Source organism: Patescibacteria group bacterium (assembly GCA_018900835.1).
Classification (GTDB): Bacteria; Patescibacteriota; Minisyncoccia; order Minisyncoccales; family PEYH01; genus PEYH01.
The window spans coordinates 1-49,208 of sequence record JAHIFQ010000005.1 but is presented as its reverse complement, the minus strand read 5'-3'; the positions used below and the strand labels follow the sequence as shown (position 1 = coordinate 49,208).

41 protein-coding genes, 3 tRNA genes, 1 other RNA gene and 1 pseudogene are annotated in these 49,208 nt (G+C 37.6%); 43 read left to right on the top strand and 3 right to left on the bottom strand.

The annotated features are described in order from the left end of the window. The 10 genes from KJ562_01025 to KJ562_00980 all read left to right on the top strand — a co-directional run. A partial coding sequence (locus tag KJ562_01025) for a peptidoglycan-binding protein (GenBank protein MBU3964303.1) occupies positions 1 to 412 on the top strand: 412 nt, incomplete at its 5' end. A gap of 602 nt (positions 413 to 1,014) precedes the next feature. Beyond that, a complete protein-coding gene (locus tag KJ562_01020; protein MBU3964302.1) occupies positions 1,015 to 2,787 on the top strand; it encodes a hypothetical protein in 1,773 nt (590 codons plus the stop codon). A 14-nt stretch (positions 2,788 to 2,801) separates the two neighbouring features. Beyond that, positions 2,802 to 4,280 (top strand): flippase, encoded by a 1,479-nt coding sequence (locus tag KJ562_01015; protein MBU3964301.1) that lies wholly within the window; start codon positions 2,802 to 2,804, stop codon positions 4,278 to 4,280. Then, positions 4,276 to 5,229, top strand: coding sequence for an SDR family oxidoreductase (locus tag KJ562_01010; protein ID MBU3964300.1), 954 nt, complete (start codon positions 4,276 to 4,278; stop codon positions 5,227 to 5,229). Before KJ562_01015 ends, KJ562_01010 begins: the two co-directional genes overlap by 5 nt. Then, complete coding sequence (locus KJ562_01005) at positions 5,213 to 5,659, top strand: dTDP-4-dehydrorhamnose 3,5-epimerase family protein (protein ID MBU3964299.1); 447 nt, start codon at positions 5,213 to 5,215, stop codon at positions 5,657 to 5,659. The genes KJ562_01010 and KJ562_01005 overlap by 17 nt, the downstream gene beginning before the upstream one ends. Continuing rightward, positions 5,656 to 6,537: a sugar nucleotide-binding protein gene (locus tag KJ562_01000; protein MBU3964298.1), complete on the top strand. Its 882-nt coding sequence runs from the start codon at positions 5,656 to 5,658 to the stop codon at positions 6,535 to 6,537. Before KJ562_01005 ends, KJ562_01000 begins: the two co-directional genes overlap by 4 nt. A gap of 12 nt (positions 6,538 to 6,549) precedes the next feature. Continuing rightward, positions 6,550 to 7,752, top strand: a complete 1,203-nt coding sequence (gene wecB / locus KJ562_00995; protein MBU3964297.1) for a UDP-N-acetylglucosamine 2-epimerase (non-hydrolyzing) — start codon at positions 6,550 to 6,552, stop codon at positions 7,750 to 7,752. Beyond that, entirely contained in the window at positions 7,752 to 9,293 is a 1,542-nt protein-coding gene (locus tag KJ562_00990; protein ID MBU3964296.1) for a glycosyltransferase, read from the top strand. The genes wecB and KJ562_00990 overlap by 1 nt, the downstream gene beginning before the upstream one ends. Before the next feature lie 15 nt (positions 9,294 to 9,308). After that, positions 9,309 to 10,472: a methyltransferase domain-containing protein gene (locus KJ562_00985; GenBank protein ID MBU3964295.1), complete on the top strand. Its 1,164-nt coding sequence runs from the start codon at positions 9,309 to 9,311 to the stop codon at positions 10,470 to 10,472. Continuing rightward, positions 10,469 to 11,380 (top strand): glycosyltransferase family 4 protein, encoded by a 912-nt coding sequence (locus tag KJ562_00980; protein ID MBU3964294.1) that lies wholly within the window; start codon positions 10,469 to 10,471, stop codon positions 11,378 to 11,380. The genes KJ562_00985 and KJ562_00980 overlap by 4 nt, the downstream gene beginning before the upstream one ends. 3 nt (positions 11,381 to 11,383) lie before the next feature. Here KJ562_00980 and KJ562_00975 read toward each other — a convergent pair whose 3' ends face one another. Beyond that, entirely contained in the window at positions 11,384 to 12,661 is a 1,278-nt protein-coding gene (locus tag KJ562_00975; protein ID MBU3964293.1) for a glycosyltransferase, read from the bottom strand. On the opposite strand from KJ562_00975, the gene KJ562_00970 reads away from it, so the two are divergent. Next, entirely contained in the window at positions 12,660 to 13,760 is a 1,101-nt protein-coding gene (locus KJ562_00970; protein ID MBU3964292.1) for a glycosyltransferase family 4 protein, read from the top strand. The genes KJ562_00975 and KJ562_00970 overlap by 2 nt on opposite strands. Here the strand turns inward: KJ562_00970 and KJ562_00965 are convergent, their stop codons facing one another. Beyond that, complete coding sequence (locus tag KJ562_00965; GenBank protein MBU3964291.1) at positions 13,761 to 15,155, bottom strand: exopolysaccharide biosynthesis polyprenyl glycosylphosphotransferase; 1,395 nt, start codon at positions 15,153 to 15,155, stop codon at positions 13,761 to 13,763. Between the two features lie 24 nt (positions 15,156 to 15,179). Here KJ562_00965 and KJ562_00960 point away from each other — a divergent pair, with 24 nt between their 5' ends. From KJ562_00960 to rnpB, 18 genes are all read left to right on the top strand, one after another. Beyond that, on the top strand, positions 15,180 to 17,255 hold the full coding sequence (locus tag KJ562_00960; GenBank protein MBU3964290.1) for an O-antigen ligase family protein: 2,076 nt from the start codon (positions 15,180 to 15,182) through the stop codon (positions 17,253 to 17,255). 31 nt (positions 17,256 to 17,286) lie between these two features. Continuing rightward, on the top strand, positions 17,287 to 17,925 hold the full coding sequence (locus tag KJ562_00955; GenBank protein ID MBU3964289.1) for an NYN domain-containing protein: 639 nt from the start codon (positions 17,287 to 17,289) through the stop codon (positions 17,923 to 17,925). Positions 17,926 to 18,466: 541 nt separating this feature from the next. After that, complete coding sequence (gene murB, locus KJ562_00950; protein ID MBU3964288.1) at positions 18,467 to 19,462, top strand: UDP-N-acetylmuramate dehydrogenase; 996 nt, start codon at positions 18,467 to 18,469, stop codon at positions 19,460 to 19,462. A gap of 235 nt (positions 19,463 to 19,697) precedes the next feature. Beyond that, entirely contained in the window at positions 19,698 to 20,120 is a 423-nt protein-coding gene (gene raiA / locus KJ562_00945; protein ID MBU3964287.1) for a ribosome-associated translation inhibitor RaiA, read from the top strand. A gap of 123 nt (positions 20,121 to 20,243) precedes the next feature. Then, a complete protein-coding gene (locus KJ562_00940; protein ID MBU3964286.1) occupies positions 20,244 to 20,669 on the top strand; it encodes a hypothetical protein in 426 nt (141 codons plus the stop codon). 57 nt (positions 20,670 to 20,726) lie between these two features. Beyond that, positions 20,727 to 21,518 carry a PKD domain-containing protein gene (locus KJ562_00935; protein MBU3964285.1) on the top strand — a complete coding sequence of 264 codons (792 nt, stop codon included), beginning with the start codon at positions 20,727 to 20,729 and terminating at the stop codon, positions 21,516 to 21,518. An 88-nt stretch (positions 21,519 to 21,606) separates the two neighbouring features. Then, complete coding sequence (secA, locus tag KJ562_00930) at positions 21,607 to 24,102, top strand: preprotein translocase subunit SecA (protein MBU3964284.1); 2,496 nt, start codon at positions 21,607 to 21,609, stop codon at positions 24,100 to 24,102. A gap of 109 nt (positions 24,103 to 24,211) precedes the next feature. Further along, positions 24,212 to 25,267, top strand: coding sequence for a Fic family protein (locus KJ562_00925; GenBank protein MBU3964283.1), 1,056 nt, complete (start codon positions 24,212 to 24,214; stop codon positions 25,265 to 25,267). Between the two features lie 7 nt (positions 25,268 to 25,274). After that, positions 25,275 to 25,430 (top strand): hypothetical protein, encoded by a 156-nt coding sequence (locus KJ562_00920; protein MBU3964282.1) that lies wholly within the window; start codon positions 25,275 to 25,277, stop codon positions 25,428 to 25,430. Continuing rightward, positions 25,424 to 26,782 (top strand): protein translocase subunit SecD, encoded by a 1,359-nt coding sequence (gene secD / locus KJ562_00915; protein MBU3964281.1) that lies wholly within the window; start codon positions 25,424 to 25,426, stop codon positions 26,780 to 26,782. Before KJ562_00920 ends, secD begins: the two co-directional genes overlap by 7 nt. 2 nt (positions 26,783 to 26,784) lie before the next feature. Next, positions 26,785 to 27,690, top strand: coding sequence for a protein translocase subunit SecF (gene secF, locus KJ562_00910; GenBank protein MBU3964280.1), 906 nt, complete (start codon positions 26,785 to 26,787; stop codon positions 27,688 to 27,690). Between the two features lie 145 nt (positions 27,691 to 27,835). Continuing rightward, entirely contained in the window at positions 27,836 to 28,837 is a 1,002-nt protein-coding gene (locus KJ562_00905; GenBank protein ID MBU3964279.1) for a hypothetical protein, read from the top strand. 13 nt (positions 28,838 to 28,850) lie between these two features. Then, positions 28,851 to 30,161, top strand: a complete 1,311-nt coding sequence (locus KJ562_00900; GenBank protein ID MBU3964278.1) for a hypothetical protein — start codon at positions 28,851 to 28,853, stop codon at positions 30,159 to 30,161. A 3-nt stretch (positions 30,162 to 30,164) separates the two neighbouring features. Beyond that, on the top strand, positions 30,165 to 31,880 hold the full coding sequence (locus KJ562_00895) for a type IV secretion system DNA-binding domain-containing protein (protein MBU3964277.1): 1,716 nt from the start codon (positions 30,165 to 30,167) through the stop codon (positions 31,878 to 31,880). 52 nt (positions 31,881 to 31,932) lie between these two features. After that, the gene (locus tag KJ562_00890) at positions 31,933 to 33,111 is read left to right on the top strand and encodes a phosphoglycerate kinase (protein ID MBU3964276.1); all 1,179 of its coding nucleotides are present in this window, start codon (positions 31,933 to 31,935) and stop codon (positions 33,109 to 33,111) included. A 4-nt stretch (positions 33,112 to 33,115) separates the two neighbouring features. Further along, the gene (locus tag KJ562_00885; GenBank protein MBU3964275.1) at positions 33,116 to 34,318 is read left to right on the top strand and encodes a DHH family phosphoesterase; all 1,203 of its coding nucleotides are present in this window, start codon (positions 33,116 to 33,118) and stop codon (positions 34,316 to 34,318) included. Next, complete coding sequence (locus KJ562_00880; protein ID MBU3964274.1) at positions 34,311 to 34,745, top strand: ribonuclease HI family protein; 435 nt, start codon at positions 34,311 to 34,313, stop codon at positions 34,743 to 34,745. The genes KJ562_00885 and KJ562_00880 overlap by 8 nt, the downstream gene beginning before the upstream one ends. Before the next feature lie 371 nt (positions 34,746 to 35,116). Continuing rightward, an RNA gene (rnpB, locus tag KJ562_00875) (RNase P RNA component class A) lies at positions 35,117 to 35,443 on the top strand. A gap of 130 nt (positions 35,444 to 35,573) precedes the next feature. On the opposite strand, the gene KJ562_00870 is transcribed toward rnpB, so the two are convergent. Then, positions 35,574 to 36,302, bottom strand: coding sequence for a deoxynucleoside kinase (locus KJ562_00870; GenBank protein ID MBU3964273.1), 729 nt, complete (start codon positions 36,300 to 36,302; stop codon positions 35,574 to 35,576). A gap of 349 nt (positions 36,303 to 36,651) precedes the next feature. On the opposite strand from KJ562_00870, the gene KJ562_00865 reads away from it, so the two are divergent. From KJ562_00865 to radC, 14 genes and pseudogenes are all read left to right on the top strand, one after another. Next, positions 36,652 to 37,374, top strand: coding sequence for a F420-0--gamma-glutamyl ligase (locus tag KJ562_00865; protein MBU3964272.1), 723 nt, complete (start codon positions 36,652 to 36,654; stop codon positions 37,372 to 37,374). Positions 37,375 to 37,389: 15 nt separating this feature from the next. Further along, positions 37,390 to 39,057, top strand: coding sequence for a murein biosynthesis integral membrane protein MurJ (gene murJ / locus KJ562_00860; protein ID MBU3964271.1), 1,668 nt, complete (start codon positions 37,390 to 37,392; stop codon positions 39,055 to 39,057). Positions 39,058 to 39,138: 81 nt separating this feature from the next. Beyond that, entirely contained in the window at positions 39,139 to 40,920 is a 1,782-nt protein-coding gene (gene lepA / locus KJ562_00855) for a translation elongation factor 4 (GenBank protein ID MBU3964270.1), read from the top strand. Between the two features lie 150 nt (positions 40,921 to 41,070). Beyond that, entirely contained in the window at positions 41,071 to 41,493 is a 423-nt protein-coding gene (locus KJ562_00850; GenBank protein MBU3964269.1) for a hypothetical protein, read from the top strand. 14 nt (positions 41,494 to 41,507) lie between these two features. After that, positions 41,508 to 41,578, top strand: a tRNA-Gly gene (locus KJ562_00845). Between the two features lie 81 nt (positions 41,579 to 41,659). After that, positions 41,660 to 41,731 (top strand) — tRNA-Thr (locus KJ562_00840). 82 nt (positions 41,732 to 41,813) lie between these two features. Then, positions 41,814 to 42,857, top strand: a pseudogene (gene prfB / locus KJ562_00835) (peptide chain release factor 2). Between the two features lie 6 nt (positions 42,858 to 42,863). Then, the gene (locus tag KJ562_00830) at positions 42,864 to 43,550 is read left to right on the top strand and encodes an ATP-binding cassette domain-containing protein (protein ID MBU3964268.1); all 687 of its coding nucleotides are present in this window, start codon (positions 42,864 to 42,866) and stop codon (positions 43,548 to 43,550) included. A gap of 4 nt (positions 43,551 to 43,554) precedes the next feature. After that, on the top strand, positions 43,555 to 44,463 hold the full coding sequence (locus tag KJ562_00825) for a permease-like cell division protein FtsX (GenBank protein MBU3964267.1): 909 nt from the start codon (positions 43,555 to 43,557) through the stop codon (positions 44,461 to 44,463). A gap of 85 nt (positions 44,464 to 44,548) precedes the next feature. After that, positions 44,549 to 44,619 (top strand) — tRNA-Gln (locus tag KJ562_00820). A gap of 92 nt (positions 44,620 to 44,711) precedes the next feature. Beyond that, positions 44,712 to 45,815: a hypothetical protein gene (locus KJ562_00815; protein ID MBU3964266.1), complete on the top strand. Its 1,104-nt coding sequence runs from the start codon at positions 44,712 to 44,714 to the stop codon at positions 45,813 to 45,815. A 167-nt stretch (positions 45,816 to 45,982) separates the two neighbouring features. Further along, positions 45,983 to 46,333 carry a nucleotide pyrophosphohydrolase gene (locus KJ562_00810; GenBank protein ID MBU3964265.1) on the top strand — a complete coding sequence of 117 codons (351 nt, stop codon included), beginning with the start codon at positions 45,983 to 45,985 and terminating at the stop codon, positions 46,331 to 46,333. A gap of 2 nt (positions 46,334 to 46,335) precedes the next feature. Beyond that, the gene (locus tag KJ562_00805) at positions 46,336 to 48,246 is read left to right on the top strand and encodes a DUF2075 domain-containing protein (protein ID MBU3964264.1); all 1,911 of its coding nucleotides are present in this window, start codon (positions 46,336 to 46,338) and stop codon (positions 48,244 to 48,246) included. A gap of 8 nt (positions 48,247 to 48,254) precedes the next feature. After that, complete coding sequence (radC, locus tag KJ562_00800; protein MBU3964263.1) at positions 48,255 to 48,944, top strand: DNA repair protein RadC; 690 nt, start codon at positions 48,255 to 48,257, stop codon at positions 48,942 to 48,944. Positions 48,945 to 49,208 lie beyond the last annotated feature (264 nt).

Here is a 49,208-nt window from a genome sequence, read left to right as displayed (position 1 = left end):
TCCCCTCTCCCAAATGACAGCAACCCAACTTAGAGCCAAGATTGCAGAGTTATTACAATCAATCTTGCAACTTCAAGTTGCTTTGCTGGAATTGAAAGGGGAGACAGGAGTTATCACAGGCATTCCTTCCACATTCAGCTTTACAAACAATCTGAAGCAGGGAATGTCATCTATAGATGTTAAGTATCTCCAGACAATCCTCAATTCTTCTACAGACACCAAGATAGCTGTATCAGGCGTTGGCTCTCCGGGAAAAGAAACCAACTACTTTGGTTCTCTAACCAAAGCAGCAGTAATCAATTTCCAGAACAAATATGCTTCAGGGATTCTCACACCTGTGGGACTTTCTCAAGGCACTGGATATGTTGGCTCTTCCACCCGAGCTAAGCTAAACACCCTGTTAGGTAAGTAATCCACTGCTTTGTTAGGTGAATGTTTAGAATGTTTAGGAATGTTTAGAGGTTCAACCTCTAAACACTGCTTTGTTAGGTGAATGTTTGGAATGTTTAGGAATGTTTAGAGGTTGAACCTCTAAACATAGATTAATCCAATCTAAATTGATAATGCTTTCCTTAATCTTTTAAATATATGGTGGGCGTTATTGAGGATTCCAAAGGAGGATACTCCTTTGGTTATCGGGCAGCTAAATAGAATTTTGCCCGATGATACCTTATTTGTTTTCCTTGTGAATCCAAAAGCCCCCTTTGATAAACTCAGGGGGCTTTTGTTTTGTCTTTACCTGTCTTTATCTTATTTTGTTTTTACCTGTCTTTATCTTATTTTGTCTTTACCTGTCTTTATCTTATTTTGTTTTTATTATTTTTTATCAAATTTCATCCACTTATGAAATTACGAGGCCGGGCCTCGTAATTTTCGTAAAATGGCGGAAGCCATATCAGTATTGAGGATTCTCACAACCCGCCCGGGGCGGGTAATTTTTGGAGGAAAGTTTTCCACAGGGCGCAGAAGAAAACAGAAAAATAGCGCTATTTTCTTTTTTTGTTTTTTTATAGTATGATGAAAGAATTAAAGATGATAAAAAAAGGCAATAAAAAATTAATTGTTGCTATTTTTGGGGTACTGTTTTTTGCCCTGCCTTTTTTTGTTTTTGCTTATTCTTCTGGAGCGCAGAATAAATTTTATTTAGAACAGGACTTTGACAAAAACGACCGCGAGACCATTTACGCTACTATTCGTTATGTCTCAACCAATGCTTATTTCTATATAGAAAACCAGTGGTGGGAGGGCTTGCCCACAGAGAGCAGAGATTCTTTGAACGCAAAGTTGGCTGATTTGGCAAAACATTTTGATTTAGAAATTTATCCAAAAATGACAGATGCTTTTGGTAGCGAATGGAAGCCCGGGATTGATGGTGATTACAAAATAACAATTCTTTTTCATCAAATGAAAAATGAAGCAGCTGGTTATTTCCGAACCATTGATGAATATCCAACTATTCAAGCGCCGGGGTCAAACGAGAGAGAAATGATTTATCTCAACACAGAAGTTTTTAATCACTCGTACCCGGAAAGCTATATTGCCCATGAGTTTATGCATTTGATAACTTTTAACCAAAAGAACAGGCAAACAGGGAAAGATGAGGATATTTGGTTGAACGAGCTAAGGGCTGAATATGTTTCGACACTTTTGGGCTATGACGCAGAATACACTGCTACTAATTTACAGAATCGGGTGCGCAATTTTATTGATTATCCGAATGATCCTTTGGCAGAATGGAAGGGAAGCGTGACTGATTATGGCGTAATCAGCATGTTCGGTCAGTATCTGGTTGAGCATTACGGGATAAATATATTAAGAGATTCTTTAAGTTCACAAAGCGTTGGACTGGTTTCTTTGGATTATGCTTTGGCTAAGAACAATATTAAAAAGAATATTGCCGAGGTCTTTACTGATTGGCTGATAGCGATATCAACGAATGATTGCGCTTTGGGCAAGGAATATTGTTATGATAATGACTTCTTAAATGCGATTAAAGTTGCTCCCTCATTGATTTATTTGCCATCAACCCAAGAAAGTCATTTATCGTTAATTTACACCATAAAGGAATGGTCAGGAAACTGGTACAAGATTGTGGGTGGAGACAAGGGATTAAAAGTTGAGTTCAGGGGCCTTACCAGCAAGTCATTTATTGTCCCTTATTTAATAGAACGGGCGAATAAAATTCAGTCAGTCAATTTTTTAACTCTTGATAAAGACAATAAGGGGACTATAGAGTTGCCGTATTTCGGTGAGAATAATCAATCATTGATTTTGCTTCCTGTTATTGAAAAAAAGGTCTCTGATTTTTCTGACAATGAACCGTTATGGAGATTTTCATTATCAGTCTCCACTTTTGAAAATGGAAATAGCGGGAATAACGAAGAGCCAGAGCCGGAACCAGAACCCAAGCCAATCAGCCAGATGACTATTGCGGAATTAAGAGCCAAGATTTTGGAGATTCAAAAGATGTTGGTTGTGCTCTTGGCAGAACTTCAGAAGATTAAGGGAGAAACCGCGGACTGCAGTAGGATTGACAATAATCTTTATTTTGGCATAGCCAATAATATTGAAGTAAAATGTCTGCAGGAATTTTTGAAAAATCAGGGGACTAATATTTATCCAGAAGGCCTGATAACCGGAAATTTTTATTCTGCAACCAAGCAGGCAGTGATTCGTTTTCAGGAAAAATATGTAAGCGAGATTTTGCTGCCATTTGGACTTCAAAATGGAACCGGATATGTTGGAATAAGCACACGAAATAAGATTAATCAACTATTAGGCAACTAATTTGAAAAGCAAAAATGTTTTTGCCAGTTAAAAAATTTCTTTTTGAAAATACCGGAATAAAACAGACAATCATTAAAAACACTTTCTGGCTAACGATAGCAGAAACAATCAGCCGATTTTTACGGCTGTTTTTGATTATTTACGCAGCGCGCATTTTAGGAGTGATTGAATACGGAAAATTTACATTTGCGCTTGCTTTTATTTCATTTTTTATCATTTTTTCAGACCTTGGCATATCACCGCTTGTTACCAGAGAAATATCGCAGAACAAGGAGAATGGAAAAGAATTTTCAGCAATAGTTTCCTTAAAGGTAGCCCTAGGGATGATAGCTTTTGTGCTGGCAATAGTCGCTTCATTTTTTATAACCCAGGACTTGGCAATCCGCAGTATTATTTGGATATTGGCTTTCTTTATGATTTTTGATAGCTTTGCTGAGCTTTTCTACGGATTTTTAAGGGCGCGTCAAAAAATGGAATATGAGGCCATTGTAAAAATAGCGTACGCGATAGTTTTCGCAGCTATCGGGTTCTTTGTTATTTTTAAATTTCCTTCTGCGCAAAATTTGGGTCTTGGTTATTCTCTTGCCAGCTTTTTGGCCTTGGCTGGATTATTGGTGTCTTTTCACTTAATAATCGCGAGGATAAAATTTGTTTTTGATAAAAATGTCTGGAAAAAGTTTTTAATTCTTTCTTGGCCATTGGCCTTAGCCGGGATTTTCAGCACTATTTATAGCCAGATTGATTCTGTGATGATGGGTTATTGGGGATATATAGCCCAGACCGGATGGTATAATGCTGCTTATCGGATTGTTGGAGCAGCATTAATACCTGGCGCAATGGTGGCAATGAGCTTTGTTCCAGTTCTTAATGTTGCCTATAAAGAGTCAAAAGAAAGGTTATCAAAAATATATAAAGGGTTTATAGAGGCGATGTTCTTTTTGTCTGTTCCGATTTTGATTGGTGGGATTGTTTTAGCTCCTAAGATTATAAATTGGCTTTACGGCGAAAGTTATTTGCCTGCAAGTTTTGCTTTGCAAATTTTGATGGCAATAGTGGCCGCCACTTTTTTAATTTATCCACTCGGAGCAATATTGCTGGTTTTTAATTTTCAGAAAAATGCTTTTTGGATTACGGTTGCCGGTGGAATAGTGAATATTTTTCTCAACCTGATTCTCATTCCCAAATTTGATTTATACGGTGCTGCTCTGGCAACTCTTATAACCTATATTATGTTGCTGGCCCTCATGTTTATTTTCGTTGACAGATGTATCCATATTCGCTGGCTTGATTTTAATGGACTAATAAATCTTTTAGGAATGGTTTTGGCAGGCATTATTATGTATTTTGTTTTGAAATTATCGGTTATTAATAATCTGCATGTGGTTTTTGCGATTTTAGTCGGCGCAGGGGTTTACTTATCCGCCTTTCTCATATATAAAGGACTATCAGACAGAATACTCTTAAAATCGCCAAAATATGGAAAACAAAATTAAAAAAGTGTTAGTGGTGGGCGGAGCCGGTTATGTGGGCGGGGGAGTCACTAATGCCCTGTCCAGAAAAGAAATTCCTTTTGTTGTTTACGATAATCTTTTATACGAACATCAATATCTCAAGCCAGTTGATTTTATTTATGGCGATGTCCGGGACACGGAAAAACTCAAAAAATTATTGCCTGAGTTCAGCCATGTAATATGGCTGGCAGCGATTGTTGGCGATGCTGCTTGTCAAGTCAAGCCAGAGCTTACGGTTTCAGTGAATCAGGAAGCAACTCGTTGGCTTGCTGATAATTATGATGGCAGGATTATTTTTCTTTCAACTTGCTCAGTTTACGGCCAGCATGATGGAATCGCTGATGAAAACTCTTTGGTAAATCCTCTCTCGCTCTATGCTCAAACCAAATTGGCTACAGAGAAATTTTTACAGAATAAAAACTCTTTGATATTCCGGTTGGGCACGGTGTTCGGTGTTTCTGATACTCATTCCCGCTTAAGGATGGATTTGGTCGTGAATTATATGACTGGAACCGCATTAACAGAAGGCAAGCTTACGGTTTTTGGAGGCGAACAATGGAGGCCATTGATACATGTCAAAGATATTGCCCAGATTGTTGTTGATAATTTAGATAAAGATATAAATGGAATATACAATGTAGCGACAACCAACATCCAGATTAAAGACTTGGCAAAGATTATAAGCGGACTCACTAGTTGCGAGATTGAATGGACAGGCAAACAATTTGAGGATATGAGAAATTATCGGGCGAGTACTGAAAAAGCAGAGAAAGCAGGAATTATGAATTTGGTTTCTGTTCACGATATTGAAATCGGCGCAAAAGAAATTGCCTCATTGATAAAATCAGGCAGAATGAAATTCGGACAGAGCGATATCTACTCCAACGAACGACACATTACTAATCTTTTTAAAAATGGAGAATTTAAGTAAACCGCAAATAATAAAAGGGAATATTGCGAAAGATGAAAGAGGAAGCGTTTCTTTTGCAAATGATTTTGATTTTAAAGGAGTCAAGCGATTTTATATTGTTGAAAATAGTTCAAGAGACATTATCAGGGGATTCCATGGCCACTTAAATGAAGAAAAATATGTGCTCGTAACATTTGGCAAGGCATTGGTTTGCGTTGTGGAGATGGATGATACTCAAAGCCCGAGTAAAGACAAAGAAGTTTTTCGTTTTGTTTTGTCTGCTGAAGAACCAATGGTTTTACATATACCCGGAGGATATGCCAATGGAGTCAGGGTAATTGAAGAAAATACGAAAGTGATATTTTTTTCCACTATTAGCATAGAAGAAGCAAAAAAAGACGACTATCGTTTCCCTTATGATTATTGGGGAAAAGAGGTCTGGGAAATATGAAAAAAGTTTTATTATTAGGAGCAAGTGGAATGTTGGGGAGTGCGGTTTATGATGTTTTGAAAGAAAAATATAATTTAGTTTTAACATTTAGGGATTTAAGGGAAAAAGAGCTTTTGGAAGCGAAATACGGGGGCACAGAAAATCATCAAGCAGAAGCGTTTGATTTAAAATTTGTTTATCAGGATTATTTGGAGAAAAAAGGGGACCCGGGAGAATACTTCAACTCGTTTTTGGAAAAAATCGGAGATGTTGATTTTGTTATCAATGCAATTGGAATCACTATTCCTTTTTCTCTCAAAGACCCGGCTTTAACTTTTTTTATTAACTCCGCCTTTCCGTTTATCCTGTCTAATCTATTTGGTAGTCGGTTGATTCATATCACAACTGATTGTGCTTATAACGGCCAAGAAGGCGCTCCTTACGATGAGAGCTCTCCTAAAACCCCTTATGATATTTATGGGTTTTCAAAAGCACTTGGCGAGCCGACTAATTGTCTCACATTAAGAACATCTATTATTGGCAGGGAACTACATGGGTTTACTGGGCTTTTGGAATGGTTTTTACAGCAAAAAACACAGAAATTGAAGGGCTTTACTAATCATTTTTGGAACGGCATCACTACAAGAGAATTCGGGAAGGTTTGCGATAAGATTATGCAAAACAGGGAGCGATATCCTGTTTCTGGGATTTTTCATATTTTCTCAAACACTGTTTCCAAATATGATATGCTTGTAAAATTTGAAGAAAAATACAATTTGGGCTGTGATATTGAAGCAGATGACGGACCCAAATTAGATAGAACATTAAGCACTATTCATCCTGTTTGTTCGCAATTAGAAATTCCGTGCTTTGATGAGATGCTAAAAGAATTAAATTGAAGGAAAATATAAATGAAGAAATTTAAACTCATCACCCTACTTGGCATTCGTCCTGATTATATCAGGATGTTTAAGGTAATTGACTTACTAGACAAATCAGATGTGGACCATATTTTGGTCCATTCTGGCCAGCATTATGATCCAGAACTTTTTGGAAATTTTTTGAAAGAGCTTGAGATTCGGAAGCCAGATATTGATTTTGGTATTGGTTTGACTCTTAAGGAAAAAGGGATTTCTAATCACGCTTATCAGGTTTCACTTTTGAACGAAAAGGTATTTGATTTGATAGAAAAAGAAAAACCAGACGCAATTATGTATTTAGGCGATACCAATACAGTTCTATCTTCTATCACAGTGGCTCGGTGTGGAGTTCCTATTATTCATTTGGAAGCAGGTGGCAGGAGTTTTGACTGGCGGATGCCAGAAGAAAAAAATAGGATAGTGATAGATGGCTTGGCTGATGCGATGTATTCATATTTGGAAAGGTATAAAGAATTATTACTAACAAGAGGTATTGAGAGCTTCAGAGTCAAAGTCATTGGTAATATTATTGTGGATGCGATAGAAGGATTTGCTTCAAAAATTGACAAAAGCAAGATATTAGAGGAACTCAAAATAGAGGAGAGGGAGTTTATTGTCGTAACCCTTCACAGGGAAGAAAATATTGCTGATAAAAATATTTTGGAGAATAAAATATCAGATATTATAAAATTAGGAGAAGAAAAAAAGTTGCCTGTAGTTTTCCCGATAATGCCGAGAACAGAGATGGCCTTGAGAAATTTTGGGTTGGAAAATGTTTTAAACAGCGATTATTTGATAAAAACAAAGCCCTTAGGGTTTTTTGATTTTTCAAAATTAGAAAGAACCGCTCGTTTGATTGTGACAGACAGCGGAACAGTGCAAGAAGATGGTTTAATTTTTGGAACGCCTTGTGTTGTTGCTCGGCGCGCAACTGAAAGGCCGGAAACAATTTGGGCCGGGGCTACTATTTTGGAAGGAATAGAGGGCAAAGACAAGCTTTATAATAAAATAAAAGAGGGATTTGAATTAAAAATTGATTGGGACAGGACTATTTTAAACCCAGAAGGAGGCAGTCCGAGCCAAAGGGTTTTTGATGATTTGGTGGAAAAGATAGAAAACAATTATTTTAAAAAATCCAGAAATCTTGAGATGATAAGAGATGATTGGCGCGTCAAACAGGCATACAATCTATAATGATAAAATTTTTTAAAATCATTCTCAAAAAATTAGTTTATAAATTACCAGATAAATTTCAAAAAAACATTCTTTTGGCTTGGTTTAATTTTAAAAAAATACCGAGTATTTTTGAGCGCTCAATAAGAACAAAAGAATTATATTCTTCAGTTGAGTCAAAAAAGATTCGGTTAATTGGTTTTCTAAAAATTTATAATGAAGCGAACAACGGAAATCTGGAAAGAGTCTTAAAGCATATGCAGAAATTTTGCGATGACATTGTAGTTTGTGATTGCGAATCAACAGATGGCAGTGCTGATATCGCCAGAAGATTTACTAAACATGTCTTGAGGGAGCCGAATGATTTTAAAAACGAGCTTTTCATAAAACAAAAAATGCTTGTTTATGCACTGAAATTTAATCCTGATTGGATTGTTTGGCTTGACGCTGATGAGGTTTTTGACAGAAAGGGGGAACTGTTCGGGATAAGAAATCTTTGTTTAGAAGGAGAAAAAAGGAACATAGATGGATTTTCTTTTAAAGAATGTAATTTATGGAGAAGCGTAGAGCAGTATAGGGTTGATGAATTTTGGAATAAAGGTTGGTTCGTGCGGTTATGGAGAAATAACGGTTCATTAGAATTTGAAAATAAAACCGGATTGCATAATATACAAAATCCAAATGGTCTTAGAAAAATAAAGAAAACAGATATTAAAGTTATTCATTATGGCTTTTCAAGCACTGAATTGATTGAGAAAAAATATCAATTATACAAAGAAAGCGGACAGACGGGATTCAATTTGGAAAGATTGAAAGATGGAGATAATGTCGAATTAAATAAAATAAATTCTGATATTTTCCCCTTTTCTACACTTAAAATTTCAATAGTTTGTTTGGTTTATAAATCAATCAGCTATATTGATTTTGTTTGGAAATCTTTTCAAAAATATACAAAAGACGCGGAGTTTCTTTTTATTGCGAATGATGCGACAGAAAAAGTAAAAAATTATTTACGGGAAAATAATTTACCTCATTTGATTTTTGAGAATGAGGACAAAAATGAGTATTATTTAAAGCGCGTTTATCGGGCTTGGAATTTCGGAGGATTTAACGCACCCGGAGATATTATTGTTTTCATAAACTCTGATATGGCTTTTTCAGAAAATTGGCTTGAAAATTTATTAAAGAATTTAAAAAGAGATAGAATAGTTTGTTCTCGTCTAGTAGAGTCGGGCAAGATGCCGAGCGGGAAACATGGCATTTCTAAAAATTTTGGACAAACCCATAAAGAATACCAAGACAACGAATTCCAAAAATACGCTAAAGAAATTAGTAAGCCAGAGCTTCGTAAGTGTGGATTATTTATGCCTTGCGCTATTTATAAGGATTCATTTATAAAAAGCGGGGGATATCCGATTGGTAATCGCAAAGAATCGAATGGCAGAGAAACCTCTGGTGACCATATTTTATTTTACGAAAAATTAAAGCCAATGGGCATAGAACACTATACCGCCTTTGACAGCATTGTTTATCATGTTCAAGAAGGCGAAATGGACGATTAATAAAATCTTAATAAAATGCCAAGCAGTTCGCCCGCGAGCAAATCTACAATCTTGGATTGGTTTAAAAAAAATCATTCTGAAATTCAATCTATAATGGACATTGGGCCCGGCATGGGCACATATTTTGATTTATTAAATTCTTCTGCTAAAAGAAAAATAGATTGGTCATGTGTTGAAATTTGGGAGCCATATATTTATCGTTTCAAGCTTTATCGTAAATATAGGATGATTTATAAGGAGAATATCAGGAATTTTATACCATGCCAAGTTTATGATGTTGTTATCCTCGGAGATGTTTTGGAACATATGTCAAAAAAAGATGCTGTCGCAACAATAGAAGGAGTTAGAAAATATACTAAATTTTATATTATTTCTTTGCCCCTTGATGCCGAAACTAATGCCCCAGCTGGGACAGGGGATAAAGATTGGGACAATCCTTACGAGATACATCGAGCCCAGTGGTCTGATAAAGAATTTTTATCTTTGTCGTTTACAGATGAATTTTTGATAAAGCATAAAGAAGAAGGATTGGGTGTATATATCGGCAGAAGTAGAGCTTTTAATACCAATTATTCCAGTGAAACTCCAACCAAAATTTACAAACCGCAAGTAAAATTTTTTAGGAGTTTATGGTATGGTAGAAAAGAAATCTTTTCTTTTTTCAAAAAATTTATTCCTAATAGAATCAAAAAAGTAATTAAAAAGATTATATTTTTAATCTATAATCCAATTATTATGAAAAATCAGGAGCAAATAAAACTTAATATAGGGGCAGGCGGGGAGCAATTATTGGGTTTTAAAACCATTGATATTGACCCAAGCACGAAGCCCGATATTGTCTGCGACATTGAAAAAGGGCTTCCTTTTGAAGACAACAGCGTTGACGAAATCAGGTGTTCGCATACTTTGGAGCATGTTAGCAACATACTTTTTGTTTTGCGGGAGTTTTATCGTGTTTGTAAAAATGGCGCCAAAATAACAATTGCTGTACCTTTGATGGATGCCTCGGATATGACCCATGTCAGATTTTTTAATGAGCATACTTTTAGAACTTTGATTGAGCCGATTTATTGGAATAAGCCATATTATTTTGTAGGCAAATATAAGGAAATTTCTCGCTCGTTTCGAGAGCTAAGCACCTGCAGAGAAATGACATTAGTTTTAGAGGTTATAAAATGAAAATTTTGATTTTAAATGAAAATATTTATGGAACTGTAAGTGGGGAAGAAACGCTTTGGTCTGTTTTGGCGAAAAATTTATTGAATTGTAAGGCAATTGCATTGAAGGATTTTAGAGATGGAGATATAGAGAATTATATCAAACAATATTCGCCCGATATCTTGATATTTAATTCTATATTTGGGGACATAAGAATTCCTGAAAATATTAAAAAAATTGTCATTTTACAAGACAATTTTTTAGCTATGAAAAAGGTCTTGCCCGGAAAACTTCGCAGGATTGCTTCAAAAGTAATAAAATTGGGGAATGATTTTTATTCCCAGAATATCATAAAACAAGAGTCAGCATTATCAGACGCTGATTTAATAGTCGCGGTTTCTCAAAATATCGCTGATTGGTATGGCGTTAAAGCAGATATCATTCCAATAGGTGTTGATTCAAATCTTTTTAAGCCAATGGAGAAAATGTTTTTGAGAAAAAAATATGGAATTCCTCTGAATGGTCTTGTAAAAATATATGTTGGCAGTGCTCATTCTGTAAAAGGATGGGATATTCTTAAAAAGGAAATTAAAAGCGATAAAGATGATTTTTATATTTTAGTTTTCAAGGACGAGAAAGTCCGAGAGATGCCATTTAAAAACATAAAAGTATTTAATAGAGTTTCTCAACAATCTTTGTCAGAACTTTATAACTGCGCTGATGTTTATATTGGCAGAAGTAGGGTAGAGAGCTTGTGGCTAACGCCGATTGAGGCGATGTTTTGCAATGTGCCGATAGATGTAAGTAATGTAGGCATTTTTGCAGATTGGCATCCAGAAAATAAAAATCCTCGCAAAGAGGCATTTAAGAGGGGATTGTCTCGAGAAGAAATGATAATAAAATGGGAAAAAGTAATTAGTGATTTGTAAGAATTAATCTTTTACAAATAGGGCGCGGAATAATTCCGCGTTTTTGTTTGCGTCGTGGTTGGCAAAAAATATTTTTCTAGCATTTTGGATTAACTGGCTTGCCAAGTCAGGGTTTTTAATCAATGCCCTAATTCCCTTTTTCAGTTCTTCAATTTCGTTTTTATCAACCACCATAGCGCAATTATTTTCTTTGGCATATTTTACAAGATAAGCACTGGCAGGAGCATGGATTAACATTGGTTTCCCAGCCACCAAATAATCCGTAAACTTACCGGGTGTAGCAGTATTTATGATATCATTGCTTTTTGTTCCCCACGAAAGCGGGAGAAATAATATGTCTGCCTGGCTCTGGATTCTTGGCATATCTTGGGGAGGCGCCACAGAGATTTTTATTTTCTCGCTTTCTTTAATTCCGATTCCGTCCAAATATTCTCTGGGATTAGGGCAGTAAATATCTAATTTTAAATCTAAATCATTAATTTCTTCTACTGCTTGGGCAAGGTTTTTAATGGCATTTATTTGTGGCCAGTAAATTCGTCCAGTAAAAAGAATTGAAAACGGTGGAGTGGGTTGATATTTTTGTTGCGAAGCAATATATGGCTCTGGAAAAGCTGAATTATGTATTATTTTTATCTTTTCCCTGATATTCTCGCCATAGCGTTTAATGTAAAAGTCCTTAGTGCCTTGGTTGGTGACAATAATTTGCTCTGATTGCTTGAATAATTTTGGCTCAAATATTTTTGATAAAATACCGCCGGGAAAAGGATAAAAATTTCCTTTGTATAAATCAAAAAGGAATAATTTAAAAGGTATTTTGCTGATTTTATGCAAAAGATAAGTTCCTATCATTGCTGGCCCATAGTCGGAGAAGCCCAGCAAAACATCTGGTTTTTTTTCTTCAATAGATTTTTTGCCTTGCCTTACTATCCAGAAGATTTGAGTGATGATTATTGGCACACCTATTAGATTTCTCACAAGCCAATTCCTTCTGGCTAAATGCTTTAACTTATTCAATAAAGAACTTTTTTTAGTAATTGTTTTTTCTTCTTGAGCACTTATTCTGTCTTCTTTGTTGGCGCTTGGTTTATCATAAAAAATATACTCACCATTAAGCCAAGTGCCTTTTTGAGCAGAGAGATTGTCAATATTATAGAAGCTTGTTAGGATAAAATAACAATCCTTCGGAAAATCCCGAAGAAGATTATAAAGATTTTGAGGTCCGCCGATGGCTGGAGGGGCGTAGGACGAGACAACAAGAATTTTTTTAAAATTTTTATCCATGGAAAAAATAGTATTTATAATGAATAATTTTTTAATCGGAGGAACAGAGAAGTTCCTTTATGGCCTTATTAAAAACCTTGATAAAGATAAGTTTGAGATTTCCATAGTAAGCACTTGGGGGAGCGGTGTTTTAGAAAAAGATTTTCAGACATTGGGATTGCCTATTTATTTTGCTGGGTCGAGGGGATGTCTTTCCAATATTTTTGCAAAAATATTTTCCGTATTTGGCACTGCTTTCAGATTAGTTGTTTTTTTGAAGAAAAACAAGCCAGACATAGTGGTTACATCCCTTTATCAATCAGATATCTTGGGTATTTTCAGCTCTTGGCTGGTTGGCGTAAAAAAACGAATCATTATCCAGCACGATGTTAAGCGATTAAATTTTTTTGTAAGAATTATAAAAAAGATTTTTGCAATTAATTTAGCAACCAAAATAATTGCTAATTCAAATACTACTAAGGACTTCTTGATTTCTTTTTTTGGCGTTCCTGAAAAAAAGATTTCAGTGATTCATAATGGCGTTAATATGTCTGATATAAGCAGGGGAGTCAAAGAATTAGGGCAGGACAATATAGTTTTTGGGATTATTGGCAGATTAGAGCCAGTCAAAGGACACATTTATTTTTTAGAAGCAATGAAGACATTAAACAGAGAGGCGATTAGGCCGAAAGCATTAGTTGTTGGGGACGGAGAGCTTAGAGAAAAATTACAGAAATTTGTGGAAGAGAACAATCTTGAGAACATTCAATTCACGGGGATGACAGAAGATGTGTCTGCGAAGCTGAAATTAATTGATGTCTTGGTAGTGCCGTCTCTTAGCGAGGGTTTTGGATTAGTGGCGCTTGAGGGACTGTTTGCCGAAAAAATAGTGGTTGCTTCCGACCTTCCCGCTATTCGGGAATTTATTGAGCATAATAATAATGGATTTTTATTTGAGCCAAGCAACAGCGGAAAGTTGGCAGTAATATTAAAGCAATTAGTCACAGATTTTGATTTTTGTCAGAACGCGCGAACAAGGACAAAAAAATGGCTTGAAACCATGGGAAGAAAATTTGATATTACTAATGTAGCCATTCGTTACGAAGAAATCCTCGGCTGATTATTGCCCTTGCTTAAAAAATAACCCCAAGCTTTTAAAAAAGATATTCAGGTCAAGAACAAAAGACCTGTTTTTTATGTAATAAAAATCGTATTCTACTTTTTCAAAATCATAACGGATTTTTTCACTCAAACTTCCTATTTCGCCCGATGTATTAAGATGTCCGGAATTCATTTGAGCCCAGCCCGTAATTCCTGGCTTTACCAAGTGTCTCAAATGATAATAAGGAATTTCTTTTTCCAGAAAAGCAATGTTTTTCAAGCTTTCCGGTCTTGGCCCGACAAAAGACATCTTTCCGGAAAGAATATTGAAAATCTGAGGAATCTCATCAATGTGGAAATATCTTAATATTCTTCCTGCCTTTGTTATCCTTGAATCTTCTTTGCCCTGGCTCCAATCATCGCCAAATTGGTCGGCGTTCTTTTCCATTGTTCTGAACTTAATAACCCGTATTTTATTTAAATTTTTCCCCAATCGTTTTTGAAAATAAAGAACAGGTCCTTTGCTGGTTATCTTTATAATAATAGGAGCAATAAGCCAAAAAGGAATTGATAATATCAAGAAAAATAAGGCCATTAAAACATCAAGCATTCTTTTAATCTTGTCATAAAATCGTTTTTGGCCTTCTTGAAGATTTTCTAAAAACCAGGACTGATTTATGAATCCGATAGGAATTTTTTTGAGGATAATTTCATACGCCTGCGCTAAATCAAGGAGGTTGACCTTCAAAGATAGATATTGATAGAGAATCCTTTCAAGCATTTGGTTTCCCGATATGTCTTCGGCAAGGATAATAGTATTTATTCTGGATTCTTTTATTTTTTGAGGCAATTCAATTATGTCGCCAGTCGGGATTAATTCCATCATTTTGTATCCGAGTTGTGGATTTCTCATTAATATTTGGGCAAGTTTTTCTGATTCATTGGTGATGCCGATTATTGCAATGCGATTTTGAAAATACGAAGAGTAAAGATAAAGCGCTAATTTTCGCCATAGGATTATAAAGACCCAAAGTATTACTGTTAGTATTAGAAGATTGGTTTTCGGTGTGAGCCCGAATATAGGGAACAAGTAAAAGAATATTACGCCTGCCATCAGGCACACTATAAGACCGAAACTTAGTCGGGCAATAAAAGAAGTATTAAGATTCGCAATATTAAGTTCGTAGAGCTCGAAAAAAAGGAAAACACATATCCAGACGAGAAACAATGGAGAAAATGCGACCAAGTGCGTAGAGAATGTTTTGGGCGTAAGGTTTTGACCAAAGCGGATAAAAAGAGTTATAATCAACGAAACATAAAATAGAGAGAGGTCTCCCAAAAAGAGCAAAATTTTTCTGAAAATCGTAAGATTGAGCATTTGATTCATCCTAAACCAAACTCTCTTTGATTTCAATGCTTTTCGCTCAAAATTTATATTATGGGTAAAAAATCAAGAGAAAAAAAAGAAAGAAGGTCTGAACAGACCGAGGAGTTTATTAAAAAGCAGCCCAAAGGCGCTGTAGGGGGTTTAGAGAAAATATGTCTTTTTATTCTTTATTCCTCTGCCTATTTAATGCTTCTAATACCCCTTATAGTAAGCGGGGATTTTCTTTTTCCTTTTGTCGGGCCTAAAGGACTGTATCTAATGGCATTGATAGAAATATTTTTTGCCACTGGAATTTTTCTTATAATTTACTCTCCAAAATACCGCGCAAAGCACAATGCCCTTTCTTTTGCAATTGGTTTTTTTGTGTTGGTTATGATATTATCCACTATTTTCGGGGCTGACCCTTTACGCAGTTTCTGGTCTAAGTTTGAGCGGATGTCAGGTCTTTTAATGTGGCTTCATCTTTTTGGTTTTTTTATTGTTTCCAGAATAATATTTAAAAAAGATGATTGGTTGCGGATTTTTAGTTTTTCAATATTAGTTTCAATGTTCGTTTGTCTCTTGTTTTGGCTGAATAAGGCGGGAATGCAAGGCCTATCAGTCGCCTATAACGGGTCTACTGTTGGCAACAGTTCTTTTTTAGCAACTTATCTTCTTTTTAATCTTTTCTTTGCCATCTATTTATTTTTTGAATTAAAGAAAAGAAAGATATTCCAATTTTTCTTTATCAAAGAATCAAGAAAGATTTGTTTAACAATAGCAACAACAGGATTTGTTTTTATGCTTATTACATTGTTGTTTAGCACTGGCAGGGCAGCTATATTGGCTTTTTTCGGAGGAGCAGGATTGTTGTTATTATTGTATTTGGCCTTGGAGCACAAGAAAAATAATATTCGCTTAATCGCAAAAATATGTTTGATTCTGGGGTTGGTAATTTATTTGTCTGGGCTCACTATGCTTCTGTGGAGCAACAGCCCAGTCCAGCAATGGCTTTCCGAGAGAGCCAACAAGTCGCGTCAGGTTATCTGGTCAAATGCTTGGCAAGGATTTTCTGAAAGACCTATTTTGGGTTGGGGCTCTGGAAATTTTTCCTTTGTTTTCCATAAACATTTTGACCCTGGATTCTATATCCCGGAAATTTATGGGGCAGATACTCGTTTTGACAGAGCTCACAATATTATTTTTGATAATTTAGTGGATGGAGGCGCTTTGGGGTTATTCGGATATTTGTCTATGTTTGGAACAAGTTTTTGGATTTTGCGGAGGGGCTATAAAAGGAAGAAGCTAGATTTCATCACTGCTGCTGTACCGTCTGTTATCTTGGTAGCCCATTTTACGCAAAACCTCACTGTTTTTGATATGCCTGCCAGCTTTTTAATGTTATTCATATCGTTTAGTTTTATAAGCGTTGTTTCCTGCGATGAGCCAGCGCAGGAAGTGATTTTAGCAGGACGCAAGAAAGGCAGAATAATATTTTTGCCCTTGATTGCGCTTTTATTCTTTTTTTCCTTATCATCATTTGTGATAAAGCCAGCGATAGCTGGCACAGCAACAATCAGAGTGATGAAGAGTTCTATTTTTGAAGCAAGAGAACCGCTTTACGAGAAGGCGCTACATTCTTCACCAATGGGCCAGTATCAAATAAGAGAACATTTGGGACTTCATATTTTCAATTTAATAGAGGCAAGATTGGTGGAAACAAGGGATTTTGAAATTGTTACCGAAGCGCTAGAAGAATCTGTCCAGAATTCCCCTTTTGATTATTATGAACGGATAACTCTTGCCAGAACATATAACGCATATTCAGAACTTCAGAAGGAAAAAGATGAAATTGTTTTGAAGCGGACAGAAGAAGTTTTAGAAGATGCGCTCCGGCTCTCGCCAACCAAGCAGGAAGGATATTGGGAAATGGCAACAACAAAGTCAATGCTTAATAAAAATGATGAAGCATCTGAATTGCTCGAAAAAGCTATTTCTCTGGACCCGAGAGTTCTCCGCTCTTATCAGATGGCAATAGTTTTTTACAAGAAAATTGGGGACATTGAGAAAGCGCGCCAAAAAGGAGACGAACTTTTAAAATATTACCCTGAATTAGAGTCATCTGTGAGGCAGGCTTTGGATAATTAACACAAGACGGTATTCATAGCTGATACATAATATGAATTTAGAGGAATTGAAACTGCACAAAATAGGAATCAACGAGGAAAAATTTGGTAAGATTTTTGCATTTGTTGATTTCGGCAATGCAAACTATTGGTATGAAAAAGATAGAAGGGATTGGAATGATAAGGCGTTGGCGGGAAATCAGAAATTGATAATAGATATAATAAAGTTAGCTGATTTTTTGAGTTCTTTTTCAGAACAAAAACGCTTTTATTATGGTTGGCACAGAAGACTAAAAAGTTCTTGGCACATTGTCATCAAGGCAGAGAAGAACGGATTCGTAAAAATAACGAAACCTATTCAGTTTATAAGGCATTATTTAAACGACGAAGAATTGTCAAATATTAAGACGCGATTAATCCGAGAGGATATTCATGGAAAATTTATAGAGATTCCTAAGAGCAATTTTGATGTGGAAATCAGTGTTGATTCAATTCGCCTTTTAGGAAAATACGATACTTTTTGTTTGCTTTCAGGCGATAGTGATTTCGCCCACTTGGTTAAATATCTGAAGAAGTGTGGCAAGAAAATTATTATTATCGCACCAGGGAAATTATTTCATACCCTAAAGGAAAATGCAGATTTGCTCATAAATTCTCAGCAAATCAAATCATTTATTGCTTCTATAAAATAAACCTCGCCCCAAAAGGGGCGAGGTTTGGATATCGGATCCGTCTCCGACGGACAAGGTAGCTTTCGCTACAATTTAAATATATCACGAGAGCGCAAATTAGGCAATAGTTTATCCACAGCCAAATTCCCCGCTCATCGCTAGCCACATAGCTACATTTTCCTCTTTCCCCCAAAAAATTCATGACACCTTTAATCCCTTTTGATACAATGCTAAAAACTCTTGACAAAATTGGGTCTGTTTGCTAATATGACCCCAGTGAGTGTTCCAAAGCAATTTGGGACTCCAAATAAATCGGCGGAAGGCCCCTTGGAAACTAGGGGTCTTTTGCTTTTTTTGGCCTTCTTTGTTATACTAAATTTGGGTCTCCGTGCTGCACTCACCAAAAGATTTTTTGGAGTTAACCGGCGGAGACCCATAAGGGTCTTTTTGAACGGCAACACTCTTTAAAAGATTTTTTGGAGTTAACCGGCGGAGACCCATAAGGGTCTTGCAATTTTCAATTCCCAATTTTCGAAAAAGCCAAAATTAAAAATTTAAGTTGATGGAGATTAAAGAATTATTGCCAGAAGTGCAAGAAAATATTTCTTTGGCGCAACATACTACTTTCAAAATAGGTGGAAACGCGAAATATTTTTTTGTAGCTCAAACCAAGGATAATATTTTAAAAGCAGTGAAAGCAGCTCAAAAATGTGGGTTGCCATTTTTTATTTTAGGAGGCGGAAGCAATATTTTATTTTCTGATAATGGATTTGATGGACTGATTGTGAAAATCCAAAATCCACCTGCTCGTATTGCTACGCCAGCCCACAGTAGATACAGCGTTTCTGGCGGGCAAAGCGTTGCAGGCGGGAAATCCAAAATCCAAAATAATATTATTTATGCCGAGGCAGGAGTTATGTTGTCGTATTTGGTAAGATTAACAGAAGAGGCAGGATTATCTGGGTTAGAATGGGCAGCAGGTATTTATGGTACTGTCGGAGGAGCGGTGAGGGGAAATGCTGGCGCTTTTGGAGGGCAAATTTTGGATGTATTAAAAGGGGTTGAATATTTTGATGTTGTTAAAGATGAAATCAGGCAGTGTAATAATAGAGAATGCCATTTTGATTATCGCTCAAGTATTTTTAAAGAAAATAAAAATTTAATTATTCTTTCTTGTGAGTTTGAGTTGCAAAAAGGGGATAAGGAAAATATTAAGGAAAAGATTGATAAATACGAAAATTATCGATTAGAGCGCCATCCATTGAATTATCCTTCAGCAGGGTCAATTTTTAAAAATCCAAAATTGAGAGAGGATATAATAAAAAATTATCCAAAAATTGCGAAAAATGGATTTGTCCCAGCTGGATTCCTAATAGAGCAAGCCGGGCTTAAGGGTAAAATAATCGGTAAGGCGCAGATATCTGAAAAACATTGCAATTTTATTATTAATTTAGGTGGGGCTACGGCAAAAAATGTTTTAAAATTGATAGGGTTAGTCAAAAAAGAAATCAAAAATAAATTCCAAATTGATTTAGAAGAAGAGATTTCTGTTATTTAAAGTTTTCCACATTGACACATTGTTTTAAAAGAAAGAAAATATATTAAAGGAGGCCGATCTAATGCTCGCTGAATAATTAAAAGCTTAAAACTACTATGGTTAAAAAGAAAAAGGCCGCCAAAAAGAAGGTAGCAAAGAAGGTAGCAAAGAAGAAGGTAGCGAAGAAAAAGAAGAAGAGATAAATTCTCTTAAGATTTAATTAGATATTATTATAAGGATAGACAGGTAGAAATAAATGAAAGTGAATATAAAAACCACAAATATTGAAATAGATGAAGCTCTTACTATTTGGGTCAATGATAGAATAGGAGAACTGGAAAGGATTTTGGGAGTTTTTGGACCAGATGAATTTTCTGCTGGAGAAAGGGAAAAGATAGAGGCATTTGTTGAAATTGGAAAGATTTCAAAACATCACCTTAAGGGTGATGTTTTTCGCGCTGAAGTGCAATTATCGTTACCAAAGAAATCATTGAGAGCAGTAGTTCGAGACAGCGATTTAAGAACAGCTATTAATATTGCCAAAGAAGAAATCCAGAGAGAAATCAAAAAGTATAAAGGCAAACGCGTGGATCGGGCCAGAGGATGGGCAAGAAAACTTAAAGAAAGATTGCGCACAACAGAGGTCTTGCAGAGTAGAAAATTTAAGAAAGGGATTTAGAGAGCGTTTAATTAAATCAATACAAAAAAATCACCTCTTTGCCTACGGTATAGAAGTGATTTTTTTGTCTATTGTTTTTTAAAATGATAGAATCAATCATAAGAGTTTCTTTTTATGATAATTATGATGAAAAATATTTTCAAAAAGAATTTTTTTAAAACAAGGGTTGTATTAATTAATATTCTGGTGGCATCTATTATTTCAATATCCATTGCCAAAGTTTTGTTATCCGCAGATATTGCTGTGAGGATAACCAATATATTGATTCTTGTAGCTTATGCTCTTATAGGTGTATTGCTAATCGTTCATTCTTTAGCTGAAGAGCGCAGAAAAGAGGTTTTAGGAAAAATGGTAAAGCAGAGGACCAGGGCTATTATTGAAAGCAAGAAATCATTAATAGAAAGGGTAGAAGAAATAGCGCGGAGCAAGATTGTTTTGCAAGAAAGAACAAGGGATTTAGAAATGTGGCGTAATCTTGTGGCTGGCAGGGAATTGAAAATGGCGGAATTAAAACAAATGTTTGAGTCCCTGCAGAGCGGAAAAAAATAATTTTTTATCATTATTTTTTCTGTGGCAAGCAGAACCGCAGATGCTTAAAAATCAATAATGACAAACCCTTTTACAAGGGTTTTATTTGACTATTTTAATAGCTTATGTTATTATATAAACAGTAATCGCATCAAATCCCAAGGAGGGATAGAGATGTTTAAAAAGAGTTTTGTTCTGTTGGTGTTTATCGGATTGGCTTTGGTCGTGATAGGGTGTTCTCTTATCCCTATCATCATTGACCAAAATCCAGTGGCAGTAATTTCTGCTCCGAGTCGTGCCCAACCCGGGCAAGCAGTTCTGGTCAGCGCTGCCTCTTCATATAGTCCAAGCGGAACAGCTATCACGAGCTTTGAATGGAATTTCGGAGATGGAACGCCAATGGTTCCTCCGTCAGTGGTGCCGACTGCTTCGCACACTTACAGCCAAGGCGGGAATTATTTCCTAACCCTGGTTGTTAGAAACGCAAACGGGCTAAGGAGCAATCCCTCAACTGTCCTGTTGTCGGTCAACCACCGCCCAGTGGCATTGGCAAGAATCAGCCAAGAGCTGCCGCCTGGTGGACAATTGGTACATCCTTTGCGTGAAGGGTTTGTTCCAAAGGCATTTGAGGCAAAAGGGATTGTGCCTGTGCCTACATACGAATATTGGAAGCTGGACGCTTCTGAATCGTATGACCAGGACGGGTTAGTACTGAATTACCACTGGCAATGGTCAGACCACGACCTTGGCAACAACTCAATCATTTGGGTGAGGGTGCTGGCAGGAGACACTTATCAACTGATTCTCGAGGTCTTTGACAACGAAGGCGCGCGAGGATGGAACCAGGTGAGCGTCGGAGCCATCGGATGATGCGATTTGTGAGGCCTCTCTTGCTATTTATAGCAGAGGGGCCTTCTTTCTTTTTCCGAATCATCGTGTTAGATTAGAATCATACACCATGTCAATTCTCAAAGCCATTTTTGGCGATGACAATGAAAAATATTTAAAACGACTTAGGCCATTAGTAGAGAAGATTAACAATCTTGAATCAGAGTTCAAGCGATTTTCAGATGAAGAATTGAAAAATAAATCAAGCGAATTTAAGGAAAGAATTCAAAAAAATAATTCATTGGATGATACTTTGCCAGAGGCCTTTGCATTAGTACGGGAAACAGCTAAGAGAGTTTTAAAACAAAGGCATTTTGATGTTCAATTGATGGGGGGTATTGTTTTGCACCAAGGAGGTATTGCTGAAATGAAAACAGGAGAAGGCAAGACGCTTGCCTCCACATTACCAGCTGTTTTAAACGCATTAAGTGGAAAAGGCGTTCACATAGTTACTGTTAATGATTATTTGGCAAAGAGAGATGCAGTTTGGATGGGGCAGATTTATTATGCGCTTGGGTTGTCCACAGCGTGTCTGGTTCATGATTCAGCATTGATTTACGACCCGGAATACGAAACTCAAGACCCAAAATCCAAAAACGAAGAAGACCAAGATAGAGACGAGGAGAGGGATGTGGTTGGCGGATTTAAAGTGGTTGAAAGCTATCTAAGACCTGTTTCGCGGAAAGAAGCGTATCAGGCAGATATAGTATATGGAACTAATCATGAATTTGGATTTGATTACTTGAGGGACAGCATGGCGCAAGTTCCAGAACAAAGAGCGCAGAGAGGTCAGAATTTTGCAATCATTGATGAAGTTGATTCAGTGTTAATAGACGAAGCAAGGACTCCTTTAATAATTTCTGCGCCAGATGTTGAGAGTTCAAAGCTTTACGAGGGGTTTTCAAGAATTATCCCTCGTTTGAAAGAAAATGAGGATTATGAGATTCATGAAAAAGAAAAAGCAGCGACCCTTACAGATGTTGGTGTTACAAAAATTGAAAAAATTCTTGGTATAGGAAATATTTATGAAGAAAAAGGCACGAAATATCTGCATCACCTTGAACAGGCCTTGCGCGCGGAAGTTGTGTTTAAAAAAGACAAGGATTATGTGGTGAAAGATGGTGGGATAATTATTGTAGATGAGTTTACCGGACGGATGATGCCGGGGAGAAGATGGTCGGGTGGGTTGCATCAAGCTGTGGAGGCGAAAGAAGGACTTTCAGTTCAATCAGAATCCCTGACTTTGGCAAGCATCTCGCTTCAAAATTATTTTAGAATGTATAAAAAACTCGCTGGTATGACAGGCACTGCCATCACTTCAGCCGAAGAGTTTGAAAAGGTTTATAAACTGGATGTCGTAGCTATTCCTACGAATAATCCAATGGTAAGACAGGATTTGGCAGATGTAATTTACAAAACAGAGAAAGAAAAATTTTTAGCTATTGCCGAGAAAATAAAAGAATGCCACCAGAAAGGGCAACCGGTCTTGATAGGCACAAGGTCAATTGAAAAAAATGAGATGCTGGGTAGGATTCTGGAAACAAAAGGAGTTGCCCATGAGATTTTAAATGCTAAACATCACCAAAGAGAAGGAGAAATTATTGCTCAAGCAGGAAGGAAAGGCGCAGTAACAGTGGCTACGAATATGGCAGGCAGGGGAGTAGATATAGTTCTTGGAGGCAATCCGCCTGATGTTCAGGGGGCAGAGGAAATCAAGAAACTCGGCGGGCTTTTAGTTTTAGGAACTGAAAGACACGAAGCTAGAAGAATAGATAATCAATTAAGGGGAAGGTCTGGCAGACAGGGAGACCCGGGGGTGAGCCAATTTTTCCTGTCAGCAGAAGATGATTTGTTGAGGATTTTTGGCGGAGATAGAATCAAAGGACTAATGGAAAGATTGCGCGTACCCGAGGGTCAGCCAATTCAATCAAAATTAATTAGTCAGGCAGTGGAAAGCGCGCAGGCAAAAATTGAGGGGATGAATTTTGATGCCAGAAAACATCTCTTGGAATATGATGATGTTATGAATGTCCATAGAACTTCTTTTTATAAAAAGAGAAATGAGATAGTGGATGCCACAGATGAAAAATTGAAGGCAAATGTTTCTGCAATTTTTGAAAAACAGGGTGAGCCGAAAGATGATTTTTTGAAAAAAGAAACAGAGCTTGGAAGCGAATTTTCAAGAGCGTTGCGGTTTGTCTGTTTGCGGATGTTTGACGCTTTCTGGATTGAGCATCTTACAGAAATGGATTATTTAAGAGATAAGGTTAGATTGCGCGCATATGGCCAGCTTGACCCATTGGTTGAGTATAAGAACGAGGGCTACAAAATGTTCAAGCAATTATTTAATCTGATTGAGACGAATATAATAAAAGGAGTGCTCAACATTTCTTTGACACAGCAGGCGCAGCAAACGCAACAGACACAGCAACAAAATTTAGCTAATAATAATTCTGTTCTAGCCAACTCGGGCGATAAAGCAGGAAGAAACGACCCTTGCCCCTGCGGAGAGATTGATCCGGCGACTGGAAAGGTATATAAATATAAGAAGTGCTGCGGGAAATAATAAAAATTATGAGGCCGGGCAAGCAGGACTAGTAATACCTCGTAATACTTTGCGCGATTTTTTGCGCGATACTTGCGCGATTATTTTATCAATGGTAATATAGGGATATATGTTCAATCCTAAATATAAGCTTACTGATAAAATCGTTGCCATGCTCACTGCTATTGCTACGGCTAAAGCGGTCATTGAGCGTGCGAAAATTTTGCCAAAACAGGAACTACAACTTCGCCGACAGGCGTTAATTCGCATGACTCACAGCTCCACAGGCATAGAGGGCAATCAACTAAATCTTCATCAGGTAGAGGCGGTGTATGCTCATAAAAAGGTTGATGCTCCAGACCGCGATATTTATGAGGCGCAAAATTATCTTAATGCCATACGATATATTGAACAAGTGGTTCGGAAAAAACAGCCAATTACTGAAAAAATAATATTAAGAATCCATAAACTCGTTACTGACAAGACTCTGGCAGAAGAGCAGTGTGGCAAATATCGTGAGGGACCGATATATGTTGTTAGGCAACGGTTTGGCATGCCAAAAGAAATAGTGTATACAGGCCCTGAGTCAAAGAGCGTCCCGAAGCTTATGGCAGAACTCGTAGAATGGGTGCGAAAGAGCGAAGAACAGGATATTCATCCCGTGATAGCAGCGGGGATTGTTCATCAAGAAATAGCAGCTATTCACCCATTTATTGACGGAAACGGTCGGACCGCTCGGGCATTGGCAACATTCGTTCTTTATCAGCGTGGTTTCGATTTTAGACGACTCTTCGCGCTGGAGGATTACTATAACGAAGATCGCCCTGCATACTATCAGGCGATTAATATCGGTGAAAATTACGAAAAACGAAAAACAGATATCACGCCATGGCTTGAGTATTTTGTGAGAGGATTCAAGGAAGAAATTGACAATGTGAAAATAAAAGTGGCATCTCTATCGCTAAAGAAAATTGATGATAAACTCCATGCTCAAATTTATATTAATAAAAATCAAATGAAAATTTTGGAATTTATAGACCAAATGGGTAAAATAACTGCGAGTGATGTGGTGGATATTCTTGAGTGTCCTAAGAGAACCGCGCAAGCTCATCTCCAGCGTCTCAAGACATTAAAAATTATTAAGCAAGTTGGCAAAGGGCCTGCTTCGGCCTATATATTAACATAATCTAAACATGACAGACAAAAATTACGAGACCCCGTCCGAGGATGGGCAAGCAGGCCTCGTAATTTTTGTAGGAAAATCTGCCGAGATCGTTTCTCGGCAAGCTCTTGGTAAGTGTGAAAATTTGACTTTTTTGGGAGAAGTGTTTAAAATGCTTGAATGGTAAAAAAATATTTTAAATTGATTAGCATTGCTGTTATTTTCTTGGGCATAATCGCGGCTATCTTTATTGAGCCGAGATTTTTTAATCAAGGAATTGATTTTGTGAATAATAAATTTGATTTAGGTCTTTCTCATTTTTGGGATAGGCCTTTTCAATTGGGGCTTGACCTTGAAGGAGGTGTAGAGCTTTTATACGAAGCGGATTTATCGCATATAGAGTCGGATGGTCGGAGTCAAGCAATGGATGGTTTAAGGGATGTTATAGACAGAAGAATAAATGTTTTAGGCGTGAGAGAACCGGAAATTGAGGTTACCCAGTCTGGTTCAACTTATCGTTTAAAAGTAAGAATCCCGGGAATTACTGACCCAGAACAAGCGATTGAGGAAATCGGCAGAACTCCGTATCTTGAATTTCAAGAACCAAGACCTGATTTTAATGAAATACAAATAGCAAATCAGAGTGTTGTGGAGGCAGGAGAGGGGACATTTCAGAATCCTTTCCAGCCGAGTAATTTAACCGGCAGATATCTTGAAGAGGCAATTGTTGTCTTTGACCAGAATACAATGGAGCCGACTGTTTCTTTGCAATTCAACGAAGAGGGCGCAAAAATTTTTGAAGAATTGACAGAAAAATTTACAGAAATGCCTTTGGCAATTTCTATTGATAATCAAATCATATCTGCGCCAATGATTAGAGAAAAGATTTCCGGAGGCAAGGCCCAGATTAGCGGGAGCTTTACTGCAGAAGAAGCAAGGTCATTGGCTCGCAATCTTAATGCCGGCGCTTTGCCTGTGCCGATTGGCGAACCGATTTCACAGGTAACTATTGGTCCGACCCTTGGAATGATTTCCCTTCAGAGAAGCATTAAAGCGGGAATTATAGGATTTTTTGCAATCATTGTATTTATGGTATTGGTTTACAGATTCCCAGGATTTTTGTCTGTTATTGCTTTGTTGATATATTGTGTGTTGCTTTTGGGGTTATTCAAGCTGGTCCCGATTACTCTTACTTTAGCGGGTATCGGAGGATTTATTTTATCAGTTGGTATGGCAGTTGACGCTAATGTTTTAATATTTGCGCGGCTGAAAGAAGAATTGAGAAGCGGTAAGGAACTTGAATATGCAATAGAAGAAGGATTTAAAAGGGCTTGGCCGTCAATTAGAGACAGCAATTTTACCACCCTTATTATCGGTTTGATATTGTTCTCGGTCGGCACAAGTTTTGTTCAGGGCTTTGCTACTACCTTGTGCATCGGTATTTTATTGAGTATGTTCTCTGCCATATTTATTACAAGAAGTTTATTGATAAGTTTTTCGCGCGGGAGATTGAGTAAAATTAAACGGATTTGGGGATAAATATGCATTTTCCATTTTTAAAATATAGCAAAATATACTTTATTTTTTCTGGAATTTTAATAATTGCCAGCATTATTACTATCACTGCCTACGGCCTTAATTGGGGAGTAGATTTTGCAGGAGGGAGTATATTAAAGGCGGTATATTCTCACCCGAAACCAGAAATCCAAGAATTGTCAGACAGGATTTCAGAGCTTGGCTTGAGCGGTTTCTCTATCCGTTTCAGCGGGGAAAATGAGATTATCATTAGAATGCCTGAAGTTTCTCAAGATATAAAAGACGAGGTATCCAGTGTTTTTTATAATATGGAGAATATAGAAGAGGGCTCTATCAGTTTTGAATCAGTGAGTCCTGTAATTGGCGAAGAGAGTAAGACAAGGGCGAGTAAAGCCATCATTTTTTCTATCATTGCTATAGTGGTTTATGTTGCTTTTGCATTTAGGAAAATTTCCAGACCTGTCAAATCATGGCAGTACGGCATAGCTACTGTGGTGGCACTGGTCCACGATGTCCTGATTCCAGTGGGGGTCTTCGCTATTCTGGGAAAATTTTGGGGCGTTGAATTTTCTATTCCTATTTTAACAGCGCTTCTTACTATATTGGGGTATTCTGTAAATGACACAGTGGTTGTTTTTGACAGGATTAGGGAAAATCTTATCAAGGGTGTAGGAGAAACCTTTAATGATATAATTGACAAGAGTTTGAATCAAACATTGGGGCGCTCTTTTAACACTGTTTTCACAACCCTCCTCGCTTTATTTGCAATATTTTTCTTTGGGGGTCAGAGCTTGACTTATTTTTCTCTAGCTTTAATTCTCGGGATATCTCTTGGCGCTTATTCGTCAATATTTTTGGCAAGCACCCTAATTGCCCAGATATATTATTTTAATCAGCGGAAATTTCGTTAATAAGAATAGAAAATAATTTCAATCACAGGCATCTGAATTCTGGCTGAGAGATTTCCACACCCAAAACCTTGACTTTATAACTTCAAAATGTTTTAATAAACAAAGTTGCTGTTAGCACACAAATATATTATTAAACCCTTGAGGCATGACTATAAACTACGAGAAAGTTATTGATGAAATTTTTAGTAATTTAGCCCCTCGTAAACGAGAAGTTTTGGAGAGGCGTTTTGGTTTGCTCGGGCAGGAGCCACTCACGCTTCAGGCAATCGGGGACCAGCTTAAAATCACCCGTGAAAGAGTAAGACAACTCGAAAATAATGCTTTTGAGCTCATCAGAGAGCAACAGGGAGTTAAACTTCAAAAGCCGTTTGAATATCTTTCTGATTATTTTGACGAACATGGCGGAGTGAGGGGAGAATTAATGTTGCTTGACGACCTTGGGCAGGACAAGTTTAGGAATCATGTCCTACTTTTGCTCAATCTGGGCGATGATTTTCATAAATTTAAAGAAACAGACGATTTCTTTCCTTTTTGGACCACTGACCCAAAAAAGGTTCAGCAAGTAAAGATTCTTTTGAATTCGCTTATCAAAGAATTTAAAAATACTGCAGTCCCTTTAGCAATAGAAGAAGTGGGAAAACGGGTTTCTGTTGAAGTAAAAATTCCGGTTCTTATTTCATATATTGATATTTCTAAATTCGTTTTTGAATCGCCGTTTGGCTTATACGGTTTGGTTAATTGGCCAGAGATTAGACCGAGAGGGCTCAAAGACCAAGCGTATTTAGTATTAAAAAGAGAAAATAGACCATTGCATTTTATGGAAATTGCCGACCTTATCGGCAAATTGCCTTCTGTTAATAGAAAGATTTTACCAGAAAGCGTGCACAATGAGTTAATCAGAAATCAAAGATTTGTTTTAATAGGCAGAGGAATGTATGCTTTGAAGGAGTGGGGCTATGAGCCGGGAACTGTAAAAGATATTTTGATTAAGATTCTAAAACAGAGCAAAAAAGGACTTACTAAAGAAGAGATTCTTGAAAATATTCTTGAGCAAAGAAAAGTCCAAGCAAGCACGATATTGCTTAACTTGCAGGATAAATCCTTGTTTAGAAAAGACAAACAAGGCAGGTATTTTTTAGTAAAATAATTAGCTTATCTCAATGGAGGTTTTTTGGGCCATTATTTCCCCTATCTGGGCAATCTTTAAGGCCTGGTGGTGGGTTCTGCTGCCAATAATTTTGTGGCCGCGGTTTTTGTTTATGTGGATTAAATGGCGTCAGGATGCGTATGCCAAGATAGTTCCGAGCATGTTGCTTGAATTAAAAATGCCAGCTGAAGTAGATAGGCCTTTTAGGGCAATGGAACAGGTCTTTGCAGGTTTTTGGATGCTTTACGACCCGCCTGATTGGTGGGAAAAGTGGTGGGAAGGGAAATATCAGATTGCTATGGCGATTGAGGTTATCAGTATTGGCGGAGATATCCATTTCTATATTAGAACTCCGAAAGCCCTTCGCAATTTGATAGAGTCAAGTATTTACGCGCAGTATCCAGAAGTGGAAATCACAGAAGCAGAGGATTACACATTAAAAGTTCCGCAAGACATACCTAATAAAACATGGGATATGTGGGGCAGTGATTATGAGTTTATCAAGCCCGACATCTATCCAATGAAAACATATTCAAGATTTTTTGAGGAAAGTCCTGCTGCCAAAGAGGAAAAAAGGATAGACCCTTTAGCGTCTCTTTTAGAGGGCTTAGCTAAGGTTGAACCAGGAGAGCAAATTTGGGTCCAAATAAGAATAAAGCCAGTCACCAATGCAGAGAATGATTATAAGGATAGGACAAAAAAAGAAGTCAACAAATTGGTTTACAGGCCTGATGATTCAAAAAATAAGGCAAGGCATTTTCCATTAATCAAGCAGGCCTTGGATGTTATTTTAACCGGACAGCCGCCAGCTGATTTTAAGGAGAAAAAAGAAGAGGGACCAATGCTCCCGCCGGAGATGAAGCTTACTCCTGGGGAAAGAGAGATAGTTGGCCAAATTGAGCAAAAAATTTCTAAAGTTATGTTTGAGGGCTATATCAGATTTATCATTTTGGGAGAGAGAGACAAGTGGCACAAAGCCAATCTTAAAAATATTTTGGCCTTTTTTGCTAATTTTAATACTGAAAATCTTAACAGTTTTAAACCATGGTCTCCGAGTATTACCAAGATTCACAAGCATGAATTGTTCTTTTTAAACATATTATTTCACGACCGCAAGCTCTATCTGCGCAAGAGGAAGTTATTCAGAAAATACCAACAGCGCTTGTGGTATAATTATCCAAAGCCGGACAAAACCTTTATTTTGAATTTAGAAGAACTTGCTACAATGTTTCACATTGTCGGTCGCGCTGCTGTGCCGTCTCCTATGGTTCAAAGAGTAGAGGCGAAGAAAGCTGAACCGCCAATAAATTTACCAGGAAACTAATTTATGGATAATGAATATATAAATTTTTTGGGTATAACGAATTTTCGTAATACAGACAAGAGATTTGGTATTAAGCTCGATGACCGGCGGAAGCACATTTATATAATCGGCAAAACCGGTATGGGCAAGACCACTTTGTTGGCTAATATGGCAGCCCAGGATATCCGTCAGGGATATGGTTTGGCGTTTATTGACCCACACGGAGAGCAAGCAGAAGAGCTTTTGGATTATGTCCCAAAGGAAAGGATGAAAGATGTGATTTATTTAAATCCTGCTGATATTGATTGGCCAGTTGGTTTTAATATTATGGAGGTGAAAGACCCGAACACTCGGCATTTAATCGCTTCTGGACTCATGGGGGTTTTTAAGAAAATTTGGCCGGATGTTTGGTCTGCGAGAATGGAATATATTTTGAGCAATGCGATTCTGGCTTTGCTTGAATATCCGGGAGCCACTCTTCTTTGCATCAATAGGATGTTGTCGGATGTGGATTACAGGAAGAAGGTGGTTGAAGCAGTTACCGACCCAGTGGTAAGAGCTTTTTGGACGCAGGAATTTGCCCGCTACACTCAACGATATGAAGTTGAAGCAACAGCAGCCATTCAGAATAAGGTTGGACAATTTTCTTCAAACCCATTAGTTAGGAATATTATTGGACAAATGCATTCTACAATAGATATGAGGGCAATTATGGACCAGAAAAAGATTTTGATTGTTAATTTGTCCAAGGGCAGAATAGGAGAAGCGAATTCCACTCTTTTGGGCGCGCTTATTATAACTAAACTTTACCTTGCAGCAATGTCTCGTGTTGAGATATCCGAGGAGGAGCGAAACGATTTTTTTCTGTATGTAGACGAATTCCAGAATTTTGCAACAGAATCATTTGCAAACATTTTGTCAGAGGCAAGAAAATATCGCTTGTCTTTGGTTCTGGCGCATCAGTATATCGCGCAAATGGAAGAAATGGTAGGTGATGCGGTTTTTGGCAATGCTGGAACTATAATTACATTTAGAATCGGAGCTGAAGATGCGGAATATTTGGAAAAGGAATTTACTCCGGTTTTTGAAGCAGGTGATTTCGTTAATCTGCCAAAATATGATATATATATAAAACTGATGATTGATGGGGTTGCGGGCAGACCGTTTTCTGCAATGACGCTCCCACCAGTCGGGAAAATGGAGAATTCTTTTAGAAATGAGATAATTGATTTTTCCCGAAATAAATACGCTCTTTCGCGGAAAGAAGTTGAGGACCGTATCAGCGAATGGTCCAAGGCAAATGAGGGGAGCGAGGTGTCAAGACCCAAAAAAAATAATAATAGTAATAAACAGAGGGATACTGGCCGCAGCAGTGGCAATAGAAGCAGCAATAATAGTAATAGAAATAGAAATAGCAGCAACAGCAGGAGCAATATTAATAACCGCTCTGACATCAAGGAAATCCCCAAAACCACAGAGGAAACGATGCCAACAGTTTCTATTAGCTTAAAAGAGGCAATAGAAAAAGAGCCGATTCATTTTTCACCTTCGCATAATAATAAAAATAATAATGAGAAGGAAAGAGCAAAGAAAGAAGTTGATCTGGGAGCATTGAAAGGAGCTCTGGAAGAAGCATTGCAAAATAGAAAGCCAATGGAGATTAAAAAGGAAGAGATGTTGCCCGAAATTGAAAGAAAGAGCGGATTTTTGAAGCCAGGAGAAAAAGTTAATTTTGATTAACCACTAATCACCAATTAATGATAAATGATTACTGATTAATTATTAATAATTTATGAATACTCTTAAAAATTTCGCGTTCAAAGACAAAAGAGTTCTGTTAAGAGCTAATTTTGATATTCCTATTGATGAAAAAGGGGAAATCATTGATGATTTCAGAATCAGAAGGTCTTTGCCTACTATAAAATTTCTTATTGAAAATGACGCAAAAATTATTTTGATAGGTCATTTAGGCCGACCTGATAAAATTCAAAATATCAAAACAAGGGTTCAAAAATTAACCCTCTATCCAATAGCTAAAAAATTGTCATCATTATTGGATAAAGAAGTGAAATTCGTTAAGACCTGCGTTGGCAGAGAAGCAGAGAGGGCGGTCAAGAATCTTAAATCAGGAGAAATTTTGTTATTAGAAAATTTAAGATTTTTCCCAGGAGAAATTTCTAATGATAATGGTTTCGCCAAACAGTTATCATCTTTAGGAGAAATTTTTGTTAATGATGCTTTTAGCAACGCTCACCGTGAGCATGCTTCTGTTGTGGGAATACCAAAATACCTGCCTTCAGTAGCAGGATTATTATTTGAAGAGGAAGTCAAGATTTTGAGCGCTGTTTTAGAAAAGCCCAAGAGGCCATTAGTAGCAATTTTAGGTGGAGCTAAATTGAAAACGAAAATTCCTTGCTTGATTAATCTTTTAAAAATCGCTGACCATATTTTAGTTGGAGGGAAAATCGCTCCAGCCATACTCTTCATCAAAGGGATTTCATTGTCCCCGTCTATATTAGAAGATGGCGAGGGAGAAGAGTTGTCTGGGCTTGAACTTACAAATTCAAAATTACATATGCCCATAGATGCTATGGTGGGGCTGAAAAATCATCAGTCGGATTATTTGCGCCAGTCAGCAGTTGGTAGAATAAGGAAAGAGGAGCAGATGTTTGATATCGGCCCAGAGAGCGTAAGAATGTTTTCCGATATTATTCAAGAAGCAAAGACAGTTATTTGGAATGGACCCCTTGGCTATATTGAAGATGAAAGATTTGCTGGAGGGACATTGGCAATTGCTAGCGCAATTTTAAGGGGTCGTTCTTTTTCAGTAGTCGGAGGAGGAGATACATCAGCTTTTTTGGCAGAGAATAATTTGCGTGGAAAGTTTGATTATGTTTCAACTGGCGGGGGAGCAATGCTTGAATTTTTCAGCGGGAACAAGCTCCCAGGGATTAAGGTTTTAGAAAGATAGATTTATGCCAAAAAGAAAATATCCAAAAGGCACAAAACAAGTTGCCCAAAGAATTTTAAGGGCAGCTCAAAAAGGAGAAAAAGTGATTATTTTTGGCGATGCTGATTTAGACGGCATCGCTTCGGTTGTTGTATTACAGGAGCTTTTTGAGCTTTTGAATCCCTTATATAGTCAGAATAAAAATATTAAAGTTTATTTTCCAGACAGGGAAGAAGAGGGTCACGGGATTAGCAAAGAGATGTTAAATTCTTTTAAAAAAGAAGTTCCTGCTTTGTTTTTTGCGGTTGATTGTGGCATAGCCAATATTAAAGAAATCAAGCTCGCGAAAAAAATTGGTTTTGAAACAATAATTATAGACCATCATCCGCCATTGGAGAAAGTGGCTGAACCAGACCTTTTAGTTGACCCAAAACAGAAAGGAGAGACATATCCGTTTACTGATTTTGCTGCAGTAGGGCTTGTCTATAAAGTGGCTGAATGCGTTTTGGAAGAAACAAGCCATCCAGAATATGCGAAAGAAAAGTTATTAGAATTAACCGCTTTGGCAACTCTTTCTGACCAAATGCCGTTGAAAGAAGATAATCGCGAGTTAGTAGACAAAGGAATGAACGCTTTGTTGACTACCCAGAGACCGGGTCTTCTGGCATTGATTGAGCTTGGGGATGTTGATTTACAGACAGATATTGATATTTTCCAGAAAATTATTGCTCCACTCAATAGCGCGAAATTAAAGAACAATATTGCTGAAAGCTATTTGCTTTTAATAGAGGATTCTCCTAAAAAAGCGAAAATATTAGCACAGCGCTTGATTAGGCAGAATAAAGAAAAGAAAGCCCTAATCCAACAAACTCTCGCAGAGCTTATCCAGAAAATAGAAAGAGAAAAGAAAGAATCATTGATAATTTTTGAAATAAGCGATTATTGGCCAGCGCCAGCTCTTGGGGTGATTGCCTCAAAACTCCTTCATATTTATAAAAAGCCGGTATTTGTTTTCAAAAGAGGAGAGCAGGAGAGCGTTTGTTCAGCTAGATTACCATATGATTTAGACGGGGTTGATGCTCTGATAAAGTGTAAGAAATTACTCAAGACCTATGGCGGGCATGCCCCTGCTTGCGGATGCCGGGTGGAGAATAAAAATCTTTCCAAATTCGAAAAATGCTTGGAAGCATACTTCAAAAAACAAATTAAGCAAGAAAACAATGGATAAAATAATTATTTTCACAGACGGCGCTTCGCGCGGCAATCCAGGACCAGCTTCTATCGGTGTCTTAATAGCTGACTCGCATGGTGTTGCGCAAAAAGAATATTCTCAAACAATTGGCAAGGCAACTAATAACGAGGCAGAATATCAGGCAGTGATTTTTGCCTTAAAAAAAGTTAAAGCTCTTGTTGGCAAAGCAAAAATAAAAAATGCTGAAATTTTAATAAAATCCGACTCTGAACTGATGGTTTCTCAATTGTCGGGGAAATACAAAATAAAAGAGCCGAATATCCAAAAATTATTTATTCAGGCATGGAATTTAAAAATTGATTACAAAAAAGTGGATTTTCAGCTTGTCCCTCGGGAGCAAAATTCTTTGGCTGACAAATTGGCAAACCATGCCCTTGACGCAGAGTCCCAAAAACTATTTTAAATCATTTTGTTAGCTCTATAAGCATTATTAGTGTCCGTCCCTAATATTCTTCTAATATTTTTTGCATCATTTTATAGCGTTATGAAATTACGAGGCCGGGCCTCGTAATTTTCGTAAAACGTCGGAACCCACGCCAGCATTGGGGATTCTCGCAACCCGCCCAGGGCGGGTAATTTTTGGGGGAAAGTTATCCACAGCCATTCTTTGGTGATTCTTAGCTATTCTTAGTCATTTTTTTGTAATTCTTTCGATAGTTTCAATCAGAACAAAATCCGCTTAGTTTTGCCGAGATCGTTTCTCGGCAGATTTTCGGCAAGAAAGGATGGTGCGAACAGTTGACTTTTTGGGAGATTTTGATATAATAAGAATGCCAAGTAGTCAAAGCAATCGCTCTTTATTGACAATTTGTGTTAATAAGGGGAGGAAAGTCCGAACACCCAGTGGCTGTTTGCCAGCGACACAGGCAGCGGGTAACGCCCGTCGTCCGTGAGGATAGAGGTGCGAACAGTGACGTCCTGAGCTGAAAGGCGAAGGATACCCCTTTGGGGTAAGCCCTTGAGGAAACTCAAGGGGTGAAACGGCTAAATCCTTGCCCGGGTGCAAGAGCAAATAAAGTAGCTCGCATGACTCCGAGGGTAACCGAGGAGCTAGATAGATGATTGCTTAAAACAGAATTCGGCTTATTGCCTACTTGGCATATCACAAACAGCTCCCCGAAGGAGCTGTTTGTGTTTGTCTTTTATTTTTTATTAAATCAAAAAAAAGAAACCGCAAAGCGAAGAGAGACAATGTCTCTGTTCGCTTTGCGGGTCATAAGCATCAGGGACGCTACCCCCTGCGAAGAGATGTTTTCCCTCGGAGAGGAAGCTCAATCGCCATCTGCGGCAGATGCGCCTTGAGCAGTTTTTGGAGCTCTTCTGCTGTCCAGTGTTTTTCTCCGTTCAGATATAGGACAGGAGTCAGAATGCCATTGATTAGGCACTGGCCTGGATGCTCGGATGAAGCGAGCCACTCGTCGTGCAAAATCTCAAGGTCTCGTAGATACTCAAGCGGGATGGTCTTTTCTTCGCTCCTGCCGCGGAATGGCAATCTCTCATGGCAGACCTCTGCCGGAGTTCTCACATAGACCACAAGGTCAGGGTGAGCGCACCAGTTTTGGGAATTGATGAAATCCCACATCCTGCAGTAGATTTGCCATTCCCATTCCTTCATCAGCCCAGATTCATAGCAGTTCTTGGCAAAGACATTGCGGTCGCAGAAAATGGAGCGCTCAAGCACCATCATTTGATGATTGTCGCGCTTCAGTATTTCTGTCCATGTTTTTGCCCGAGTCGTGAACGCAGCGAGTTGGAAAGTGAATGCCCAGCGCTTCGGATTCTTATAGAACAGTTTCAGTAAGTTCACCACTTCCTTGCTGTCCGGAAGTTCGAAGTTTTGCCATTGGCCCACTGGCTCCTCAATAAACCCGAATTCCCCGCCTTGCAATAGTTCTTTCCCAAGAGTGCTCTTGGCTGCCGAGATATTTCCCTCAAACAGAATCATTTTCCTGCCCTCCATTTTCCATGCCTCCTTATTTGCTACATTATTTAAATCTTGGTTGTTAGAGTGCTGTTGCGACAAATGGCCAGATTGATACTTGTCATATTGTCATCCTACCAAAACCTTTTTCATAGTCAAGCAGACATCACAATTAAATTACGAGGCCGGGCCTCGTAATTTTCGTAAAATGTCGGAACCCATACCAGTATTGAGGATTCTCACAACCCGCCCGGGGCGGGTAATTTTTGAATCTCGCCGAGACTCGCCGAGAAACGATCTCGGCGGATTCTCGGCGGATATTTTACGGTAGAGTATTTGTAAAAAACGCGGAAAAATACTAATATTTAGATATATATTGTGAGAGATTATGGAATACCAGCGAAGAATTATGGAATACCAGCCGAATCAAGGAAAAGAGCTGATTATAAAAGTTGATGGAAAAAGTTTTGCCAGGATTCCTGTCAAAACGCATTTTATTACCAATCAAGATAATTTAGATGATATAATTAAGAAATACATTCTTGAAATAGCCCAACCATCTGATATAGTAATGTTTGGTCAAAAAGTCGTTGCAATTATACAAAACAGGATAGTTTATAAAAAAGATATTAAGTTGAGTTTTTGGGCAAAGTATTTATCAAAATTTGCTACTAAAAATCCAGCTGGTCCGGCAATGGGCGACCCGTATAAAATGCAAGTTGCAATCAATACAGCTGGTTTGCCAAGAATTTTGTTTGCCGGCGCAACAGGCGCAATAGCAAAATTATTCGGCATATCCGGAACTTTTTATCGGTTGGCAGGAAACCAAGTTAATCAGATAGATGGATTTTGCGATGATGCTTTCAATGATTATCTTGAAATGGGAGTCCTTGGTCTTAAAAATTGCGACAAGCTTTGTGATGAAATAAAAAAGAAATATAATTTTTCAGCAATAGTAGCTGACATCAATGACATAGGCGGAAACATTTTGGGCATGAGCAGTGATTTAAAAATAAAAGAAAAATTATTGCTCCAAATACTCAAAGACAATCCTTTGGGCCAAAAATCCCAATCAACGCCGATAGGGATTATCAGGGAAATAACAAATTAAACAGGCAAATCCGTAATGATAAAAAGAATTCTAAACTTAAAGTCCAGTAATATCACGATAGCTGCCCTTATCTTGTCCGCAGCCAGCTTAACGAGCGCTTTGCTCGGTTTTTTCAGGGACCGTTTATTAGCTGGAAGATTTGGAGCAGGGGATGAGCTTGATATTTATTACACTGCTTTTAGAATTCCTGATTTTGTGAACATGGTCTTGATTATGGGCGCAATATCCGCTGCGATTGTGCCGATTTTTACTCTTTACTGGTCAAAAGACAAAGAAGAAGCAAGAAAATTTCTGGCTAATTTATTGAACATAATGTTCACAGCTTTTGCTGCGGTCTCGTTGGTCTTGTTGATTTTTGCTCCACAACTGGTTTCTGTGATAGCGCCCGGATTCTCTGGAGCAAAAAAAGAAATGACCGTGCTCTTGACTCGGATAATGTTTTTAAGCCCGATAATTCTCGGAACCAGCAATGTCTTGAGCGGCATTCTCCATGTGTTTTCAAGGTTTTTAGTCACTGCTCTGGCGCCGATAATGTATAATCTTGGCATTATTTTCGGCATTTTATTTTTTGTCCCAAAAATCGGATTAGTCGGACTTGCTTGGGGGGTTGCGCTCGGCGCTTTTCTCCATCTGATGATTCAACTGCCGATATTTTTGCATTTGGGATTCAGGCCAATGAAAATTTTTGCCCCGATGAATGAGGGAATTAAAAAAGTTTTTTATTTAATGCTTCCGCGCTCCATTGGAATAGGAGTTTCCCAGATTAATTTTATGGTTATGACAGCTATTGGCTCTACTTTGGCAGCTGGCTCAATCGCTGTATTTAATTTAGCAAATAATTTGAGCAGAAGCTTTATCATCCTTTTGGCAGTTCCTTTTTCCACTGCTGCTTTTCCTGCTTTGGCAACTGTTTTTTCCGAAGGCAGAAAAGATGAATTTTTGAAGAAATTTTCTTTAAGTTTCCGCCTTCTACTCTTCCTTATTATCCCAGCCAGCGCATTTTTATTTATTCTAAGAGCGCAAGTAGTAAGAATTATTTTCGGAACAGGCCGTTTCAGCTGGGCTGATACCCGATTAACCGGAGCTTGCCTTGCTTTATTTTCCATAAGTTTGTTTGCTTACGGTTTAGGGCTTTTGCTTTCTCGCGCATTTTACGCAGCGCATAATACTAAGACCCCGACCTTGATAAGCGTGTCAACGGTCTTAGTAAATATTGTTTTGTGTTTTTCCTTTGTGTATGCTCTTCAAAATCAGGGCTGTTTTCATAACTTCATATCCAGCGCCTTGAAATTAAAAGGGTTGGGGGATATAAGTATTGTTGGTCTGCCTCTGGCATATTCTATTTCTGGAATTATCCAATTTGTTTTACTCTTCACTTTTTTGCATAAAAAAATTGGGAGCGTTAGAAAAAAAGAAATCATTCAGACCGCTAAAAAAACGATTATTGCGACCATCCCGGCTGTGGTGGCAACATATTTCTCTCTTCGATTTTTCGCCTTGTTTTTGAACACTGCTACTTTTGGGGGAATTTTTGCCCAGACAGCAGGAGCAGGAATAACAGGACTTTTAACATATCTTTTGATTTCGGTTTTAATAAAATCCGAAGAAACAAAATTATTGAAAAATTTTCTGAAACGCTATATTACGAAATATAAATTCCAAGAAATTATTGAAGAAAATTAACCATACTTAAAAAAGAATAGACGCTGAAAGGCGTTTTTCATTAGGCAAAATCAGGGTTTCTTGATAGAATTAAATATTGTTATGAATCAGAATATCCGCAATTTTGGAATTGTCGCGCACATAGACCACGGAAAATCAACATTGGCTGACAGGTTTTTGGAATTGACTCATACGATTGACCCGAAAAAAATGCAGCCCCAGTTTTTGGATATGATGGAATTGGAAAGAGAGAAAGGCATTACCATCAAGCTCCAGCCAGTGCGAATGGAATACAAGGGATATGTCTTAAATATGATTGACACGCCAGGCCATGTGGATTTTACTTACGAGGTTTCGCGCAGTTTGGCTGCAATAGAAGGGGTGATACTTTTGGTTGATGTATTAAAAGGTATTCAAGCCCAGACCCTGATGAATTTGGAATTAGCGAAAAAAGAAGGGCTTGTGATTATTCCTGTGATAAACAAAATTGATTTGATAGGCAATGACGAACAACGATTAGCAACAATAGTGGATGAAGTGGCTGAACTTTTAAAAATAGATAGACAAGAGATAATAACAATTTCAGCCAAGTCAGGTCTAAATGTTGAAAAAATATTAGAAGTGATTATTGAAAAAGTGCCTGCTCCGGAACTGAACACAGAAGCGCCATTAAGGGCTTTGATTTTTGATTTTCAATATGATTCTTTCAAAGGAGTTATTGCTCATTTCAGGGTAAGGGAAGGCATGATAAAAAAAGGAGACGAGATTTTTATGATTAATTCCGCGACCCGGGCGCAGGCAAAAGAAGTTGGTTTTTTTAAGCCCGAACGAATCCCTCAAGACCATTTACAAAGCGGGGAAATAGGATATGTTGCTTTGGGAATCAAAGAGCCGGACAAAGTAAAAATTGGAGACACAATCACGCTGTATAATGGCTGCGAAAAAGTTGAGCATCTACCAGGATACAAAGAGCCGAAAGCAGTGGTTTTTGTCGGTATATTTCCGGAAGATGCTGATGACTGGACAATATTAAGGGATGCTTTGATGAAATTGCGATTGAATGACCCGTCTTTGAGCTTTAAGCCAGAATCAAAATCAGCTCTTGGCAGGGGATTTTTATGCGGATTTTTAGGACTCTTGCACGCTGAAATCGTGATTGAACGGCTGAAGCGGGAATTCAATCTTGAATTAATGACCTCTGCGCCTTCTGTCTGTTATTTGCTTGAATTTGAAGGAGGCAAGGAAGAAATGGTTTGTTCAGTAATGGATTGGCCGGATGAATCAAGGATAAAGAAAACCAAAGAGCAGTTTTGTGATTTAAAAATTATTCTGCCTTTAAAATTTTTGGGAAATACTTTGGAATTACTTGAACGCCGTCAGCCAAACATCAATCATTTGAGTACTGATAAAATTCTTTTAACCTGTGAGATGCCGTTCAGAGAATTGATGGCAAACTTTTATGACAAACTGAAAAGTTCTACACAAGGATACGGGTCTATGGATTATCATTTCTTGGATTGGCGGGAGTCAGATTTGGTAAAGCTTGAAGTTTTAGTTTTAGGCAATCTTGAAGAAGCGCTTTCAACAGTTGTGCCAAGAGAAAAAGCGTTCCAAGAGGGCAGGGCAATAGTGGAAAAACTTAAAGGCATTTTTCCTTCTCAATTATTTCCAGTGCCATTGCAAGCGAAAATCGGCGGAAATATTATTGCCCGCGAAACTGTAAAGGCAAGGCGAAAAGATGTTACAGCTCCACTTTATGGCGGAGATGTGACTCGTAAGCGAAAACTTTTGGAAAAACAAAAGAAAGGAAAGAAAAGGCGACAAGGAAGAGCCAGTTTGAGAATTCCCCAAGCAGTGCTTTGGAAAATGTTTAGAACCGAATAAGCGAGTTGAAAAAAATGAATTTTAAGGGTATTATCTAAAAAGGGCTGATAATGATAAGCTCAATATCATACTCAAAGACACTACGACTGCTATTATTATCCAAATCCAGCGCACTAATTGTTTGCTTTTAACTTTATTCATATTACTTCTATGGTAGCAAAAAAAGGGAAATATACAAAGCATACAGGACAAGAAAAAGTTTTGATTGCTCTTCTGATAATATTAAATGTTCTGATTATGGGTTTTTTGGTATTCGGAAATCTCAAACTTTATTCCGAGAATAAAGAGGTGAGGGGACAGTATCTTGATTTGGACAAAGAGCTTCAATATCTGGAGACAAAGAATCAGGAATTGAAAGAGTTGTTTTCCTATGCCAACGAAGAGGACTATACAGAGGCAATGTTGAGGGAAAAAGGTTTGTACAAAAAAGAAGGGGAAGAGGTGATTGTGATAACAAGGGATAGCGCTCCGCAGATAGAACAAACGCAAGTGAGTGCTCAACAAACAAAAGGAAGCGCTTCAATTTGGCAGAAAATTCTTGATTTCTTTGGCAGCATTTTCGAGCGGGATTAGTTGAGCAACTCAATGCGAGAGTAGTTCAGTGGCAGAATGGTTCCTTCCCAAGGAACAGATGGGGGTTCGATTCCCCTCTCTCGCTCGGCAAGGGTTCCTTGTCCTCCGCAGCCCCGACGAAGTCGCAGGCGAAGGAGGGGATTCCCGTATCCCGCTCACACCGACTGCCAGCGTAGCTCAATGGTAGAGCAACGCACCCGTAACGCGTAGGTTGTCGGTTCAAATCCGACCGCTGGCTTGAATATCATATTTATTCATGAAAGAAGAATTTTCAATCAAAATACAAGACATACAAGATAAACTCCATCATCTGATGGACTGTCTTTGAATTTGAGAATAAGAAAAAAGAGTTAAAACAGCTTGAAAAAGAATTATCCAGTGTCTCTGATTGGAAGGGTCAGGAAAAATTAGTGGAAGCCAGTAAAAGATTATCCTATTTAAAACAAGAAGTCGGACAGCTTGAGAAATTTCAGAAAGAAACAAATGATTTGGCGGAATTAATGGACTTATCTTCCAAAGACCAGAAAATCGCAGAGGAGACCGGAAAAATGGCGGAAAAACTTTTCAAAGAACTTGAAATCAAAGAAAACGATGTGTTTCTTTCAGGACCATACGACCAAGGAAATGCCATTTTAGTCATCAATGCTGGCGCAGGAGGAAAAGACGCAGAGGACTGGGCAACAATTCTTTTGAGAATGTACGAAAGATATGCTGACAGAAAAGGATTCAAATATTCAGTCCTTTCCCGTAGTTTTGGAGAGCCAGGCCCTGAATCCAGAATAGGAACAAAAGAAGTAGTGCTGGAAATGAATGGCAAAAACGCATTTGGATTATTGAAAAGAGAAAGCGGGGTGCATCGTTTAGTAAGAATATCTCCGTTTTCCTCTAAGCAGTTAAGACATACTTCATTCGCTTCTTTGGAAGCAATGCCGGTCTTGGCAGAAGAAGCGACCAAAGAAATAGAAATTAAAGATGAGGATTTGAAGGTTGATACATATAGGGCATCAGGCCCGGGCGGACAATATGTGAATAAGCGGGAGTCAGCAATAAGAATCACGCATTTGCCAACAAAGATTGTGGTGAGCTGTCAGGTTGAGCGGACACAAGGAATGAACCGGAAAAAAGCAATGGAAATTTTGAAAATCAAGCTTTTGCAGAAAAAAGAACAGGAAGAAAAAACAAAAATGGAGAGAATAAAGGGCGCTTCAAAAAGCCCGGAATGGGGGAATCAAATCCGTTCGTATATATTTTATCCGTATAAAATGGTTAAAGACCATAGGACAAAAGTTGAGACCAGCAAACTTGAAGAGGTGATGGATGGCGATTTGGACCAATTTATTGAAGCCGAACTTCGTTTAACATAAAATAAAATGATTTTTTTTGAGAATATAAGCAAGATGTATAAGCCAGACACAGTGGCATTAAAAAATGTCAGTTTTCAAATTAGGGCAAATGGAAAAGAATTTGTTTCCATTGTGGGAAAATCCGGCGCAGGAAAGACAACTCTTATCAAATTGCTTTTGCGCGAAGAAGAGCCGACCAGTGGAAAGATAATTTATAGCGGGAAAAATATCTCGGAAATAAAGAATAAGGACTTATCGTCGTTTCGCCAAAAAATCGGGTGCGTGTTTCAGGATTATCGGCTTTTGCCCAATAAAACAGTTTTTGAAAATGTGGCTTATGCAATGGAAGTAATGGGAGCTACTGATTACGAAATTTTGAGAGATGTGCCACGGCTTTTGGAAATTGTGGGGTTGGAAGACAGAGCAAAACATTTTCCGCCCGGGCTTTCCGGAGGAGAGAAACAGCGCACAGCCATTGCAAGAGCTTTGGCTGTAAGGCCGGAATTGATTATTGCTGACGAGCCGACTGGCAATCTTGACCCGTATCATACGAGGGATATAATCAGTTTGCTTGAGAAAATATATGATTTGGGCACAACTGTGATTCTTTCTACTCATGACAAGGCGATAATAAACAGCTTGGGTCGGCGGGTGATTACTTTAGACAACGGCGAAATCATCCGTGATGAAGAAAAAGGCAGATTTATATTATAATAATATGTTTACATTTTTAAGAAGAGTAATCCGTTTTGGATGGCATAATTTTTGGAGAGCCGGGGGCTTAAATGTAGCCACTGTGTTTGTTTTAATTGTGACCATTACTTTAATTACAACCCTTTTCATTTCCGAGGGCGCTGTAAAACACATAATCACCCAGATAAAAGAAAAGATAGACATCAGCGTCTATATGACGCCTGAAACAAGCGACGAAGAAATGGTAATGATAAAAGATAGATTGGCTGAAATGCCGGAAGTTCAGGCAGTGAGCATTGTTTCCAAAGAAGATGCTTTGGAACAATTCAGAGATAGGCACAAGAACGACCCGGTCTTGCTGGATTCTTTGGATATTGTCGGAACCAATCCTTTTTACGCTTCGTTGAATATAAGGGCAAATGACCCGGAACAATACGCAGCCATATTAGAAATTTTAAACAGCTCTTCTCTTGATGATGTTATTTACAAAGTGGATTATGTGGAGAAAAAAACAGTTATAGAAAAACTCACCAGTTTTATAACCAATGTTAACACAGGAGGACTTTTGTTGGCATTGGCTCTTGGAGTAGTGGCTGTTCTGGTGGCTTTTAATACAATCAGGGTGGCGATTTACGACGCGAGCAAGGAAATCTCCATTATGCGCTTAGTCGGCGCCCCAAATCGTTTTATAAGAGGTCCATTTATTGTGCAGGGCATGATTGCCGGAGCTATTGCTGCCTTGGCATCATTCTTTATCCTGCTTTTGGTCAGCTATTTTCTCGCTCCCAAGCTCGATGCGATGACCAATGGCTTCAATGTATTCTCGTGGTTCAAGGCGCGGGCATTTAGTTTATTCTTCGCTCAACTTGCAAGCGGAATTGCGCTGGGAGTAATCTCCAGCTTGATTGCCATTAGAAAATATTTGACAGCCTAACCCACCGCCAGTAGGATACATCAAACAGAGATTATATACAACAGCACGGCAGAGCACAGCATTGGGCACTTACACTGCAAAGTACTGCGGGATCGTCTAACGGTAGGACACGGCCCTCTGGAGGCCGCTATCTTGGTTCGAATCCAAGCCCCGCAATATGCCTACCCTCGGTTGCTACAATGGAGACGCATAAAAGATCAGAGTTGACGCCATTTATATAACACCATCTATATAATCAGCTTTAATCTATGCTAAAGGATTATTTTGGCAGAAAACAATTTTTTAGATTTACAGGTTCTCCAGAGAATTGGATTACGGCAATCAAGCATATGACTTGGGGGCTTGAAGAAAAGCATCTGTCTACTTGGCAGAAGATAATGCCAGGGGATTTGTTTTTAATGCATTCTATGTCTACTAATACGCTTTTGAAGAATGCCAGGCCGGCTATTATAGGATTTGGCGTGGTGGGAGATGTGGGCAAGATAAGGAAAAAAGAATTTTTATGGATAGAAGAAAGAGAGAAAGCTATCAATAAGTGGCCCCTACTTGTTCCTTTCTCGGAGATTTATCTTTTTAGTCCATTTTTTTTGTCCCAAGATTTACCCGATGTAACAATTAATAATTTAAAACAGATAGAGGGATTTGTGGCGCAGTTACTTGCAAAAGCGGTTCCCCTTAAACAAGTTCCTGGCTTTCCAGTTATGGGTTCGTTTTCCGGCGTTAGAGATGATATTGTTGAACAAATTCTTGCTTGTTCTAATAATCTTTTTATAATTGGATCTTCACGGAAAGAGAGCGAAATATATGCACAATCTCCCTTTTTAGAATTTGAAAAAAAAGAGGATGTTTTCAGATACGGAACCAGTTTGTTCATTTTGAAAGATATAAAAAATAAAGTAATAAACCACATGGAAGCAGAATCTATATATGTTCGCGACAACATACTTCTCGAAAGAGCTAATCAAGCTCACCAGAATACCATAGAAAGACTTAGAAATTTATTTAAAAGTAAAGGTTACAGAATTTATTGCAACCAACGCATTGATTTATTTGCTACGAATCCCGAAAGATCTTATTTGTTCGAAGTTAAAAGTTTTAAAAATAAAAATTTTATTAGTCAATCAAGAAAAGGCATTGTGCAACTTTTTGAATATGAATATTTTGAAGTAAAAAAGTTCTATGAAGAGAATAAACTTAAAGAGCTTCCTGCTTTCAAAAACCTAACTTTTTCAGAAGAGCCACGAAATCCTAATTATATTAAATTTATAAATTCTTTGAAACTAGGAGTATCGTGCTTTGACGGTGATCGCTTGAAGACAATCGGGAAAATGGTTGGTCTAGACCAAATTTAAAATCAAAAGAATGGGAAAATGAAAAAAATGGTATTAGGTCTGGTTTTTGAAAACATTTTGAAAACATTTTGAATAATGGGGGAGAGGGCGTGTTGCGCAGTTGAGAAGTCCAAAAAATCGCTTTTTGAGCGATTTTTTGGTATTATGGAATAATTAAAATAAATAATATGGTTAAAAATATTAATGATTTAACAAAAAGAATAATTGCTTTCCGCGATGCACGGGATTGGAAACAATTTCACAAGCCAAAAGACTTGGCTGTTTCTTTGTCTATCGAAGCATCTGAAGTTTTGGAACATTTTCAATGGAAGAGTGAATCTGAGATTAATGAATATGTAAAAACAAATAAAGAGGAAATTGCAGAAGAACTTGCTGACGTGTTGAATTATCTTCTTATCATGGCACATGACTTAGGAATAGATATTGTTGCGGCTGAAGAGAAAAAGGTTACAAAGAATGAAAGAAAATATCCAGTTGAAAAAACTAAGGGTAGCCATACTAAATATAATAAACTTTAATTATGGCAGTTATTTATTCATCTACAAAAAATGAGTTCATGGCAGATGTTGATATTGCCACAACAGTAGAGGTGTCATTTGTTAGAGAGGTTGGTTATCGACCAGCGCCTGCCCAAATTAGTGCATTTAGAAATTCATTACCATACATGAGAAGGGTTATGGAAGTTTCTGAGATACCCGGTGATGTAGGTATCGCTATAGAATATAAAATTCCTTCTACTTCTAAAAGGATTGATTTTATTATCACTGGAAAAAACGAAGATAATAAGCCAGTGCTAGTTTTGATTGAATTAAAACAGTGGAGTAAGAGCATTTCTGTTACTAATATGGACGGTATTGTAAATACCGAATTTTATGGCGATGTTGAGCATCCATCATACCAGGCTTGGTCTTACGCGACTCTTCTCGAAGATTATAATAGCGAAGTTCAAGAAAAACATATTTTTATTGAGCCATGTGCTTACCTCCATAATTATCAAGAGGACAATGTTATTAAAAATGATTTTTATAAAGAATATACAAAGAAAGCACCAGTATTTTTTAAGTCAGATTGCGAGAAACTTCAAAACTTTATAAAGAAATTCGTTAAATATGGTGATAATAAGGAATCTTTATATTCAATCGAAAATGGAAAAATAAGACCATCCAAGGCGTTAGCAGATAGTCTGGCTGCAATGTTGAAAAAAAATAAAAAAGAATTTATTTTAATAGACGATCAGAAAATTGTTTATGAGAAAGCATTGCAGCTCGCCAAGCTATCAACCAGCTACAATAAAAATGTTTTAATAGTTCGTGGTGGTCCTGGTACCGGCAAATCGGTTGTTGCAATTAATTTGCTTTCTGAATTAATAAATAAAAAAACTGAAAATAATGTGAGTTATGTTACTAAAAATGCAGCACCGAGAAGAGTATTCCAAGTAAAATTATCTGGCGTATTCACTCACACAAGGATTTCAAATTTGTTTAGGTCGTCAGATTCTTTTCTGGATCTCGAACCTAATATATTTGATACTCTAATAATAGATGAAGCACATAGGATTACGAAACAGGGCGGTTTTATGGGCAATTTAGGCGAAAATCAAATCATGGAGCTAATTAAGGCAACAAAATTTAGTATATTTTTTATCGATGAAGATCAAAGAGTGACGCTGAAAGACATAGGAAGAGAATCTGAAATTTCGAATTGGGCTAAAAAATTAGGCGCGAATGTAAACTTTATGGAGCTCGCTTCTCAGTTTAGATGTAGTGGTGACGATGGCTATTTGCCATGGTTAGATAATCTATTGCAAATTAAAGAAACCGCCAATGAGACATTAGAAGGTATTGATTATGATTTTAAAATATTTGATGACGTGAGATCACTACACAATGAAATTATCATCAGGAATAAACATAACAATAAATCTAGAATAGTTGCGGGCTATTGTTGGAAGTGGATTAGTAAAAGAGATCCAGGATTAAAAGATATAGTCATTGGTGATTACCAAGCTACTTGGAATTTAACAGAACATGGACAAGCTTGGCTAGTCCATCCTGAATCTGTTACTGAAGTTGGTTGTATCCATACATGTCAAGGACTAGACCTTGATTATGTAGGGGTAATTATAGGAGCTGATTTTATTATAAGAGAGGGAAAAGTAGTAACAGATCCGACAAAACGGGCAATAACTGATAGATCTTTAAGGGGATTGAATGGATTAATTAAAGAAAGTCCGATCAAAGCAGGTAGGATAGCTGATAGTATAATAAAAAATACCTACAGAACACTAATGACCAGAGGGATGAATGGTTGTTATATTTATTGTGTTGATCCAGAAACGCAACAATATTTTAAGGACAGATTATCAGAAAATTCAAATAAAAATATAAGGTATGGTTCGAGCTCTGGCGAATCAATCAGTTTAGATAAGTGATAAATTTTATGGTAAGCACAGATGGCTCAAAATATAAAAGTGCTGGACATAGAAAAAGACTCAGAGAGAGATTTTTACAATCTGGGCTGAATGGTTTTGCAGATTATGAAGTAATAGAATTATTGTTGACCCTCAATACGCCTCGTAAAGACTGCAAGCCCATGGCTAAAGAAGCTATTAAAAAATTCAATGGTATAGTCGGAGTGCTTGATGCGTCAATTGATGAACTTATGCAAATTGATGGGATTGGTCCATCAAATGCGATTGGCGTTAATCTCTTCCAAAATATTTTGGAAATATATGCAAAAGAAAAAATTAATTTAAAGAAAGAGTTAAACACGCCCCAGATGTTGTTTGAATTTCTTAAGGAGAAGATAGGCAAGGAAAAAAAGGAGCATTTTGCAATTTTGTTCTTTGATACAAGAAATAAGCTAATAGTTAATAATGTATCCGTTGGGTCTCTGAACGCAAGTATTGTCCATCCACGAGAGGTGTTTAATGATGCAGTATTAAAGAATGCGTCTTATGTTGTCATAGCGCATAATCATCCATCAGGAGATCCTACGCCATCAGAAGAGGACATTTTTACGACAAAGAGACTGGTTGAGGCGGGTAGGATTTTAGGCATATCAGTGAGCGATCATATGATAGTTGCTAGAAATAATTATTACAGTTTTGCTGAAAAAGGTAATTTATAGATTTTTTAAAAAAAGCAAGCTAAAACAAAAATGGTGACAAAAATGGTGTCAGGTCTGGTTTTTAATACTATTTTTTAAGATAACAAATTGAGCCAAAGCGAAAAGACAATGGAAAACCAGGGTTGACACCATTTTATTACCATTTTATTATTTTGTTTATGAAAAGTCTCAAAAAGACTTAGAAGAAGCCAATAAATTAGGAAAAAAAGAGATAAAAAGGCTACAAAAGGATTTTATAAAAGGATAATATAGGATAAAATTAAT

Bases quoted from the DNA above. Each gene is read 5' to 3' on its own strand.
- raiA (MBU3964287.1), top strand. From the start codon at position 19,698: ATGAAAGTGAATATAAAAACCACAAATATTGAAATAGATGAAGCTCTT.
- KJ562_00985 (MBU3964295.1), top strand. From the start codon at position 9,309: ATGCCAAGCAGTTCGCCCGCGAGCAAATCTACAATCTTGGATTGGTTT.
- secD (MBU3964281.1), top strand. From the start codon at position 25,424: ATGGTAAAAAAATATTTTAAATTGATTAGCATTGCTGTTATTTTCTTG.
- KJ562_00975 (MBU3964293.1), bottom strand. From the start codon at position 12,661: ATGGATAAAAATTTTAAAAAAATTCTTGTTGTCTCGTCCTACGCCCCT.
- murB (MBU3964288.1), top strand. From the start codon at position 18,467: ATGGAGATTAAAGAATTATTGCCAGAAGTGCAAGAAAATATTTCTTTG.
- secF (MBU3964280.1), top strand. From the start codon at position 26,785: ATGCATTTTCCATTTTTAAAATATAGCAAAATATACTTTATTTTTTCT.
- KJ562_00925 (MBU3964283.1), top strand. From the start codon at position 24,212: ATGTTCAATCCTAAATATAAGCTTACTGATAAAATCGTTGCCATGCTC.
- KJ562_00895 (MBU3964277.1), top strand. From the start codon at position 30,165: ATGGATAATGAATATATAAATTTTTTGGGTATAACGAATTTTCGTAAT.
- radC (MBU3964263.1), top strand. From the start codon at position 48,255: ATGGTAAGCACAGATGGCTCAAAATATAAAAGTGCTGGACATAGAAAA.
- KJ562_00920 (MBU3964282.1), top strand. From the start codon at position 25,275: ATGACAGACAAAAATTACGAGACCCCGTCCGAGGATGGGCAAGCAGGC.
- KJ562_00990 (MBU3964296.1), top strand. From the start codon at position 7,752: ATGATAAAATTTTTTAAAATCATTCTCAAAAAATTAGTTTATAAATTA.
- KJ562_00940 (MBU3964286.1), top strand. From the start codon at position 20,244: ATGATGAAAAATATTTTCAAAAAGAATTTTTTTAAAACAAGGGTTGTA.
- KJ562_00890 (MBU3964276.1), top strand. From the start codon at position 31,933: ATGAATACTCTTAAAAATTTCGCGTTCAAAGACAAAAGAGTTCTGTTA.
- KJ562_00880 (MBU3964274.1), top strand. From the start codon at position 34,311: ATGGATAAAATAATTATTTTCACAGACGGCGCTTCGCGCGGCAATCCA.
- KJ562_00870 (MBU3964273.1), bottom strand. From the start codon at position 36,302: ATGGAGGGCAGGAAAATGATTCTGTTTGAGGGAAATATCTCGGCAGCC.
- KJ562_01015 (MBU3964301.1), top strand. From the start codon at position 2,802: ATGTTTTTGCCAGTTAAAAAATTTCTTTTTGAAAATACCGGAATAAAA.
- KJ562_00805 (MBU3964264.1), top strand. From the start codon at position 46,336: ATGGCAGTTATTTATTCATCTACAAAAAATGAGTTCATGGCAGATGTT.
- KJ562_00970 (MBU3964292.1), top strand. From the start codon at position 12,660: ATGGAAAAAATAGTATTTATAATGAATAATTTTTTAATCGGAGGAACA.
- KJ562_00850 (MBU3964269.1), top strand. From the start codon at position 41,071: ATGGTAGCAAAAAAAGGGAAATATACAAAGCATACAGGACAAGAAAAA.
- KJ562_00885 (MBU3964275.1), top strand. From the start codon at position 33,116: ATGCCAAAAAGAAAATATCCAAAAGGCACAAAACAAGTTGCCCAAAGA.
- KJ562_00935 (MBU3964285.1), top strand. From the start codon at position 20,727: ATGACAAACCCTTTTACAAGGGTTTTATTTGACTATTTTAATAGCTTA.
- KJ562_00830 (MBU3964268.1), top strand. From the start codon at position 42,864: ATGATTTTTTTTGAGAATATAAGCAAGATGTATAAGCCAGACACAGTG.
- KJ562_00815 (MBU3964266.1), top strand. From the start codon at position 44,712: ATGCTAAAGGATTATTTTGGCAGAAAACAATTTTTTAGATTTACAGGT.
- KJ562_01005 (MBU3964299.1), top strand. From the start codon at position 5,213: ATGGAGAATTTAAGTAAACCGCAAATAATAAAAGGGAATATTGCGAAA.
- KJ562_00810 (MBU3964265.1), top strand. From the start codon at position 45,983: ATGGTTAAAAATATTAATGATTTAACAAAAAGAATAATTGCTTTCCGC.
- KJ562_01000 (MBU3964298.1), top strand. From the start codon at position 5,656: ATGAAAAAAGTTTTATTATTAGGAGCAAGTGGAATGTTGGGGAGTGCG.
- KJ562_00865 (MBU3964272.1), top strand. From the start codon at position 36,652: ATGGAATACCAGCGAAGAATTATGGAATACCAGCCGAATCAAGGAAAA.
- KJ562_00955 (MBU3964289.1), top strand. From the start codon at position 17,287: ATGAATTTAGAGGAATTGAAACTGCACAAAATAGGAATCAACGAGGAA.
- KJ562_00980 (MBU3964294.1), top strand. From the start codon at position 10,469: ATGAAAATTTTGATTTTAAATGAAAATATTTATGGAACTGTAAGTGGG.
- KJ562_00905 (MBU3964279.1), top strand. From the start codon at position 27,836: ATGACTATAAACTACGAGAAAGTTATTGATGAAATTTTTAGTAATTTA.
- wecB (MBU3964297.1), top strand. From the start codon at position 6,550: ATGAAGAAATTTAAACTCATCACCCTACTTGGCATTCGTCCTGATTAT.
- lepA (MBU3964270.1), top strand. From the start codon at position 39,139: ATGAATCAGAATATCCGCAATTTTGGAATTGTCGCGCACATAGACCAC.
- murJ (MBU3964271.1), top strand. From the start codon at position 37,390: ATGATAAAAAGAATTCTAAACTTAAAGTCCAGTAATATCACGATAGCT.
- secA (MBU3964284.1), top strand. From the start codon at position 21,607: ATGTCAATTCTCAAAGCCATTTTTGGCGATGACAATGAAAAATATTTA.
- KJ562_00960 (MBU3964290.1), top strand. From the start codon at position 15,180: ATGGGTAAAAAATCAAGAGAAAAAAAAGAAAGAAGGTCTGAACAGACC.
- KJ562_01020 (MBU3964302.1), top strand. From the start codon at position 1,015: ATGATGAAAGAATTAAAGATGATAAAAAAAGGCAATAAAAAATTAATT.
- KJ562_00900 (MBU3964278.1), top strand. From the start codon at position 28,851: ATGGAGGTTTTTTGGGCCATTATTTCCCCTATCTGGGCAATCTTTAAG.
- KJ562_00825 (MBU3964267.1), top strand. From the start codon at position 43,555: ATGTTTACATTTTTAAGAAGAGTAATCCGTTTTGGATGGCATAATTTT.